Genomic DNA, 56873 nt, shown 5'->3' on the forward strand with positions numbered 1-56873 from the left:
TCAACCCCCCCTGGGGTCCCTTACACCCGGGGCCCCGCCCCCCGCTTCCGGGGGCGGCGCCCGCTGTGTCCGTTCTCAGGCGCCGCCGTCCGTCGCCGGACGGCCGGTCAGGACGTGAGCTGACCGCCCATCAGGACTTCGACGCCTGCAGCAGCACCTTGCCGATGTGCGCGCTGGACTCCAGCACCCGGTGCGCCTCGGCGGCATCGTGCATCGGCACGACGCGGTCCACGATCGGCCGGACCACCCCGCTGCCGATCAGCGGCCACACGTGCTCGCGTACGGCGGCGACGATGGCGGCCTTCTCGGCGAGCGGACGCCCGCGCAGTGACGTCGCGGTGACGGCGGCCCGCTTGTTCAGCAGGGCGGCGAGATCGAGCTCGCCCTTGACGCCACCCTGAAGACCGATGATGGCAAGCCGGCCGTTGACCGCGAGTGCCTTCACATTCCGGTCCAGGTACTTCGCGCCGACGATGTCGAGGATGACGTCCGCGCCCGCCCCGTCCGTCGCCTTGCTCAGCTCCGCGACGAAGTCCTGCTCCCGGTAGTCGATCAGGATGTCCGCGCCGAGCTCCGCGCAGCGCGCCAGCTTCTCGGGACCGCCCGCGGTCACCGCGACCCGCGCGCCCACCGCCTTGGCCAGCTGAATGGCCATCGTGCCGATACCGCTGGACCCGCCGTGCACCAACAGCGTCTCACCGGGGCGCAGATGGGCCACCATGAAGACGTTCGACCAGACCGTCGACGTCACCTCGGGCAGCGCCGCCGCCACCGTCAGGTCGATGCCTTCGGGCACGGGCAGCAGTTGCCCGGAGGGTACGGCGACCTTCTCCGCGTATCCGCCGCCCGCGAGCAGCGCACACACCTCGTCACCGACGGACCAGCCGGTGACACCGGAGCCGATCGCCGTGATCCGGCCGGCGCACTCCAGGCCGGGGTACGGGGACGCGCCGGGCGGCGGGTTGTAGAAACCCTGTCGCTGAAGCACATCGGCACGGTTGACCGCGCTGGCCACGACCTCGACGAGGACCTCGCCCTCGCCGGGTACGGGATCGGGGACCTCGGCCCATACAAGTGCCTCGGGGCCACCGGGTTCGGGGATCGTGATCGCATGCATGGCGGCGAGGCTACTCCGTGACACCGGCACACGGAGCGCCGAGACACCCGGGAGATTCACACCCCTTGCTGGCGGGGCGTGTGCGGCGGGCGGTTCTCCGAGGCGCGCACGATGGTGATGAGCCGGTCCGTCAACTGCAGCGGGCTGGCCGCCGGATCGTCGTAACCGATCAGCCGGTGCCCGCGCAGCACGCTGACGACCAGATCCTCGGTCTCCCGGACGGTCTTGCCGACTTCGGCCTTTATCACCGGCCGCTCGACGAGATCGAGGCCGCTGCCCTGCTGGATCAGGTCCTCCATCACCGTGCCCGCGCTGGGGCTGAGGACCGAGAGGCCGAGCAGTCGGCCCGCCGCACTGGCACTGGTGATCACGGCGTCGGCGCCGGACTGCCGCAGCAGCGGGGCGTTCTCCTCCTCACGCACCGCGGCCACGATCTTCGCGCCGCGATTGAGCTGCCGAGCGGTCAGCGCGACCAGCACCGCCGTGTCGTCGCGCTGGGTGGCGATGATGATCTGCCGTGCCTTCTGGAGCTCGGCCCGCAGCAGCACGTCGCTGCGGGTGGCGTCGCCGACGACACCCACGTACCCCTCCGCGTTGGCCGTCTCGATCACCTTGCTCGCCGGGTCGACGATCACGATCTGATCCTTCTTCAGACCGGTGGCGCAGAGCGTCTGGATCGCCGAGCGGCCCTTCGTGCCGAAGCCGACGACAACGGTGTGATCACGCAAGTTGCTTCTCCAACGGTTCAGCCGGAAGTCCTCCCGGGTCCGCTCGGTCAGGACCTCCAGGGTGGTGCCGACCAAGATGATCAGGAAGAGGACGCGCAGCGGTGTCACGAGCACCACATTGATCAGGCGGGCACTGTCACTGTAGGGAGTGATGTCGCCGTACCCGGTGGTGGAGAGGGTGACCGTCGAGTAGTAGACGGCGTCCAGCAGGTCCACCGAGCCGTCCGCGCTGTCGTGATAGCCGGAGCGGTCGGACCAGACGATCAGCACCGTGGTCGCCAGGACCAGTAGCGCCATCAACAGCCGCTTGGTGACCTGTCGGAGCGGTCGGTCGACGACGCGGCGGGGAAGCATGATCCGGGTGGGGACGATGTGCTCGTCGACCCGCCTGGCCATCGCGTCATGGCCGGGAAGTTTCACGTGAAACACCCTTCCGACCCCGGCGTCGCCGGGGCCCACGGCAGATCGAGGATCTCCACCTCGGCGCCGGACGGTACCCCGCCCGGTGGTACGACGGCCAGCCCGTCGGCGGCGGCGATACCGCGGAGCATGGCCGGGCCGTTGTAGTGCAGCGGTACGACGTGCTCCGCACCCGCACCCGTCCCGGTGCCCATCCGGTGGACGACGGGTACCAGACGGGTGTCCTCGGTGTGTCCGCGCACCTCGTCGCGTACGACGACCCGGTACGGGTCCTCCGGGGTGCGGCCCGCGAGCCCGCGGAGAAGGGGTTCGGCCAGTGTGAGAAGACCGGAGACGGCGGCGAGAGGATTGCCGGGGAGCCCGACGAGATAGGGGCCACCGGAAGCCAACCGGGCCAGCAGCATCGGATGACCGGGGCGTACGGCGACACCGCTGACCAGTAGTTCGGCACCGATCCCGGCGAGGACCGGATGGACATGGTCGACCGGGCCGGCCGCGGTACCACCGGTGGTGACGACGAGGTCCGCGTCGGAGGAGGTCAGGGCCTGCCGAAGGGCCTCCGCGTCGTCGCCGAGCCGGCGCGGGGCGGAGACCTCGGCGCCCAGGGCCTGCAGCCAGGGGCCGATCATGGGGCCCAGGGCATCCCGGATCAGCCCGTCGTGCGGCAGACCGGCGGTGAGCAGTTCGTCCCCGAGGACGAGGACGTCGATGCGTGGGCGAGCGACGGTCACCAGTTCGTCGTAACCGGCGGCGGCGGCGAGACCGAGGACAGCCGGGGTCACCATGGTCCCCGTGGGCAGGAGTTGGTCGCCGGATCGGCACTCCTGGCCGCGCGGCCGGACGTCCTGCCCGGGGACCACCTGCCGCTGGGCGTACAACACCCCTCTGGCTTCGTCCGCGTGTGCGTGTTCGGTCCGGATCACGGCCGTGGCATTGGCGGGGATACGAGCACCCGTGGCGATCCGTACCGCATCGCCGTCAGGGAGCGCGGCGGGTGCGCCGTGCCCGGCAAGAATGCCCAGTGCCCGGCTTCGCCCTCCGCTTCCGCTCTCTTCTCCGTCCCTTCCCTCGCTCCCTTCCTCCTCCGTGTTCCTGTGGATGGTCCAGGGTCCGGGTCCTGCGACGACCCAGCCGTCCATGGCGGAAGTGTCGAAGGAGGGCAGATCCGTCAGCGCGGCAAGCGGCTCAGCCAGCACGTGTCCGAGGGCGGGGCCGAGCCCGAGCCGCTGTGTACGGGGCGAGGCGGAACGGCCGACCCGCGCGGCAAGAGCGCGGGCCTCGTCCCAGCCGGTGGTACGCCCGTGCCGCACCCGGGCCGGGTCGAGACCAGGCGTCGGGTGGTGGCCGGGCGTGGGGGGTTCTCCGCAACTCCGGCCCGCATCGTGTTCGGCGTCGTGGTCGGTGAGGTGGCCGGGGGCATACCCCTTGGTCCGGGCGGGTCCCGGGGCGCTGTGCCCCTCGGGAGGGGGCGCCTGCCCCGGGCCGTCACATCCGCCGGAACCGCGGTCGGGGTGTCCGCGGTCGGAGTGCCCGCGGTCGGGGTGTCCGCAGTCGGAGTGCCCGCGGTCGGAGTTCCGGCCGGGACGGTGATCGGATGCTTGGCCGGGGCTCGGGCCGGGCATCCGACTCGGCCCCTGACCGGAGTCGTGGTCGGAGATCCGATCAAGGTTCTGCCCCGAGACCCCGGCGCGGGGGTGCGCCTGGGATGCCGCCGGCTCACGCGGGGGCTGGGGTTCGACCAGCGCGAGGGCCTGCTCGAAGGCCCTTTCCTCTTCGGCGGCCCGCTCCTCTTCGGTGAGCTTTTCCTCTTCGGTGGCCCGGACATGTTCCGTGCCGTGGGCACCGTCGGCTGACCGGGAAGCCCGGTCCGCGGCGCCTGCCTGACCCATCGCACGGGTCTGCTCGGCGGCTCGGTCCTGACCGACGCCCCAGTCCTGACGGGCGGCCCGGTCCCGACCGGCAGCCGCGTCCTGGCCGCCGGTCACCTGTCCCCCGTCGACCCTGCGTCGGAGCCCTGTCACGGCGACTCGGTCTCGTCCGCCCAGCGAAGTGCGAGCGCGGCCGCCTTGCGGGCGGCTTCGGCCACCGCCTCGGCCCCGCCACCGTCGCCGCTCGCCTTGGCCGCCGCGTAACCGACCAGGAAGGTGGTCAGCGGGGCGGCGGGCCGGGCGACACCGTGCGCGGCATCACGGGCGAGGTCGAGCAGGACGCCGGTGTCGACGTCGAGTTCGATGCCCAGTTCGTTCTTGACTGCGGTGATCCATTCATCCAGCACGTGCCCATGCTCTCTGATACGGGCCCGGGCTGCGGCAATGTCCTCCCAGGTGTCGCAGTCGAACGAAGCGAGCGGATCGCCCGCGACACGAGCGAGATCCAGTGCCTGCGCCAGCAGCCGCAACGGCATCCCGGCCAGGCTGCCGTGCTCGGCGGCGAGCAACGCCAGCTCGCGGCGGAGGGGTTCGGCGCGGTAGACGGCGACCAGGGGCTGGTCGCGACCGTCAGCATCGACGCACAGGGCTCCGTCCAGATCTCCGTGCCCGGAGGCGGCCAGCAGCATCTCGACCGTGCTCCCGCCCAGGAACGGCAGGTCGGCGGAGAGCACGAGCACACGCTCGGCCGTCGTGTGCCGCACCCCGGCGCCGAGCGCCGCCAATGGCCCACCGCCCTGCGGTTCTTCGCGCGTCCAGGTCACGGCACGGGTGGTGGGGCGCCGACCGCCCACCACGACCGTGACGGCCGCATCGGCGCAGGCGGCCAGCACCCGGTCGAGCAGCGACCGGCCACCGACCCGGACAGCGGGTTTGTCGGCGCCCCCGAGGCGCTCGGCGGCCCCTCCGGCAAGGACGATGGCGTCATACGCGGTCATGAACCCGAGTATGCGCGCCACACCCCGCCGATCCTTCGCAGCCGCCCCCTCGCTGTCCTCCTCGTCCCTCTCGTCTCTTCCCTACAACGTGCGCAGCAACAGCGCCGGCTGTTCCACGCAGTCGGCCACGTACCGCAGGAAGCCACCAGCCGTGCCGCCGTCACAGACCCGGTGGTCGAAGGTCAGCGAGAGCTGAACGACCTGACGCACCGCCAACTCGCCCTGGTGCACCCACGGCTTGGCCACGATGCGGCCGACACCCAGCATCGCCGCCTCCGGGTGGTTGATGATGGGCGTCGAACCGTCGACGCCGAACACCCCGTAGTTGTTCAGGGTGAACGTGCCGCCGGTCAGGTCCGCCGGAGTCAGTGTCCCCGTCCGGGCCGCCTCGGTCAGCCGCCCGATCTCGGCGCCGATCGACTCCGCGTTGCGGGCCTGTGCACCTCGTACGACGGGGACGACGAGTCCCCGCTCCGTCTGGGCCGCGAACCCGAGATGGACCTCAGGCAGCCGGACGATCTCCCGTGCGTCCAGGTCCACCGTCGAGTTCAGCTCCGGGAACCGGGCCAGGGCAGCGGTACAGATACGGGCCAGCAGGGCGAGCACCGACACCTTGGGCCCCGCAGCCGGACCACCGCTGCCGTTCATCACGGCCCTGGCGGCCATCAGCTCGGTGGCATCCGCATCGACCCAGCACGTGGCATCGGGTATCTCGCGCCGGCTGCGCGACAACTTGTCGGCTACCGCACCCCGTACACCGCGTAGCGGGATCCGCTCCTCGGCCGACGCAGGTGCCTGTACCGACAGCGGGGCCGACGCCGGCGCGTGCGTCGACAACGCGGGGGCCGGGGCCGTCCCCACGGTCACGCGCGCCGCTGCGTTGATGGCGGATTCGACATCGGCTCGCAGGATCAGCCCGTCGCGCCCCGATCCCGTCAGCCGGCGCAGATCGAGATCGTGCTGTCGCGCCAGTTTCCGCACCAAGGGGGAGACGACCGCCACCGGGCCCGCCACCTCGCTCCGTACCGTCGCGGGGGCAGGCTCAGGGGCGGCAACGGGAGCCGGGGGCTGCACCGCTACGGGCATCACCGCGGGCGTTCCCGAGATCGCCTCGGGCCGGACCCGTCGGCGCCGCGCCGCCGGGGCCCCCGTGCCGTACCCCACCAGCACGTTTCCGGACGACTCGGCCTCCGCGGCACCGTCCACGACGACATCCCCGGCGGTGGACCCCACCGCAACGGTCAGCAGCGGTGCCCCGACCGGGAGTTCGGTGCCCTCCTCGCCGAACCGGGCGGTCACCACACCCCCGTAAGGACATGGCACCTCCACCATCGCCTTGGCCGTCTCCACCTCCACGACCGGCTGGTCGACGGCGACCACGTCGCCGACCTCCACCAGCCAGCGCACGATCTCCGCCTCGGTCAGACCCTCACCGAGGTCGGGCAACTTGAATTCGAGCACCTGGGGCATCAGCTCTCCGCCTCCCACTGCAACCGTGCGACCGCGTCGAGGACCCGGTCCACGCCCGGCAGATGGTTCCGCTCCAGCATCGGCGGCGGATACGGGATGTCGAATCCGGCGACCCGCAGCACCGGCGCCTCCAGATGGTGGAAGCAGCGCTCGGTGATCCGGGCGGCGATCTCCCCGCCGGGGCCGCCGAAGCCGGACGACTCGTGGACGACGACCGCGCGGCCGGTGCGCCGCACCGAGGCGGCGACCGTCTCGTCGTCGAACGGCACCAGCGACCGCAGGTCGACCACTTCGAGGTCCCAGCCCTCCTCGACGGCCGCTTCCGCGGCCTCCAGGCAGACCGGCAGGGACGGCCCGTACGTGATCAGCGTCGCGCTGCGACCGGGCCGGCGGACGACGGCCCGTCCGATCGGCTCGACCGCCGCCGGGGCCTCCGGCGACCAGGCAGCCTTCGACCAGTACAGCCGCTTCGGCTCCAGGAAGACCACCGGGTCGTCGGAGGCAATGGAGGCCCGCAGCAGCCCGTACGCGTCGTCGACGGTGGCAGGTGTGACGACGTGGAGGCCGGGCGTGGCCATGTAGTACGCCTCCGAGGAGTCGCTGTGGTGCTCGACCCCCCCGATCCCGCCGCCGTAGGGCACCCGCACCGTGATCGGCAGCGGCATGGCACCGCGGGTCCGGTTCCGCATCTTGGCGACATGGCTGATGAGCTGCTCGAACGCCGGATAGGCGAACGCGTCGAACTGCATTTCCACTACGGGCCGCAGCCCGTACATCGCCATGCCGACAGCCGTTCCGAGGATGCCGGCCTCGGCGAGCGGCGTGTCCGTGCAGCGGTCGTCGCCGAACTCCTTCGCCAGACCGTCGGTGATCCGGAAGACCCCGCCGAGAGTTCCGACGTCCTCGCCCAGGACATGGACGGTCGGGTCCTCGGCCATCGAGTCGCGCAACGCCCGTCCCAGAGCCTGCGCCATGGTGGCCGGTTTGGCACGCTGAGTCTGCTCACCGGCCGTCACTGCCGCCGTGGTCATCGTCCTCCCTCCACGCCACTCGGACCGTGCTGACCGTGGTGGTCCTGCTCGGCGTCCAGCTCGACCCTCAACCGGGCTGCCTGCTCACGCAATTGCGTGGTCTGTTCGGCATAGACATGGGCGAAGAGGTCCATCGGGTCGAGCACCGGGTCGGCGTTCATCCGCTCGCGCAGTCCGGCGGCCATCCGTTCCGCGGCCGCGCGGGCCTTCTCCATTCCGTCCTCGCCGAGCAGCCCGCGGCCGGTCAGCTCCCGCTCCAGAAGCTGGACCGGGTCGTGGGCCCGCCACGCCTCCACCTCGCTGTCTCCGCGATAACGAGTGGCGTCGTCGGCGTTCGTGTGGGCGTCCATCCGGTACGTCACGGCCTCGACGAGCGTCGGACCGCCTCCGGCCCGGGCCCGCGCCACGGCTTCGCCGAGGACCTGGTGCACGGCCGCCACGTCATTTCCGTCGACCAGCCGGCCCGGCATCCCGTACCCGACCGCCTTGTGCGCCAGCGAAGGCGCCGCCGTCTGCTTCGCCAGCGGGACGGATATCGCGAAGCCGTTGTTCTGCACGAGGAAGACCACGGGGGCCTTCCAGACGGCCGCGAAGTTCAGCGCCTCGTGGAAGTCGCCCTCGCTCGTCCCGCCGTCACCGACCATGGCGAGCGCGACCACGTCGTCGCCCTTGAGCCGCGCCGCGTGTGCCAGCCCGACGGCGTGCGGCAGCTGGGTGGCGAGCGGCGTGCAGAGCGGGGCGATGCGGTGCTCGCGAGGGTCGTAACCGGTGTGCCGGTCACCGCGCAGCAGGGTCAGCGCCTCGACCGGGTCGAGTCCGCGTACCACCGCCGCGAGCGTGTCGCGGTAGCTGGGGAAGAGCCAGTCGCGCTCCTCCAGCACCAGCGCCGCCGCGATCTCGCAGGCCTCCTGCCCGGTGCTCGACGGGTAGACGGCGAGCCGGCCCTGCTTGGTGAGAGCGGTCGCCTGCGCGTTGTACCGCCGGCCGCGCACCAGCTCGGCGTAGAGCCGCAGCAGCAGCTCGGGGTCTGCGTCGGCCGCGGCGTCCGTACCGAGCACGCGGTACGGCTCGGGGTCCGGGAGCAGCGGCGCGGGGTCGGTGAGCGGCTTCCAGGCCGGGGGCGGCGTGGGCCGGTAGGCGGCCGCGCCTGGCAGCTCTTGGACCGTCATGACAAGCACCTCCTGGCTTCGAGGGATATCGAGCGGCATCTGTCGATATCGAGGGGTCGTCCGATATCGAGGGGTGACTGAATAGGTCGAAATGTCGAGCACGAGCCGAGGCACGGCTGTGGCGTGCCTCACCTACCGATTGTTCGGTCGCGGGCGCATTTTGGCTACAGGCGCCGTCAGCCTGTGGACAAACGGTTCTCCACAGCCTGGGATAGGGGCAGGTCGTCCAGGAGAGGGAGGCGCGGGGACATGGCAGCTGAACAAATGGCCGACGGGGCCGAGGACCCCGGCCAGGTTCCGCCCGCACGCCCCCTCGATGCCATCGACCGCGACATCCTCCGGCTGCTCCAGTGGGACGGCCGGGCCTCGATACGTTCGGTGGCCGACCGGGTGCACGTGTCGCGCGCCAACGCCTATGCCCGGATCAACCGGCTCATCGACGACGGTGTGATCCGCGGGTTCAGTGCGCGCGTGGATCACGAGCGGGCGGGGCAGGGCGCCTCCGCGTACATCACGCTCAAGATCGTCCAGAACACCTGGCGGACGGTGCGCGAACAGCTCCAGGCACTGCCCGGGGCGACCCACATCGCGCTGGTCAGCGGTGACTTCGACGTACTGCTGCTCGTACACACACCGGACAACCGGTCGCTGCGCGAGCTGGTCCTGACCAGGATCCAGGCCATCCCCGAGGTGCTCTCCACCCGCACGCTCCTGGTGTTCGAGGAGACGGATCTCGCCCCGGGCCCGGAGCGCCCCACCGAGCTGAGCTAGAGCGTGACTCTTTGACGGGCTGGTCAGTTGGTCGGACAGATCTGTCCGGTCGGTGATCACTGATGCGACGTGGGGCCGGATCGAGCGGCTGGTACCGGCCGATCCGGTCCGTGGACGACGGTGGGCCGACCACCGCCGGACCCCTGAGGCCATCGCGTGGAACCCGCCCGGTCACCGTCCTGACGGATCGCGCCTACTCGTCCCGTGCGATCCGTGGACCTCTTCGCCGCCGAGGCGTCCGGGCCGACTCGGATCGTCAGTTGCCGAGTGCCAGCCTGATACCGAAGACGCCGATCACGGTGCCGGTGATCCGGTCGAGCAGGCGGCGGGCCTGGGGCTTGCGGAGCCAGCCGTGCAGGACGCGAGCGAGGCCGATGAGGACGGCGGACCAGAGCAGACCTATGAGGATGTGCACCGTGGTGAGCAGGAGACCCATGGTGAAGTGGCCGGTGCCTTGGGGGATGAACTGAGGCAGGACGGCGACATAGAAGACGCCCATTTTCGGGTTCAGAAGGTTGGTGAGCGTTCCCTGCCGCCAGCCGCCGCCGGCCGAGTCAACGCCGGCGGCCGGAAGGGAATCGTCCGTGTCCGGCGCGGGCAGCCCCCGGAAGGTGTCCCGGAGCATGCGGGCCCCCACCCAGATCAGGTAGACGGCGCCGATCCAGCGCAACGCGGTGTAGGCGAGGTGGGAGGCCGTGAGAAGCGCGGTCACTCCGAGGGAGGTGAACGCACCCCACACCAAGGTGCCGGTCTGGATTCCGAGGACGACGCCCCAGGCTCTCCTGCGCCGGCCGAGGGCCGACGTGCGCAGGATCAGCGCCGTGTCGAGTCCGGGAGTCAGAGTGAGAAGCCCTACAACCAGGGCAAAGGACCACAGGGCGGTGCTTATTGCCATGGAATGCCAGGCTACCCCACCGGATCCACCGCCTTGTCGGAGGTGAATCTTGAGCTGTCCGGATTCCCCTCCGAAGAGACAGGCCTTGGCGCGACGCACAACCTCACGAGCCGCACATCCCGAGAAAGGGGCGCACCGGGGCCCGGTCCTACCTGCGGCCGAGCAGTGTCACCCCTGCATACCGGCGCCGATGGTTCAGCGAGGGGCGCGCATGCCCTCGAAGGCCAGCCGGACGACCGTGTCCGCCAGCTGCTGCCCCTCGTCGGCACCACCCGGCTGCGGCCGATACCACTCCACCAGCGAGTTCACCATCCCGAAGAGCAGCCGGGTCGCCAGCCGTATGTCCACGTCCGAGCGGAGATCACCGTCCGCGACGGCCGCTTTCAGAAGCTCCGCCACGCGCTGGTCGAACTCACGCCGGCGCTCCATGGCCCAGCGCTCGGCCTTCGTGTTGCCCCGTACGCGCAGTAGCAGCGTGACGTAGGGCAGTTCGGCTATCAGCACCTCGACGGTGCGTCGCGTGACGTACTCGACCCGCTCCATCGCGCGCCCCCGGCTCGCCCCCGGCTCGTCGAGAATTCCGAAGAGTCCGTCCAGCGCCCGGCTGACCGCGCGTCGCAGCAGCTCTTCCTTGCCTGCCACATGGTGGTAGATGGACGACTTGGAGATCCCTGCCGCCTTGGACAGGTGCTCCATGGACGTGCCGTCGTAACCGCGCTCGTTGAAGACACGGACGGCGACGGTGAGGAGGGTCTCCGGGGTGTACGTGTCCCGCTTGGCCGTGGTCATGTCCGCGATCCTCCCCTACGAGTTGTCCACAGGTTCCCGGGACCCCCTTGTCCCGACCGATCGTTCGGTTACTCTAACTCTGTCCGTCCGTCCCTGCCCAGCTCGATGAGGAGTTGGTCTGTCATGGCCGCCGAGCTCTCCCCGCACCTGCTGTCCGAGAAGCACCGCCCCACGCTCGACCAAGCCCTCGACGCGATCCGTACGCGCGCGTACTGGTCCCCGCACCCCGAGCACCCGAAGGCGTACGGCGAGGGCGGCGCCCCCGGCAGCCTGAGCGCGGCCGATGGCAAGGCCGCTTTCGACGCCGTTCTGCACACCCGTCTCGACCTGGGCCAGCCGGGCACCGACGGCTGGACCGGCGGGGAGATCTCTCCGTACGGACCGGAGCTCGGCGTCGAATATCCGCACGCCGACCTGGACGTGCTGCTCCCTGCGATGCGCACGGGGATGGCTGCCTGGCGCGAGGCGGGGCCCGAGACCAGGGCGATGGTCTGCCTGGAGATCCTGGCGCGGATCAGCGGCCGCACCCATGAGTTCGGCCACGCCGTGATGCACACCAGCGGGCAGGCCTTCATGATGGCCTTCCAGGCCGGTGGCCCGCATGCCCAGGACCGCGGTCTGGAGGCCGTGGCATATGCGTACGAGGAGCAGACCCGCACGCCGCGGACGGCGGACTGGTCCAAGCCGCAGGGGAAGCGCGATCCCCTGCAGCTGCACAAGACCTACATCGCGGCGGGCCGCGGCATCTCGCTGCTGATCGGCTGCAACACCTTCCCGACGTGGAACGGCTATCCCGGCCTGTTCGCCTCCCTCGCCACCGGTAATCCCGTCCTGGTGAAGCCGCATCCGCGCGCCGTCCTTCCGCTGGCGCTCACGGTGCAGGTGGCCCGCGAGGTCCTGAGCGAGACCGGCTTCGATCCCAACCTGGTCTGCCTGGCCGCCGAGCGGCCCGGCGAAGGCATCGCGAAGACGTTGGCCGTCCGCCCCGAGATCCGGATCATCGACTACACCGGATCCACCGCCTTCGGCGACTGGCTGGAGGGCAACGCCCGCCAGGCGCAGGTGTACACGGAGAAGGCCGGGGTCAACACGGTCGTCATCGACTCCACCGACGACTACCGGGGCATGCTGGCCAACCTGGCCTTCTCCCTCTCGCTGTACAGCGGCCAGATGTGCACCACCCCGCAGAACCTGCTGATCCCCCGGGACGGCATCACGACCGACGCCGGCGACAAGTCGTACGACGACGTGGTGAGCGACATGGCCGCCGCGGTCATCGGCCTGCTCGGAGACGACGCCCGGGCGAACGCGCTGCTCGGCGCACTGGTCAACCCGGACGTGAAAGCCCGCCTGGAGGCAGCGGCAGGGCTGGGCGAAGTCGCCCTGGCCTCAAGGGAGGTGGCCAACCCCGAGTTCCCGGACGCGGTGGTCCGTACTCCGGTCGTCGTCAAGCTCGACGGTGCCAAGCCGGACGACGAGGCGGCGTACCTGTCGGAGTGTTTCGGACCGGTGGCGTTCGCCGTCGCGGTCGACTCGACGGCGGACGCGGTGGAACTGCTGCGACGGACGATCCGCGACAAGGGTGCGATGACGGTCGGCGCGTACACGACCTCACCGGAGGTGGAGCGCGCGGTGGAGGACGTCTGCCTGGACGAGTCGGCCCAGCTCTCGCTGAACCTCACGGGCGGGGTCTACGTCAACCAGACGGCGGCCTTCTCCGACTTCCACGGGTCCGGGGGCAACCCGGCGGCAAACGCCGCTCTGTGCGACGGAGCATTCGTATCGAACCGCTTCCGAATGGTGGAAGTCCGCCGCCAGGCCTGATCCGCACCGGCCCGCACCGGCCCCGCTCCTGGCGCTCCGGCGTCGCGGAGCGGGCGCCCGGCGAGCGGGTCCCCGATTCCGGGACGGGGCGGTGCGGGGAGAGGCCCACCCCAAGGGCCGACCCCACCCCGCACCGCCTCGCCCGCCTCGGCGCATGACCGGCCTCCGGCCTCTCTCAGCCGGCGCTCCCCGGAATATCCGCGTAGCGCTGCACCCACGCGTGCATCGCGATGGCAGCCGCGGCTCCCGCGTTGATCGACCGCGTCGACCCGAACTGCGCGATCGAGCAGACCATCGTCGCGTGCTTGCGCGCCTCCTCGGTCAGCCCCGGCCCCTCCTGCCCGAAGAGCAGCACACACCGCCGCGGCAGCTCGGTCCGCTCCAGCGGCACCGCTCCCGGGAGATTGTCGATCCCGATGATCGGCAGCCCTTCGGCCGCCGCCCAGGCGGTCAGATCCGCGGTGTCGGGGTGGTGCCGCACATGCTGGTACCGGTCGGTGACCATCGCACCGCGCCGGTTCCAGCGCCGACGGCCCACGATGTGGATCTCCTTGGCGAGGAAGGCGTTCGCGGTGCGCACCACCGACCCGATGTTGAAGTCGTGGCCCCAGTTCTCCACCGCCACATGGAAGTCGTGCCGCCGAAGATCCAGGTCGGCGACGATCGCCTCCCTCGTCCAGTAGCGGTACTCGTCGCCGACATTGCGCCGGTCCCCGTGGGCCAGCAGCTCGGGGTCGTACCGCTCTCCCTCGGGCCAGGGCAGCGGATGCGGTCCGACTCCGATCTCCGTCCCGAACCCGTCGTCGTACTGCAACGGGTCCGTGGACGACTCGCCCGCCACAGGGCTGTCGGCCGACGGATTCTCGCCACTCCTGCTGGTACTGCCGGTGCTGCCGGTGCTGCCGGTATCGCTGCTCACCCGACGAGCGTATGGCCATCGCTTTCGTCGTGTCGCGGGACCTCCTCGTCGGCGCCCCGCCACTGCTCCGGCACCCGGCCCCTGCGGGAGAACAGCAGCTGCCGCCCGAGCACCGCCCTGCCGCCCAGCCAGACCAGGAAGGCCGTCGGCAGGAAGACGGAATCCGCGGCGATCATCGCCATCGAGAAGAAGGGCAGCCCCAGCAGCAGGGCGATGCCCAGGTGCTCACACATCATGACGACGAGCAGGACGTTCTTGACACGACGGTTGAAGAGAGTGAACGGGAAGGCGACCTGCACGATGACCGTGCCGTACGTCAGCACCATGACCATCACACCGTTGGACGCCAGGATGTCGGAGAGCGCGGGCCACGGCGTGAAGTAGTCGAGCTTGAGCGGGTAGTACAGCGCCGTACCGTCCTGCCACCGCGACCCCTGGATCTTGTACCAGCCCGCGGTCGCGTAGATCAGACAGACCTCGACCATGATCACGACGAGAGTGACGTTGTGGGCGAGATTGGCGAGGACGTCGAGCAGGGCGCGCAGCTCGCTCCGCGGCGCGTGACGGTTCACGGCCCACCAGACGCCGTGTCCGATCCACAGCACCCAGAAGAGCAACGGCAGCCAACGAGTGCCGCCGAGGCCGTCCATCACCGTGCCCACGACGAGCACCACACCGAACGCGGCCCACAGGATCGGCCCGGTCACGTCCCGAGCCGAGGACCGCAGGGCTGCAGCCCCCTGCGACTCCACACCCGGGTCCGTCCCGTCCTCAGCTTCCGCCTTCGCGCGGCGGACCCGTGCCTCCCGCCGCGCGTCCAACGACCAGACCTGGCCGCATCGCGTCAGCACGAGGTAGATCGACATCAGATGGACGACGTTGTCGCCGCCGTCACCCAGGAAAATGCTGCGGTTCTGAAGCGAGAGCACACCGGCCATGAACAGGACGGACATGGCCCGGCTGCGCCAGCCGACCATCAGCAGCGCGGCGGAGAGCAGAGTCACCGCGTAGACGATCTCGAACCAGACCGTGCTGTCCGACCACATGAGCGCGGAGAAGGCCTCGTTGCCCGAAATGAGCTGCTTCGCCATGTCCCAGCGCCAGGGCGCGTCGGGTCCGTACATCTCATGGCGGTGCGGCAGCTCGCGCAGCAGGAAAAGCAGGTAGGTGGCGGAGAACCCGATCCGGATGACAGCGCTCTGATAGGGGCCGAGGGCCGAGAAAGTGATGCGCTGAGCACCGCGGGCGAAGCTGCCGTCGAGGGAGGGCGTGCTCACTTGTCCGCCTCCTTGGCGTTCTCCGGAAGGTCTTCGGGGGTCACGGTCCACCACGGCAGCACCCGGTAGACCGGCTTGGTGCTGATCCTCTCCGTGCTCCACGGGGGTGCGGTGACCGAACGCACCTCGGAGCGGACCTGTATGCGCTCGACGGTGCCGCCGTAGTCGTGCCCACTCAGGCGCAGCATCACGATGCGGCGGATGTAGCGCTCGGAGAGCCCGCCACGCGGACCGTTCGGGTGGTTCTGGAGGTCGTGGGAGTTGACGTAGAAGTCCCAGCCGCGTCGGAGCTCGTTCTGGTGGACGTGGCTGGGGAGGAGGTTGCCCCGTATCCCCTTGCCGTCCTCGCCGGAGAGGCTCATCCAGGCGGTGGTACGGCGCCCCTGGGGGCCGGCTATCTCGGCCCGGACGTGCACGGCGACGTTCTGCTGGAGCGGGTTGGGCGCGAAGAGTTTCCAGTTCTGCTCGAACTCGGGATAGACCCAGTCGTCGACCGCTTTGCCGTGCTGCTTGGTCAGCGTGTTCGACGGGGCGACGTGCAGGAAGACCATGGCCAGGTGGGTGCAGGCGATCAGCCCGATCACGGCCAGCGCGGCTGCGGCGACGAGCTGGTACGGAAGGGACAGCCCGGCAATACCAGCGTGCACCGGCGCGGACCCGCAGGAGGGGCCACAGGGGCCGGTGGGCGCGTCGGTACCGCAGGCGTGGTCCGGATCGGCGTGCGCGCCGGGACCCAGCTCCGGACCGGAACCCGTCCCCTGACCGGGGACTGACCCGGCGAGGCCGCCGCTGTCGGGCGAGGCATCCTCACGCCGCTGCACACCCGGACCGGCGCTCCCGCTCCCGCCTCCGGCGCCCCTGTCGTCGTTCGAATCCATCCCGCCCCGATCCCCGTCGATCACCGCTCAGTTATCCACAGGGTTGACACCCTACGGGCCGTCGACTCACCATTGAAGTCATTGAACCGAACGATCGGTCGGTAGGGAGCCCGGGATGGTGGCAGTGACTGCGGACCAGACAGCACAGGGCACGGTGCAGCCGACAGCAGGCGGCCCCGGCGCGACGGACGGGGCCCAGCAGGCCGCGTTCGACGCCGCGGTGGCCGCCGACGAGCGCATCGAGCCGCGCGACTGGATGCCGGACGCGTACCGGGCCTCGCTGGTCAGGCAAATGGCCCAGCACGCCCACTCCGAAATCATCGGCATGCAGCCGGAGGCCAACTGGATCAGCCGCGCTCCCTCACTGCGCCGCAAGGCGATCCTGATGGCCAAGGTGCAGGACGAGGCGGGACACGGGCTGTACCTCTACAGCGCCGCCGAGACACTGGGGACGAGCCGCGAGGAGCTGCTCGACAAGCTCCACGCGGGCCGCCAGCGGTATTCATCGATCTTCAATTACCCCACGTTGACCTGGGCGGACGTCGGCGCGATCGGCTGGCTGGTGGACGGCGCTGCCATCACCAACCAGGTGCCGCTGTGCCGCTGCTCCTACGGTCCGTACGCCCGGGCCATGGTCCGCATCTGCAAGGAGGAGTCCTTCCACCAGCGCCAGGGGTACGAGCTGCTGCTCACCCTCAGCCGCGGGACACCGGCCCAGCACGAGATGGCGCAGGACGCGGTGAACCGCTGGTGGTGGCCGTCCCTGATGATGTTCGGCCCGCCGGACGAAGCATCGGCGCACTCGGCTCAGTCGACGGCATGGAAGATCAAGCGGCACTCGAACGACGAGCTGCGGCAGCGGTTCGTCGACATCTGCGTCCCGCAGGCCGAGGTGCTGGGACTCACCCTCCCGGACCCCGACCTCCGATGGAACGAGGAGCGCGGACAGCACGACTTCGGTGCGATCGACTGGACGGAGTTCCAGGAGGTCCTGAAGGGCAACGGCCCGTGCAACGAACAGCGCCTCACCCAGCGGCGCCGTGCACACGAAGAGGGCGCCTGGGTCCGGGACGCGGCGGCCGCGTACGCCGGTAAGCACACACCATCGACCGCGGAGGCGACGGCATGACCAGCTCGACCGACTGGCCACTGTGGGAGGTGTTCGTGCGCTCGCGACGCGGCCTCTCCCACACTCACGCGGGCAGCCTGCACGCCCCGGACGCCGAGATGGCCCTGCGCAACGCACGCGACCTCTACACCCGCCGTTCCGAGGGTGTCTCCATCTGGGTGGTCCCGTCCACGGAGATCACCGCCTCCTCGCCGGACGAGAAGGACTCGTTCTTCGAGCCGGCGGGCGACAAGCCCTACCGGCACCCGACGTTCTACGAGATCCCTGAAGGGGTGAAGCACCTGTGACCGCTGCCCTCGCCCTCGGCGACGACGCGCTGGTGCTGTCCCACCGGCTGGGGGAGTGGGCGGGCCACGCACCCGTACTCGAAGAAGAAGTGGCCCTGGCCAACATCGCCCTGGATCTGCTGGGGCAGGCCCGGGTACTGCTCTCGCTCGCCGGGGACGAGGACGAGCTGGCATTCCTGCGCGAGGAGCGTGCCTTCCGCAACGTACAACTGGTCGAACAGCCCAACGGCGATTTCGCCCACACCATCGCCCGCCAGCTCTACTTCTCGGTCTACCAGCGCGGACTGTACGAGCAGCTGGCGGCCGGGGAGGGCGAGTTCGCAGGACTGGCGGCCAAGGCCGTCAAGGAGGTCGCGTACCACCAGGACCACGCCGAACACTGGACGCTGCGGCTCGGCGACGGGACGGCGGAGAGCCACGAGCGGATGCAGCGGGGCGCGGATGCCCTGTGGCGGTTCACCGGCGAGCTGTTCCAGCCGGTCGAAGGTGTGGAGATCGACTGGCAGTCGCTGCACAGCGGCTGGCTGTCGACGGTCACCACCGTGCTGCAGCAGGCAACACTGACCGTGCCGGACGGACCGCAGTCCGGGGCCTGGACGGCAGGGGCGGGACGGCAGGGCCTCCATACCGAACCCTTCGGCCGCATGCTCGCCGAGATGCAGCACCTGCACCGCAGCCACCCTGGGGCGTCATGGTGACCGGGACCGAGCTGGAGGAAAAGGTACGCAGGCTCGCCGGGGCCGTGCCCGATCCCGAGCTACCGGTGCTGACCCTGGAGGAGCTGGGCGTGCTCCGCGGAGTGGACGTGCTGGGCCCCGGCAGGGTCACGGTCCGCCTCACCCCGACGTACACCGGCTGTCCGGCGATCGAGGCCATGTCCGCCGACATCGAACAGGTGCTGCACGACCACGGCATACCCGAGGTCTCCGTCGTCACGGTCCTCGCGCCGGCCTGGTCGACGGACGACATCAGCGCGGAGGGGCGGCGCAAGCTCGCCGACTTCGGCATAGCTCCACCGCGCCCGCACGACGCCGCGGCCCGGCCCGACGGTCCGGTGCCGCTCACCCTCTCGGTCCGCTGCCCGCACTGCGGATCCACCGACACGGAGTTGCTGAGCCGGTTCTCCTCCACCGCCTGCAAAGCGCTGCGCCGCTGCGCGAGCTGCCGCGAACCGTTCGACCACTTCAAGGAGTTGTAGATGTTCCATCCGCTCCGGGTCCGCGCGATCGAGCGGCTGACCGACGATTCGGTGGCCGTCACCCTCGCGGTGCCGCCCGAGCTGCGCGAGACCTTCCGTCACAAGCCCGGCCAGCACCTCAATGTGCGCTACGCCGTCGGCGGCGAGGAGATCCGGCGTTCCTACTCGATCTGCGCGCCGGCCGTCGAGCCACCGGCTGAACCGCAACTGCGTGTGGGTATCAGGCTGGTCGACGGTGGCACGTTCTCCACCTACGCCCTCAAGGAGCTCGGCGTCGGTGACCAGGTCGAGGCGATGCCGCCGATGGGACGCTTCGTCCTCACGCCCCGCGCCGGTCACTTCGCGGCGATCGTCGGCGGCAGTGGCATCACACCGGTGCTGTCGATCGCGTCGACGCTGCTGGCGCGGGAGCCCGCGGCGCGGTTCTGTCTGATCCGGAGCGACCGGACGGCCGCGTCGACGATGTTCCTGGACGAGGTCGCCGACCTCAAGGACCGTTACCCGGAGCGCTTCCAGCTCGTGACGGTGCTCTCCCGCGAGGAGCAGCAGGCCGGTCTCCCGTCCGGTCGGCTCGACCGGGAGCGGCTGGCCGGGTTGCTGCCCGCTCTGCTGTCGACGGAAGAGGTGGACGGCTGGTTTCTGTGCGGGCCGTTCGGTCTGGTCCGGTCGGCGGAGTCCGCGCTGCGCAGCCTCGGTGTCGACCGGGCCCGTATCCACCAGGAGATCTTCCACGTCGACGACGGACCGTCCGCGACCCCCCGTACCCGGGTCGAAGCACCCGCGCACAGCACGCTCACCGCGACGCTGGACGGCCGTTCGGGCAACTGGCCGGTGCAGGAAGGCGAATCACTGCTGGAAACGGTGTTGCGCAGCCGCTCCGACGCTCCCTACGCCTGCAAGGGCGGGGTGTGCGGGACCTGCCGGGCCTTCCTGGTCTCGGGCGAGGTCCGGATGGACCGGAATTTCGCGCTGGAGCCGGAAGAGACAGGGGCGGGGTATGTGCTGGCCTGCCAGTCGCATCCGCTCACGCCGGAAGTGGAGCTCGACTTCGACCGCTGATCCGTCGGATCCGCCGATCCTCAATACCTGACGTGACGTCAAATCGATTCACGGGCAGGGCGGTTCGCTGAGAGTTCAGGGCAGTGAAACTCACCGGCACCAGGTCGTCGCCGGCCCGGGTGCAGGACGGCACATCCGGTCCGAGGCCTACGGCAATGCCCGCCCGGCAGACGGCGCCGCACGCTCCCCACCGGCGAGCCGGCCCGCGGAGCGCTCGCGGGTGATGTCGTGGGGCGACGATCCGAGTGTCCGAGTGGCGGACGGCGTGCACCGACCGTTCAGCCGACCTGGCATCTGCACGACGGCTCGGGTGCGCATGCCGAGTACCGCTGCCCCGACGCCACGCCTGGCGCCCCGGACCAGGCCCGCGCTCCGCCCGGACCGTGAGGCACGAGGAGGCGCCGGGCGACAAGCCCGGCCGCTCACCGGCTCGGCTACGGCCCACGTTCGGCGCCGGGCCGGCCGCTCCATGGGTGCCCGACCGGATCAGAGAACGAAGGCCGGGCTGCCGTTGTCGGTGACCATCGGGCGCCCCGCACCGTCCCAGGCGAGCATCCCGCCGTCGATGTTCACGGCGTCGATGCCCTGCTGGACCAGGTACTGAGTGACCTGGGCGGACCTGCCGCCGACCCGGCACATCACATGGACGCGCCGACCGTCATCCGCTGCTTCGGTCAGCTCACCGAAGCGGCTGACGAAGTCACTCATCGGAATGTGCAGAGCACCATCGACATGCCCGGCCGCCCATTCGTCGTTCTCCCGGACGTCCAGCACGAGGCCGTCCGACGGCACCGCCGCAACATCCACCGAGGGCAGCGGGGCGAAATTCATGGGTCATGCCTTCTCTCGTACATACGCTCCGGACTTACCGGAAACGCTACTGCACCAGCCCCGCGAGCTCCGCCTCACGCTGGGATACCTCGCCCAGCAGCTGTTCGGCGATGTCGTCGAGCAGTCGGTCCGGATCGTCGGGCGCCATCCGCAGCATCGCCCCGATCGCACCCTCCTCCAGCTCCTGGGCGAGCACCGTCAGCAACTCCTTGCGCTGCGTCAGCCAGTTCAGCCGGGCATAGAGCTCCTCGCTCTCGCTGAGCTCCGTCTGCGGCGCCACCGGGCCCGCCGCCCACTCCTCCGCCAGTTCCCTCAGCAGGACCTCGTCCCCACGTCCATAAGCGGCATTGACGCGAGTGATGAACTCCTCACGGCGCGCCCGCTCCGTCTCGTCCTGGGCGAGATCCGGGTGCGCCTTGCGTGCCAGCTCGCGGTAGAGCTTGCGCGCCTCCTCGGTCGGCCGGACGCGCTTGGGCGGCCGTACCGGCTGCTCGGTCAGCATCGCCGCCGCCTCGGGGGACAACCCGTCGGAGTCGAGCCAGTCGTGGAACAGCTCGTCGATGCCCGGCATCGGCATCACGAGCGCCCGGGCCTCCTGCGCCTTCCGCAGGTCCTCGGGATCACCGGACCGCGCGGCCCGTGCCTCCGCGATCTGGGCGTCGAGCTCGTCGAGGCGTGCGTACATCGGGCCGAGCTTCTGGTGGTGCAGCCGGGAGAAATTCTCGACCTCGACCCGGAAGGTCTCCACCGCGATCTCGAACTCGATCAGCGCCTGCTCAGCCACCCGCACGGCCTTCGCCAGCCGCGCCTCGGGACGCGCCGCGTCGGCAGCAGCACCGTCGGCCCCGATGCCCCCATCGGCATCGGCCCGCAGGCCCTGCTGCTCGTGCTGCTCGTGCTGCCGGTCGTTGTCCTGCCGGTCATCGTCGTTCCGGGTGGTCGGCGCCCCGGCCGCTTCGTGGGTCACCCGTCCAGCGTATGGCCCCGGCGCACAGCCCGAGGACGCGCGGTCGGCGGAACGGCCCTCACACCCCGAGCTCGGCCGCTATTCGTCCCGATCCGACGCCCCGCACCAGCTCCGCGTGGTCCGCCTCCGTACGGTCCGCATACGTCACCGCGAAGCTCGCCACCGCCTCGTCCAGCTCGTCGTTCTTCCCGCAGTAGCCCGCGATCAGCCGTGGGTCGGCACTGTGGGCATGGGCCCTCGCCAGCAGCGCGCCCGTCATCCGCCCGTAGTCGTCGACCTGGTCGGCCGCCAGCGCCGCCGGGTCCACACTGCCCTTGCGGTTCCTGAACTGCCGTACCTGGAAGGGCCGCCCCTCCACGGTCGCCCAGCCCAGCAACATGTCGCTGACCACCTGCATCCGCTTCTGTCCGAGCACCACCCGGCGCCCTTCGTGCGCCACCTCCGGTACTTCGAACCCGACGGCGGGAAGGTACGGCGCCAGTGCGGAGGGCCGCGCCTCCTTCACCTGCAGCACCAAGGGCTCGCCCCGGTGATCGAGCAGCAGCACCACATACGACCGGGTGCCGACGCTCCCCGTACCGACGACACGGAACGCCACATCATGGATCGCGTACCGCGCCAACAGCGGCGTGCGGTCCTCCGAGATCGTGCCCAGATATTCGCCCAGTCCCGCCGCCACCGCCGCGGCCTCCGCATCCGGTACCCGCCGCAGCACCGGCGGTGCGTCGACGAAGCGGCGCCCGCCGTCCTCGGTCTCCTCCGTGGACTTGGCGGCGAAACGGGCACTGGTGTTGTTGCGGGCCTTCTGCGAGACCCGTTCCAGCGTGCCGAGCAGGTCCCGCGCATCTGTGTGCGAGACGAGTTCCTCGTCGGCGATGGCATTCCAGGCGTCGAGTGCGGGCAGTCTGGCCAGCAGCCGCATCGTCCTCCGGTACGCCCCCACCGTGTCGTACGCGCCCTGCCGGCAGGTGTCCTCGTCGGCACCGGCCTCCCGCCCCGCGAGCACCAGCGACGTGGCGAGCCGCTTGAGATCCCACTCCCACGGACCGAACACGGTCTCGTCGAAGTCGTTCAGATCGATGACCAGGCTGCCCCTCGCGTCCCCGTACAGCCCGAAATTGGCCGCGTGCGCGTCCCCGCAGAGCTGGGCACCGACCCCCGTCACGGGTGTGTCCATCAGGTCGTGGGCCATCAGTCCGGCCGAACCCCGCAGGAACGCGAACGGTGTGGCGGCCATCCGCCCCACCCGGATCGGCGCGAGACCGGGCACCCGGCCCCGGCTCGACTCCTCGACCGCCTGAACGGCGTCGGGCCGGCCCGGCGGAAGGATCAGGGAGTCGTGCGAGGTCCTGGGCACCCGGTCGCGCAGCGCCTTGCCCGCAGCCCTCGGCGACTGCGGCGTGCCCGACACCGTCACGGCGGTGCGCCGCGCGAACCCGGGAACAGCGGGAATGCGCGGCCCACCCGTCGCAACCCGCTGCACCGGCACCGTTGCTTCGAACCCACTCATGGCGCGCAGCCTCCCCCACCTTCGACCGGCGTACTTGTCCAACATCAACTGCCGTCGACGGTACCGCCGTCCGCCGACAGCCGTCTGCCCCTGTGGAAAACAGGACGGACGCCTGTGGACGATGCCCTCCCTGGTCAGACGCCGACGGACTCCTCGAGCTCCTCCTCCAGCTCCTCCCTCGCCTCGGCCTCGGCCCGACGCTCCGTCACCGGCCGGCTCCCGGACGCGGCACGGTGCCGGGCAGCGCCGACGTCCCCGGGCTCCTCGGCGATCCTCCGCCGCTTCCCCTCCGCCAGCCCGGCCGCTCCCATCGCGGCCAGACCCACCACGAACCAGAGCGCAATCACCAGCACATGCCCGCCGAGCGCGTGTCCGCCGAAGTAGACATGGCTCCGCACGCCCTCGACGAAGCCCGCACCGTTCCAGAACGCGTGCAGCGAACCGAAGAAGCCGGGCTGCAGTTCGGGGCGGAAGATGCCGCCGGAACTGGTGAAGTTGAGCATCACGAACAACACCATCACGCCGAGCGTGGTCCACCGCTTGAGGAAGGTGTGCAGCCCCACGCCGATCAGCAGGATGCCCGCCGAGTACAGCCACGCCATCGCCCAGACACCACCGAGGCCCTGGTCCACCAGGCCGAACAACGGTCCCGCGAACACTGCCCCGATCACGCTCACCACCAGCGACGCGCCGATGGCCAGCGCCGCCCTGAGCCGCAGCGGCAGCGCGGCTCCCGCGCCTCCGATCACCGCGACCGATGCGTACGACCCGATGCTCACCGCGACCAGAAGGAAGAAGATTCCCTGACCGGTCGGATCGCCTTCCGAGGTCGGTGCGGTGTCCGTCACCTTCAGCGGGGCGCCCTGTCCGGCCGCCACCTTCGTGAAGATCTTCTCCGCCACCGTGGCGGAGGTGTCGGACGAGGCGGAGGCCACCAGCAGTTCGGGGTGCTTCCCGGGCAGATAGGCGCCGTAACTCGCCTGCGTCCTCAGGTGGTCGACGGCGGTGTGCCGGTCGGGCACGGTACGCACGCTGAGCGCGCCGTCACCCTTGTTCTGCAGCGTCTGTGCGAGCACCTGGGCGCTCGGCCCCGATCCGACCACGTCCACCCGCAGGTCGTGCGGTTCCGGGGCGTGGAACGCCCCCAGGTAGGCGAGCCCCATCCCTACGCACATCAGCAGCGGCGTGACGAGATGGCTCAGCACATGGCGCAGCGCTGCGGCGGTGGAGCCGGGAGCGACACTCGGGCCGGTGGACATCAGGACTCCAATGGTTGGCTTTTACAACTCATCTTTCCGTTGTACTATACAACTGAAATTTCGGAAAGGTGAGCCCGTGCCGGACAGCCACAAGGAACGCGAAGAGTCACTGAACGTCATCGAGCGCGAGCTGACTGCGTTCGCACGCCGTTCGCGCGCCGCCGCGGCCCGCGTCCATCCGGAGCTGCCGCTGGTCTCGTACACGCTGCTGGCACACATCGACGACCTGCAGGGATGCCGGGCAACGGATCTGGCTGCGCACTACATGCTCGACAAATCGACGGTCAGCCGGCAGGTCCGCGCGCTGGAGAAACTCGGACTCGTCGAGCGCCACCCGGACCCCGCGGACCATCGCATCCAGGTGCTGCACCCCACCGAGTCCGGAACCCGGGCCCTCGCGTCGGCACAGGCCAGCCGTCACGCGGCTTTCCAGGAGCGCCTCGCGGAGTGGACCGCAGACGATCTCGCACAGTTCTCGGCGCACCTGGTGCGCTACAACTCAACGGGCGGGAAGGACGCCCGGAACACACCTCAGTAGCCACCGCCGGTCGACGACGCCCGGAAGTTCTCCACCCCGCGCCGGCGGCCCCGGGGCCCCATCGTTCGGATCGGGACGGATCAGGCACCGGGGCAGGCGAGCCCGGCGTGATCCGAACGAGGCCCTAACAGTCGCCCCCGCCGCCTTCGAGGTGTGTCTTCGCCCAGAGCGCCAGCTCCTGGAGTGCGGGCTCCATGGCGGCACCGGCCTGCGTCAGGCGGTACGAGACACGGAGCGGCGGCCCCTCGTCGACCTCGCGCACGACCAGCCCGGCGGCACCGAGCTCGGTCAGCCGGTCCGAGAGCATGCGCTCACTGATACCCGGGATCGCCCGCCGCAGATCGGCGAAGTGCACCGGCTGCTGCATCAGTACGGAGACGATCGGGCCCGTCCAGCGCTTTCCGAACAGCTCGAAGACACGCGTGATGCTCACGTCGACCCGTCGACACGCCTGCTCGCTGTGGTCCGCCATGTGCCAAGAGTACTGCGTCGCAGTGAGGGGCTTATGATTAGTAAGCACCTATGTTATTACTAGGTACGTACAAAAAAAGTTGCCCGCCACTCAGGCCGGGCACGCCCCTAGATATCCGTGGAGACCCCCCATGGCCACGCTTCTGCACATCGACTCAGCCGTCTTCCCCCAGGGCTCCGCATCGCGCGAGGTCACGGCGGCTTTCGTCAAGACGTGGGTTGAGCAGCACCCGGACGGACAGGTCGTCTACCGCGACCTCGCCGCGAACCCGCTGCCCCACCTGGATGCCGCTGCGGCCGCCGCCGGCGCCGGGGACCCGCTGCGCGGCGAGCTCGCTGCCGAACTGGCGGCGGCGGATGCCGTGCTGATCGGCGCGCCGATGTACAACTTCTCCATCCCGTCCACCCTGAAGGCATGGCTGGACCAGGTGATCATCGTCGGCCACAACGCGGGCCCCGACAGCCCCGTGGCAGGCACCCCGATCACCGTCGTCGCCAGCCGCGGCGGCTCCTACGCGCCGGGCACCCCGCGCGCGGACTCCGAGTTCGTCCAGAACTACCTGGAGAAGCTGCTGTCGAGCATGTTCGGTGCCGAGATCGACTTCATCGTGCCCGAGCTGACGTTGGCTCACGTGAACCCCGCGATGGCCGAACTCATCCCGCTCGCCGAGGCCTCCCGCAGCAAGGCACTCACCGATGCCGAGGAGAAGGCCAAGGCCCTCGCCGCCCGCCTCGCTGCCTGAGCCGCACGACGGAAGGCCACCGGGGCCCACGAAGGCCGATCACCCCACCCGCGGGCCCCGGCCCCTTCCCACCTCACAGGAACGCCCCCTATGGGGCGTTTCACGTGAAACAACTCACTGCGGCATGCCGCCCACAGACAAAGACTCCGCAGCGGTTTGCACCCCCGCGAGTGCCGCCGCTCGTCGCCACGCCGCTACACCCCCGCAACGTCACCGTCCCGCCGAGGGCACGCATCGCCGACTGTCCGCAGCCCGCAGCGCAGCGACCGGCTCCGCAGGGTGCGTCGCACCTGACCGGAAATCCGCCGGAGAAGGAAATCCGGTATCTGCCGGCCCCGGGTCCGCGGGACACCGTCCCGATCCCGGATTCAGTGAGCACGATCACTCCCGGCGTTGTCCTCCCTCTCTCCCAGCCGGTGCACGCCGCCCCGTCGACAGGCCGTTTCCGCCCGTGCAGCCCCCGCCGGCCGCTCGCCCGTCCCGCCCGGCTCCGGTGCCTGCCGCAGTGGAGCGCCGACGACCGACGGCTCCGAGGGCGGAACCCCGTCGCAGCCGGCCCGGGCGGGACCGCCACGCCCGACGCGAAGAAGAACGTTCAGGGAACGAAGAAGCCCCACAGGCCGTTGGCCTGTGGGGCTTCTTTCTTGTGCGCGAGGGGGGATTTGAACCCCCACGTCCCTAAGGACACTGGCACCTGAAGCCAGCGCGTCTGCCGTTCCGCCACTCGCGCATTGAGTGGTGCTTCCAGACCCTCTCACTTGTTTGTGTGAGCGCCTGGCGACAAACGGAAGATTAGCACGCTGGACAGGGTGGATTCACATCCGTTGTTTTGTGGAGCTGAAGACGGGAAGCGGGAACGCCGAACGGCCGCCCCCACTCCTCCTCAGTGCGCCGATGGTGCGGGACACTGTTCTGAGCGGCCGCCTCTACGATCCGTGTGAGGGGTGACACTCATCCACTGGGCAGACAAGGGGAACCAGCCGATTTCCCGACGCGTGGATACGATCAGTAAGCAGTACAGGGACGAGAACGACGGAGGAGGTGCCCCATGGGAGTCATGAAGCGTTTCGAGCAGCGTCTCGAAGGTCTGGTCAACGGCACCTTCGCCAAGGTGTTCAAGTCCGAGGTCCAGCCCGTCGAGATCGCGGGTGCCCTCCAGCGCGAGTGCGACAACAACGCAACGATCTGGAACCGCGAGCGGACCGTGGTCCCCAACGACTTCATCGTCGAGCTCAGTGCCCCGGACTACGAGCGTCTGAGCCCGTACTCCGGCCAGCTCGGCGACGAACTCTCCGGCCTGGTCAGGGACTACGCCAAGCAGCAGCGCTACACCTTCATGGGACCGATCAAGGTCCACCTGGAGAAGGCGGAGGACCTCGACACCGGGCTCTACCGCGTCCGCAGCCGCACCCTTGCTTCGAGCTCCTCGCAGCAGGGCGGCCAGCAGGCCCCACAGGGACAGGCCGGCCAGCCGGGACAGGGACGGCCCGCCGCCCCGCAGCCCACCGGCGGCTACGGCTACCCGCCCAGCTCCGTCCCGCCCATGCCCGCGGCCCCGCCGCCGGGCAGCGGCCGCCCCGGAGCACACACCGCAGACCGGCGCCCGCCGGCCGCGCCCGGCCCCGTGCCCGGCGCGCAGGTGCGGCGCTGGATCGAGATCAACGGCACCCGCCATCAGATCTCCCGCCCGACGCTGGTGCTGGGACGCAGCACCGACGCCGACGTGCGGATCGACGACCCCGGCGTATCCCGCCGGCACTGTGAGATCCGGACCGGAACGCCCTCGACGATCCAGGATCTCGGGTCCACCAACGGCATCGTGGTGGACGGGCAGCACACAACCCGCGCTACGCTCCGCGACGGCTCGCGGATCGTCGTGGGCAGCACCACCATCGTTTACCGGCAAGCCGAAGGGTGAAGCGGGGGCAATGTCAGAGCTGACCCTTACGGTCATGCGGCTAGGTTTCCTGGCTGTTCTGTGGCTGTTCGTGATCGTGGCCGTTCAGGTCATCCGCAGCGACCTGTTCGGAACGCGCGTCACGCAACGCGGCTCACGCCGCGCTGCGACCGACGCACGGCCCCAACAGGCACGCCAAACCGCTGCGGCACCGCCGCAGCAACGCCAGCAGCCCGGCCGCCAGCGCCGGGGGGCACCCACAAAGCTGGTCGTCTCCGAGGGCACCCTCACCGGCACCACGGTGGCGCTCCAGGGACAGACCATCACCCTGGGCCGGGCCCACGATTCAACGATCGTGCTGGACGACGACTACGCGTCCAGCAGGCATGCCAGGATCTACCCCGACCGTGACGGCCAGTGGATCGTCGAGGATCTCGGGTCCACCAACGGCACGTATCTCGACCGGACCCGTCTCACCACCCCGACGCCCGTTCCGCTGGGCGCGCCGATCCGGATCGGCAAGACCGTCATCGAGCTGCGGAAGTAGTACGACAATGAGCGAGCGGAGCGAGCGAGCCGCGGCGGTCCGGGCAACGGACCCGGCCCGGCTCCCGACCGGAGGGTGGGCAGTGTGGCGCGAGACCGGCTGTACCCCGAGCCGACGGGCGAGGTGCGCATGAGTCTGTCCCTGCGCTTCGCCGCCGGATCGCACAAGGGCATGATCCGGGAAGGCAACGAGGACTCCGGCTACGCCGGTCCGCGCCTTCTCGCCATCGCCGACGGCATGGGCGGCCAGGCAGCCGGCGAGGTCGCCAGCTCCGAGGTGATCTCCACGCTCGTCCAGCTCGACGACGACGTGCCGGGCTCCGACATCCTCACCTCGCTCGGTACGGCGGTCCAGCGGGCCAACGACCAACTGCGCATGATGGTCGAGGAGGACCCCCAGCTGGAGGGCATGGGCACCACGCTCACCGCCCTGCTCTGGACCGGTCAGCGACTCGGCCTGGTGCACGTCGGCGACTCCCGCGCGTACCTGCTGCGCGACGGCGTACTGACCCAGATCACACAGGACCACACCTGGGTGCAGCGGCTCGTCGACGAGGGCCGGATCACCGAGGAGGAAGCCACCACCCACCCGCAGCGCTCCCTGCTGATGCGCGCGCTGGGCAGCGGCGACCACGTCGAGCCCGATCTCTCCATCCGGGAGGTCCGGGCCGGTGACCGTTACCTGATCTGCTCCGACGGTCTCTCCGGTGTCGTCTCCCACCAGACGATGGAGGAGACCCTCGCCAGCTACCAGGGCCCGCAGGAGACCATCCAGGAGCTCATCCAGCTCGCCCTGCGCGGCGGCGGCCCCGACAACATCACCTGCATCGTCGCCGACGTCCTCGACGTGGACAGCAACGACACCCTGGCCGGGCAGCTCAACGACACCCCGGTCATCGTCGGCGCGGTCGCCGAGAACCAGGCCGCCCAGCTGAACGACGGCGACGCCATGACGACCCCGGCCGGCCGCGCCGCCGGTCTCGGTCGCCCCGTGCCACCGCCCGCGGGCGGCTTCGGGCCGCCCGGAAGCGGCGACGGGGCCGGCTACGGCGGAATGCCGGACGGCGCCTTCGGCGCCTACACCGACGACGACTTCGTCAAGCCCGGCGGCGGCCGCAAGTGGCTGAAGCGCTCGTTCTACATCGTGCTCTCGCTGGCCGTCATCGGCGGCGGTCTGTACGGCGGTTACCGCTGGACGCAGAACCAGTTCTACGTGGGCGCGAAGAACGAACACGTCGCACTGTTCCGCGGCATCAGCCAGGACCTCGCATGGGTCTCCCTCTCCAAGGTCGAGAAGGAGCACCCCGAGATCGAACTCAAGTACCTCCCGCCCTACCAGCGCAAGCAGGTGGAGGCGACCATCGCCGAGGGCAACCTGGCCGACGCCCGCGAGAAGATCAGCGAGCTCTCGACCCAGGCATCCGCCTGCAGGAAGGACGCGCAGCGTCGCGCGGCCGAGGCTGCGACCAAGGCCCGCGCCGACGAGAGCGAAGCCGGCGGCACCGGTTCGGACGTCTCCAAGACGTCCACCTCGTCCGGCACCACCAAGACCAAGCCGACCACAGCGACTCCCACTCCCGGCCCCAGCCTCTCGGAGGAAGAGAAGAAGCTGGTCCCGCAGTGCGGTAAGCAGTAAAGCCGTAGGGGGCCTTCAGCACCATGAGCGTTGTCACCAATACGACCACGATCGGCGCGATCGACGCACCGAGCCGTCGCAACACCGAACTCGGCCTGATGGTCTTCGCCATCGCCATCTCGGTGTTCGCGTACGCCAATGTCGGCCTTGCCATGGACGGCACACTGCCCTCCGGCATGCTCGGATACGGGCTCGGCCTGATCCTGCTCGGCGGCGTCGCCCACCTCGTGGTGCGCAAGTTCGCTCCGTACGCGGATCCGTTGCTGCTGCCACTGGCGACCCTGCTCAACGGGCTCGGCCTGGTGCTGATCTGGCGCCTGGACCAGTCGCCCAAACTGATCCGGACGGCCAAGGCCCAGTTCGGCTCGTTCACCCCCGACGCCCCCAAGCAGCTGCTGTACTCCGCGATCGGCGTCGCCCTGTTCGTCGCCGTACTGCTCGTGCTCAAGGACCACCGGATCCTGCAGCGCTACACGTACATCTCCATGGTCGTGGCGCTGGCGCTGCTGATTGCGCCGATGTTCTTCCCCGCGGTGTACGGCGCCAAGATCTGGATCAGCATCGGCCCGTTCTCCATCCAGCCCGGCGAGTTCGCGAAAATCATCATCGCGATCTTCTTCTCCGGCTATCTGATGGTGAAGCGTGATGCCCTGGCCCTCGCCAGCCGCCGCTTCATGGGCCTGTACCTGCCCCGCGGCCGTGACCTCGGACCGATCCTCGTCATCTGGGCACTGTCGATCCTGATCCTGGTCTTCGAGACCGACCTGGGCACGTCGCTGCTGTTCTTCGGCCTCTTCGTGATCATGCTGTACGTCGCGACGGAACGCACCAGCTGGATCGTCTTCGGTCTGCTGATGTCCGCGGCCGGCGCCGTCGGCGTCGCCACCTTCGAGCCGCACGTCCAGCAGCGCGTGGACGCCTGGCTCGACCCCTTCGGGGACAAGACCATGGCCCACTCCGACCAGATCGCCCAGTCCCTGATGTCGTTCGGCTCCGGCGGCACCCTGGGCACCGGCTGGGGCCAGGGCAACTCCGACCTGATCGGCTTCGCGGCCAACGCCGACTTCATCCTCTCCACCGTCGGCGAGGAGCTCGGTCTCGCCGGAATGATGGCCGTCCTGCTGATCTACGGTCTGATCGTCGAGCGCGGTGTGCGCACCGCCCTCGCCGCCCGCGACCCGTTCGGGAAGCTGCTCGCGATCGGTCTCTCCGGCGCGTTCGCGATCCAGGTCTTCGTCGTCGCCGGCGGTGTCATGGGGCTCATCCCGCTGACCGGTATGACGATGCCGTTCCTCGCGGCCGGCGGCTCGTCCGTCATCGCCAACTGGGCCCTGATCGGCGTCCTGATCCGGATCAGCGACACCGCCCGGCGCCCCGCGCCGGCCCCGGCCCCGTCCTCCGACGCCGAAATGACCCAGGTGGTCCGACCGTGAACAAGCCCCTGCGCCGGATCGCCATCTTCTGCGGCGTCCTCATCCTCGCCCTCCTCGCGCGGACCAACTACCTCCAGTACGTCCGCGCGGACGAGCTCAACACCCGCGACGAGAACCGCCGCGTCCGCATCGAGCGCTACGCCCACGAACGCGGCGACATCATCGTCGACGGCAACCCGGTGACCAGCTCGGTCAAGACCAAGAACAGCGACTTCACGTACAAGCGGTCCTGGAAGAACGGCCCCATGTGGGCTCCCGTGACCGGCTACTCCTCGCAGGCCTTCGACGCCTCACAGCTGGAAAAGCTCGAGGACGGCATCCTCACCGGCAACGACGACCAGCTCTTCTTCGACCGCACCCTGTCGATGTTCACCGGTGAGAAGAAGCAGGGCGGCAACGTCGTCACCACCCTGAACGCCGCCGCCCAGAAGGCCGCCTTCGAGGGGCTGGGCAACAAGAAGGGCGCCGTCGCCGCGCTCGACCCGCAGACCGGGGCCATCCTGGCCCTCGCCAGCACCCCCTCGTACGACCCCTCCACCTTCGCGGGCAACTCCGACTCGGACACCGAGGCATGGCAGAAGCTCCTGAAGGACAAGGACAAGCCGATGCTCAACCGGGCATTGCGCGAGACGTACCCGCCCGGCTCGACCTTCAAGGTCGTCACCGCCGCCGCAGCGCTCGAGAACGGCCTCTACACCGACATCGACAGCAAGACGGACTCCCCGCTGCCGTACCGGCTTCCGCAGTCGACCACCGTCCTGCAGAACGAGGGCAACATCCCGTGCGAGAACGCCTCGCTCCGGGAGGCGCTGCGGATGTCGTGCAACACCGTCTTCGGCAAGATCAGCGACAACCTGGGCAACCAGAAGATGATGGACGAGGCCGCCAAGTTCGGCTTCAACAAGGAAATCTTCACCCCGGTCCGCGCCGACGCCAGCATCTACCCGAAGGACAACCGTCCGCAGAACGCCATGGCCGGCATCGGCCAGGCGTCCAACCGGGCCACCCCCCTCCAGATGGCCATGGTCGCCTCCGCGGTCGCCAACGACGGAAAGCTCATGCAGCCGTACATGGTGGCCGAGCGCCAGGCGCCCAATCTCGACGTGATCTACACGCACGAGAAAGAGGAGCTCAGCCGTCCGCTCTCCCCCGAGAACGCACAGAAGCTCCAGCAGATGATGGAGACCGTCGTCAAGAGCGGCACCGGAACCAAGTCGCTCATCAACGGCGTCACCGTCGGCGGCAAGACCGGTACGGCCCAGCACGGCCTCAACAACAGCGAGAAGCCGTACGCGTGGTTCATCTCGTACGCGAAGACCAGCAGCGGCTCGCCCGTCGCCGTGGCCGTGGTGGTCGAGGACGGCCAGGCCAACCGGGACGACATCTCCGGTGGCGGCCTCGCCGCTCCGATCGCCAAGGCCGTGATGGAGGCAGTCATCAACAAGAGGTGACGCCCGTCACATCGGGTGCCATACCTGCACATTGGGATACCGGTCAGATATCAGCTCACGGCTGTGGGCCGATCAGGTAGTACCTGGCCGGTAGCGTATGCGCGAACAGCACACCGCCGGACCACACACCGGTGCGGTCGGGACTGACGGAGAGGGCTGGAACAGTTATGGAAGAGCCGCGTCGCCTCGGCGGCCGGTACGAGCTGGGCTCGGTGCTCGGCCGTGGTGGCATGGCCGAGGTCTACCTCGCGCACGACACCCGGCTCGGCCGCACCGTCGCTGTGAAGACGCTGCGGACCGATCTCGCCCGCGACCCGTCCTTCCAGGCCCGGTTCCGCCGTGAGGCCCAGTCCGCCGCCTCGCTCAATCACCCGGCAATCGTCGCCGTGTACGACACCGGCGAGGACTACGTCGACGGGGTCTCCATCCCGTACATCGTGATGGAGTACGTCGACGGGTCGACGCTCAGAGAGCTCCTGCACTCCGGCCGCAAACTGCTGCCCGAGCGCACCCTCGAAATGACGGTCGGGATCCTCCAGGCACTGGAGTACTCGCACCGCGCCGGCATCGTCCACCGCGACATCAAGCCGGCGAACGTCATGCTGACGCGCACCGGCCAGGTCAAGGTCATGGACTTCGGCATCGCCCGCGCCATGGGCGACTCCGGCATGACGATGACCCAGACGTCGGCCGTCATCGGCACCGCCCAGTACCTCTCCCCGGAGCAGGCCAAGGGCGAGCAGGTCGACGCACGCTCCGACCTGTACTCCACGGGCTGCCTCCTCTACGAGCTGCTGACGGTCCGGCCCCCGTTCATCGGGGACTCGCCCGTCGCGGTCGCCTACCAGCACGTACGGGAAGAACCGCAGACGCCCAGCAACTTCGACCCCGAGATCACGCCCGAAATGGACGCGATCGTGTTGAAGGCCCTGGTCAAGGACCCGGACTACCGCTACCAGTCGGCCGACGAGATGCGCGCCGACATCGAGGCCTGCCTCGACGGCCAGCCGGTCGCGGCCACCGCCGCAATGGGTGCAGCCGGTTACGGCGGCTACGACGGGTACGGCAACGACCGTCCCACCACCGCGCTGCGCGCATCCGATCCGAACAGCGCCCAGACCTCCATGCTGCCGCCGGTCAACCCGGAGGACGGCGGCTACGGGTACGACGAGCGACCGGACCGGCGCCGCCAGAAGAAGAGCAACACCTCGACGATCCTGCTGATCGTCGCGGGCATTCTGGTGCTGATCGGCGCGATCCTGATCGGCAAGTCCGTCTTCGGCGGCGGCAGCGGCGACAACGGCAAGGTCGACGTGCCGAACATGGTCGGTTCGACCGTGGACGACGCGAGAGACCTCGCGAAGAACGCCGGCGTCCTCCTCAAGGTCGGCTCGCGCAAACCCTGCGAGGACCAGCCCAAGGGCAAGATCTGCAGCCAGATGCCCAAGGACGGGCAGATGGAGCAGAACGAGACCGTCACGGTCGTCGTCTCCACCGGTGCGCCGAAGGTCGAAGTCCCGGACGTCACGAACCAGTCCGAGGACGACGCCCGCAAGACCCTGGAGGACAAGGGCTTCTCGGTGCAGGTCGTGCAGAGCGAGTCGTCCGACGCCGAACCCGGCACCGTTCTCGACCAGAACCCCAAGGGCGGCGCCAAGGCCGAACGGGAGTCCGAGGTCAAGATCACGGTCGCCAAGCAGGCCACTCAGGACGTCCCCGACGTGATCGGCAAGCAGTACGACGCAGCCGTCGCACAGCTCAACGGTGTCGGCTTCCAGAACGTCTCGAAGACCGAAGCCGAATCGGACAAGCCGGCGGGCGAGGTCATCGCCCAGAACCCTGAACCGAGCAAGAAGCCGAAGGACACCCAGATCGTCCTGACGGTCTCCAAGGGCCCGGCGCAGCCCGAACAGGTCCCGGTACCCGCAGTTCAGGGGCAGAAGCTCGGAGACGCCAAGACCGCGATCCTGGCAGCCGGACTGCAGATCGGCGCGATCAACGGCCCCCAGGACGACCAGGCGAGGGTCCTTCAGGTTCAGCCGCAGGCCGGTCAGTCCGTCGCCAAGAACACTCCGATCACTCTGACCACCGTGGCAGGTGGCGGAAACATCTTCGGCGGCCCGTCCGGCTCACGGAACTGACCCCCGAACCGCACGACCACGAGGGCCCCGGCACCGCAAGGTGACCGGGGCCTTTTGCTGTGCGCGCCAGCTCGCGCCGGCATCCGAGACGAGCCGAAAGGACATGAACGTGATCAACGATGCAGCACTGCTGGAGCCGAGGGCTCTACGAGCAAGCATCGGGGAGCAGACGGAAGCGTTGGACAGGGTCAAGGTGCTGTCGTTACTGCCGGACGGCATGCATGTGACGACGGCGATGAGTCCACCGGACGTAGAGAGGCCCGAAGCCGCAAAAGGAAGTTGCGGCTTCGGGCCATGTCCGTCCTGGGGTCAGCGCAGCTCCGCCGGGGCCGTACGGTCCTTGTCGACCTTCTCCGTACGCACCAGTTCACCCCACACGATGTAGCGATACCTCGATGTGAAGACCGGCGTGCAGGTCGTCAGCGTGATGTACCGGCCCGGCTTCTTCCTGCCCGACCCCTTGGGGACCGGCTGGAGCACGTCGACGTCGTACTTCGACGTCTCGGGAAGCTCCTTGAAGACCTTGTAGACGTACCAGGTGTCCTTGGTCTCGAAGACGATCGCGTCGCCCGTCTTCACCTTGTCGATGTTGTGGAACTTCGCCCCGTGCCCGTCGCGGTGCGCCGCGAGCGTGAAGTTGCCCTGCTCGTCCCAGGGAAGAGCCGACTTCACCGGGTCCGTGTAGTAGCCCGCGATGCCGTCGTTCAGGTTCTCGGTGTCGGTGCCCTTCTTGACGAGCACCTCGCCGTTCTTCATCGCGGGGACGTGCAGGAAGCCGATGCCGTCCTTGGTGTCGAGGGCGCCCGGCGCATCCGCCCAGTGGCTGCGGACGGTGTGGCCCTGCTTCACGGCCTCGCGGTCGGCCAGCACGTTCGTCCACCAGAGGGAGTAGACGACGAAGAGACCCAGCACCAGACCCGCGGTGATCAGAAGCTCACCGAAGACACTGACGGCGGCCGCGACGCGATGGCGTTCCCTGCTCCGCACCGGGGGCATGGGCAGGTCGGTCTGCTCTTCGTGCTGCTGGGTCCTCGCTGCCACCGCACCCGCCCCTGTCGTGATGATGTTCAGCCGACGAGCGCGTCGGGCTTCCCCTTGCTGCGCGGCCGTTCGTCGACCATCTTGCCCCAGACGATCAACCGGTACGTACTCGTGAATTCCGGCGTACAGGTCGTCAGTGTGATGTACCGGCCGGGCTTGGTGAAACCGGAACCCGGCGGTACCGGGCCGATCACCGAGACATTGGCCGGCGACGTCTGGGGAAGGACGCTGGTCATCACGTACGTGTAGTACGCGTCCTGCGTCTCGACCACGATCGGGTCACCCTTGCGCAGCCGGTTGATGTAGCGGAACGGTTCGCCGTGCGTGTTGCGGTGGCCGGCCAGCGCGAAGTTACCCTGCGCGGCCGACGGCATCGCCGTCTTGAGCGGGGCCTGGCCGTAGTGACCGACCATGCCGCGGTCCAGGACGTTCTCCTTGCTGGTGCCCTCGGCGATCGGCGCGACCACGTCCAGTTTCGGGATGTGGATGATGGCGAAGCCCTGTCCCGGTTCGAACACCCCTGGTTTACGGCCCTTCGCCCAGTCGTCCTGGATCTTGTGCGTCTCGTTCCCGGCGATCTGGCCGGCGCGCACATTGGTCCACCACAGCTGATACGTGACGAACAGCAGCATCAGCACACCCAGCGAGATGAACAGCTCGCCCATGACCCTGCTGGCGACCACGGCGGGGCTGTCCTTGGCGGCGCGGGCCGCACGCCGCGCCTCGACGCGCGACAGCGGCCTCCCCTCCGCCGCTGCTGCCGACGTGGTCCCCTGCTGCGATCCGCCTCGCCGCCGTCCGCGCCCCTTGGCGGCGCGCCGCCGCTCGGCGCGACCGCCGGTGGGAGGTCCCGGCTGCGGTTCGGGCTCCGCGGTCTGTGGTTCGAGCACAGCGGTCAGCGGCCCGGAGTCCGGGATTCCGGCAGGCTCCGCCTCGTACTCCGGCTCCGCCCGCGGTGACGGAACCGGCACCGTCGGGTCGACCGGGCGCCTGGGTGCCGCCGTCCGCAGGGCGACCGTCTCGTCACTGAGGGGGAGCGGCTCGGGCCGAGGCGCCGCGACGGGCCCCTGCTGCCCGTACCAGTCCCGCTCGTACCCTTCGGGGTCGTACCACTCACTCGGCGTCCCCTGGGCCCCCTGGGGCCCGTGTGACGCCTGTGAAGGTGCTTGCCGGTGCCGTCCCCGCGCCCCACCGGCAGCCGCTGCCTCCGTCGGGACATCATCCGCCCAGGACCTCGGCACGGCGTGCTGTCCCGGCAGCGGATCGTTCAGCGGGTCCGCGAGCTGGTCGACTGCCGCCTCGAACGCGCCCGTGACCTCGTACGCTCGCTGCTCGTACGGGCCTTCCTCTCCGGTGTCGTGCTCGGGACGGAGTGCGGTCACGCGACGGCCTTGCCCACCACCGGCGCGAGCCCCTCCGACCTCGCGACGGCTCCCGTGTCACCACATCGCACCAGCCAGTTGGCCAGCATCAGGTGGCCGTACTCGGTCAGGACCGACTCCGGATGGAACTGCACGCCCTCCACGGCCAGTTCCCGGTGGCGCAGACCCATGATGATGCCGTCGGCCGTACGCGCTGTGACCTCCAGCTCCTGCGGGATCGTCTCCGGTTCGGCGGCGAGCGAGTGGTACCGGGTCGCGGTGAACGGGGAAGGCAGTCCGGCGAAGACACCGCGGCCCTCGTGGGTCACCGCGGATGTCTTGCCGTGCAGCAGCTCGGGGGCGCGGTCCACCACACCGCCGTACGCCACGGCCATCGACTGCATGCCGAGGCAGACGCCGAAGACCGGGACACCGGTCGCGGCGCAGTGACGCACCATCTCGATGCAGACACCCGCCTGTTCGGGCGTGCCGGGGCCGGGTGAGAGCAGGACTCCGTCGAAGCCGTCCTGCGCGTGTGCCGGGGTCACCTCGTCGTTGCGCAGCACCTCGCACTCGGCGCCGAGCTGGTAGAGGTACTGGACGAGGTTGAAGACGAAGCTGTCGTAGTTGTCGACGACAAGGATGCGGGCGCTCACTGGCCGGTCCCCGTTCCGCTCGTGCCGTCGACCGTCACGTCACCGAAGGGAAGCAGCGGCTCGGCCCACGGGAAGACGTACTGGAAAAGCACATAGACGACGGCGAGTGCCAGTACGAGCGAAATGAGCCCGCGCACCCACACGTTGCCCGGCAGATGCCGCCAGATCCAGCCGTACATGCTGTCCCCTCCATTCGGTACGGGACCAGACTAAAGGGCTGAGGCGGAGACGTGGGTCAGCTGTGGAAAGCCGCAGGCCTGCCGTGCGTCACAGGCTGCGTCACGCCGGGAGGCGCCCCGGGAGCCGGCTCCCCGGTCCGCCGCGGATCCTGCCGATCACCGGGCCGGCGCCGTGAACCGCTCGCTACTTCACCGGCTTCGCATAGTGGAGATCCACCGTGCCCGAGTAGCCGGGAAGAGTCACCGCCTGGTGCTCGTCGACCTTCCACCCGAGCCCGTAGGCCTTCACGTACAGCAGGTAGTTCCGGATCGCCGAGGACCCGTCGAGAGCCTTCTTGAGCCGGTCCGGGTCGCCGACTGCGGTGATCTTGTACGGCGGCGAGTAGACCCGGCCCTGAAGAATCAGGGTGTTGCCCACGCAGCGCACGGCGCTGGTGGAGATCAGCCGCTGGTCCATGACCTGGATGCCGCGGGCGCCACCCTGCCAGAGGGCGTTGACCACCGCCTGCAGGTCCTGCTGGTGAATGACCAGGTCATTGGGTTGCGGATCGGGGTACCCGGGGTTCGCCGTGGCGTTCGGCGGAGCGTCGTCGAGCGTGACGGCGACGGCCCGGCCGGAGATCTTCGTGGTGCCCGCTGCCCGCTCCAGTGCCGCGAGCCTGGCGTCCTCGGCCTTGCTGCTGCCGTCGTCGCGCTGGGCCAGGGCATCGATGTCCTCACGCACGGATGCGTTGGAATCGTCGAGCCCCGCGTTCTTCTCACTGCGTTGCTGGATCAGGTCCGAGAGCTTCAGCAGCGACGAGTCGGTGCGGATGTTGGTGCCCTTGGCCGTGTTGGCGCTGGTGACGAAGATCAGTCCGGCAAGGGCGAAGACGGCAGCGGTGAGCACCCTGACCGGGTGCCGGAAGATGCGGCGGACCGGCCCGGGGGGAGAGTCGGCAGAATTGCTCAACGTACCCTTATCTCCTTCAGCGCCACGGAAGCACTACGCTAACGGACGCCCCGGGGAGGCAGCATTCCCCCTTGCGCCCTGCCCCGGCGCCAGCCACAGTTCCCTGCGCGGTCACGCAGCGCATCGACAGGAGAGTTCCTCGTGCCGAAGTCACGTATCCGCAAGAAGGCCGACTTCACGCCGCCCCCGGCGAAGCAGGCAACCAACATAAAGCTGACCAACCGCAGTTGGGTGGCGCCGGTGATGCTGGCGTTCTTCCTGATCGGTCTGGCCTGGATCGTCGTTTTCTATGTGACCGACGGCGACCTGCCCATCAAGGCGCTGGGGAACTGGAACATCGTCGTCGGCTTCGGCTTCATCGCCGGCGGCTTCGGCGTCTCCACACAGTGGAAGTAGCCGGTAACGCGCCGGCAGAACCACAGCCGGTCCCGGTACCGCAACCCTTGCCCTGAGTTACCCACAGCGTTATCCACAGGCGGGGGAAAAGGTCAGACGATCTGTGGATAACCTCCGGGGTGTTGACGCCGGTGTGACTGCAGCCACCCTCGTCGAGTGGTGGCACGCCCCTTGTCCTTGCTGGAAAAACCCAGCTCAGCGACAAGGGGCACAGTTGTTCCTACGGAATGCACAAGATCGTGTGCACACTGTGGACAACTGGCCCGGGAAGGCCGCGCGACCCGCCCGTTCCGGCCCCTGATCAGGTCAGCGCGGCGGTTCTGGCGACCACGATGACGACCGTCACCGCCAGGACCAGTGCACAGGTGCCGTACTGCACCAGCGCACGCCGTCCACGTGGTGCATGGACCATGGCGATGGCGATCACCGTGCCGGCGACCAGGCCGCCGACGTGCGCCTGCCAGGCGATGCCGCCCCACGGATTGAACGTGAAGACCAGGTTCAGCGCGAGGAGCGCGAAGACCGGCCGCATGTCGTAGTTGAGCCGGCGCATGAGTACGGCGGTGGCGCCGAGCAGTCCGAAAATGGCACCGGAGGCTCCGAGCGAGCCCTGGGTCGGATCGGCGAGCCAATAAGTGAGCGCGCTGCCTGCCAGACCGGAGAGCAGATAGAGCGCGAGATAGCGGGCGCGGCCGAGCGCTGCCTCCAGCGGACCGCCGAGCCACCACAGCCCCATCATGTTGAACGCGATGTGCCACACCTCCTGGTGCAGGAACATCGACGTCACCAGCCGGTACCACTGACCCTCCGCGACGCCTTCCGGTGGGCCGCCGAAGTAGAAATTGGCCCGGCCGAGCAGCAGCAGGTCGTTGACCAGCGAGTCGCCCTTCACCTTCACCAGGATGAACAGGGCGATATTGAGGCCGAGCAGGATCTTGGTGACCAGTCGCGGGTCGGCCGCGACGGCGCCGCCGGCCAGGGTGCGCGGCTGGTTGGCAGCCGGGCCGTGTCCCGTACCGGATCCCTGCCGGACGCAGTCCGGGCACTGGAAGCCGACCGAGGCACTGACCATGCATTCGGTGCAGATGGGACGGTCGCAGCGGGTGCAGCGGATCCCCGTGTCACGCCCCGGGTGGCGGTAGCAGCCGAGCGGACCGCGGGCATCGGCCGACTGGCCCCGGGCGCCGGGCGGATGCTCGTCCATCGGTCCCATCACGTCCTGGTCCCCTCGGTCGTCGTCACGGGGGCAGCACAGACAGCGCCGCCCTGCTCGTCCGCTATGTAACCAGTACGGACAAGCAGGGCGGTTGGTTCCCGGACAAGGGGACCGGACTGTGATCGTCCGGTGACCCCGGGCGATCAGCGGCTCTCGACGGCGACCGACTCGATCACCACGTCCTGCACCGGGCGGTCGGTGCGCGCGTTGGTCTGGGCGCCCGCGATGGCGTCCACGACCTTCTTGCTGGCCTCGTCCGTCACCTCACCGAAGATGGTGTGCTTGCCGGTCAGCCACGCGGTGGGCGAGACGGTCACGAAGAACTGCGAGCCGTTGGTGCCCGGGCCGGCGTTGGCCATGGCCAGCAGATACGGCTTGTTGAAGCTGAGGTCCGGGTGGAACTCGTCGGCGAACTCGTAGCCCGGGCCGCCGGTGCCGTTACCCAGCGGGTCCCCACCCTGGATCATGAAGCCGCTGATGACCCGGTGGAAGACGGTGCCGTCGTAGAGCTTGTCCGTGGACTTCTTGCCGGTCGCGGGGTGGGTCCACTCACGCTCGCCCTGGGCGAGCTCGACGAAGTTCTTGACCGTCTTGGGCGCGTGGTTCGGCAGAAGCCGGATCTCGATGTCGCCTTGGTTGGTCTTCAAGGTGGCGTAAAGCTGCTCGGCCACGATCTGCCTTCCGTAAGTCTTCACTGACGTCCACCGATCCTCGCACGGACCATCCGCCGAGTCGCCCGACCGCACCCGGGAACGGACATCGCTCACCTTCTTGCCCGATTACGCGCCGCCCGCCTGCCGCTCGTCGCGGGAACAAAAGAGGCCAAGTGCGTGACGCACCGGCGCGTGCTGAACCGAACCGTGGCATTGTCGTCGGCAAGCTCCCCTTGCACCTCATTGCACCGATATATCGCTCATGACTGTTTCGTAGGAACGTCCCCGATGCCCCGGATGCCCGCCCCGCATGCCGTCGGAGTCATCGGGGGGCATGATTTCGAAATGGGTGGAAAGGCGGAGTACTACCCGCCACCAAGGAGGAGGATCCCGTGACCCGCATCGACAGCGTGCGCGCCGCAACCGACTCGGCGAAGGACAGCGTGCAGCACGCCGCGGAAGTGGTGGCGCCCTACGCCGACTCGGCCAAGGACCAGGCCGCACACTATGCGCACGAGGCCCGTACCCGGCTCGCGCCGAGGGTGTCGAAGGCAGCCCAGCAGGCCCGCGTCCAGTACGACGCACATCTCGCACCACGTATCGAACTGGCCCTTGCCCACGTGCCGCCCAAGGTCGACGAGGCCGCCCAGCGCGCCGCTCTCCGTACCCGTCAGGCGGCCAGGACCGCGGCGGATTACACCGTGCCCCGCGTGGAGCAGGCGATGGCCGCCGCGCAGCCCGTCGCCGAGGAAGCCACGGCCCGCAGCGCCGCGGCCCTGGCCGCGCTCCGCAGTCAGGTGACGGCGAAGGAGATCCGGAAGCTGGCCAGAAAGCATGAGCGGCGGGCCAAGGCCGGACGCGCCCTGAAGGGGCTCGCCGTGGTCTCCATCCTGGCGGCCGGCGCCTACGCCGCCTGGCGGTGGTGGGACAAGCAGGCCAACCCGGACTGGCTGGTCGAGCCCCCTGCTCCCACGGAGGTCGGCGACCGTGCGCCGCTGTCCTCGGTCGACGGCAGCGGCCCGGCGTCCCTGGACCCCGAGGTCCGTGCCAAGCAGGCCGAGTCGGACGGGGACGGGACCGACGGGGTGGACGGCACCGATCTCGACGACCGCCGCTGAGCCGTCACCACCGCACCTCCCACGGGCATGAAAAAAAGCCCCTCCGAACTGCGTTTCCGCAGTTCGGAGGGGCTTTCTCTGTGGAGCCTAGGAGATTCGAACTCCTGACATCTGCCTTGCAAAGGCAGCGCTCTACCAACTGAGCTAAGGCCCCGAAAGATGGACAGCACCGGACGCACCAGCGTCTTGGTCACCGCCGCAGACCAGACTACCGGGTGACCCCCTCAATCTTCCAAAAAGATTGGGACTCCCGGTCCGCAACCACTCTCCGTAAGATGCTGGACGAGGTTCGCAGCAGCGAAGGCTCAGCGAAGGGGAGACGCCATGGATGCAGTCCAGCAGGAAGCAACGGCCAGAGCCAGAGAACTTCAGCGCAGCTGGTACGGGGAGCCTCTGGGTGCGTTGTTCCGTCGGCTCATCGACGATCTCGGCCTGAATCAGGCCCGGCTCGCCGCCGTACTCGGGCTGTCCGCACCCATGCTTTCCCAGCTGATGAGCGGCCAGCGGGCGAAGATCGGAAATCCCGCGGTCGTCCAGCGTGTCCAGGCCCTGCAGGAGCTGGCCAGTCAGGTCGCGGACGGCAGCGTCAGCGCGGGAGAGGCCACCGACCGCATGGAAGAGATCAAGAAGTCCCAGGGCGGCTCCGTCCTCACCGGCACCGGGCAGACCTCGGCCACCGGCGGGGCACCCACCGTCCGGCGCGTGGTCCGTGAGATCCAGTCGCTGCTGCGGTCGGTTGCTGCCGCCGGGGACATCATCGATGCCGCCGACTCCCTCGCACCGACCCACCCCGAACTGGCAGAGTTCCTCAAGGTGTACGGCGCCGGGCGCACCGCGGACGCGGTCGCGCACTACGAAGGACACCAGAGCTAGGGCTTCCCGACGGGCCCTGGGCACTATCCCGAGAACCGGGCACGAGCCGAGACAGGAACTGGGAGCGGGCGCAGCGCAATGGGTGAGGTCTTCGCTGGTCGGTACGAGCTGGTCGATCCGATCGGTCGTGGTGGCGTCGGTGCCGTCTGGCGTGCCTGGGATCACCGGCGCCGCCGGTACGTGGCGGCCAAGGTGCTTCTGCAGAGCGACGCGCACACGCTGCTGCGGTTCGTGCGTGAACAGGCTCTGCGGATCGAGCATCCGCATGTCCTCGCCCCGGCCAGCTGGGCCGCGGACGACGACAAGGTCCTGTTCACCATGGATCTGGTGAGCGGTGGGTCGTTGGCACATGTCATCGGTGACTACGGCCCGCTGCCCCCGCGCTTCGTCTGCACACTGCTCGACCAGCTGTTGTCCGGGCTCTCGACGGTGCATGCCGAGGGCGTCGTGCACCGCGACATCAAGCCCGCCAACATCCTGATGGAGGCAACCGGGACCGGCCGCCCGCATCTGCGCCTCTCCGACTTCGGTATCTCCATGCGCAAGGGCGAGCCCCGCCTGACGGAGACCAACTATGTGGTGGGGACGCCGGGTTACTTCGCACCCGAGCAGATGATGGGAGCAGAGCCCGACTTTCCTGCGGACCTCTTCGCCGTGGGTCTCGTCGCGCTGTATCTGCTGCAGGGGAAGAAGCCGGATGCCCGTGCGCTCGTCGAGCGCTTCGTCTCGCAGGGCACGCCAGGCGCCCCGCAGGGGATCCCCGAGCCCCTGTGGCAGGTCCTCGCGGGTCTGCTGCAGCCGGATCCGCACGCCAGGTTCCGCACGGCCACGGGCGCGCGGAAGGCTCTGACGGCCGCCGTCGAGATGCTCCCGGAGTCCGACGCCCACGACGAACCGGTGGAGGTGTTCGATCAAATCGGCCCGCTGCCCGCCGGTTTCGGCCCCACCGGCCCGATCCCGGCTCCGCGGGGACCTGTCCCGGCCGACCGCGGCGCCGGGACGGGGCAGGCCGCCACGGCCGGCCAGGCTGCGCAACAGTCCGTACACCACCCCGAGCAGCAGGCGGTACAGCAGCCGCACGCCGAACTGCCTTCCCAGGCGCCCTCCTCGATGTCGGAGACGGGCAGCTTCCATCTCGCCCCGCCTCCGCAGCAGACCGCCCCGCTCCGCCCGCCGGTGCCTCCGGCCGAATTCCCCGCTCCGCTCCCGGCTCATCCGGAATCCCCCTTCCCCGATGCCGCACCGGGCTTCTCCCAGGCCCCGACATCCGCGGTGCAGCGCGAACAACCTCTCACTCGTGCATACACCGCCGAGCAGCAGCAGGTTCCCCATCCCGGAGCGCGAGTTTCCCCGCCCTTCCCCCCGACCGGGAGCGTGGGCCCGGCTCCTGCCGGGGCTCAGCCACCGGCGCACCCCGCAGCCTCCGGTGCACCCGCACGCGGACCGCACAGCCGTCCGGGACCGCCCACGAAGGTGACGGTCCCGGTCCTGCTGGTGGCACTGATCTGCTTTGCCGTGGGGATCTGGGCGCTGACTCAGGCCTGAGTGCCGCCCAGTGCCTCGGTCCTGGACGGGACCCGAATGCTGAAGGAGGCCGGCACCTGCGACGGCGGCCGGCTACCAGGCCTGCGGCGGCCCTCCGAACGGCTGTTGTCCGGCCGGGCCGCCCGCGGCGGTCGCCGTGCGCCGGCGCGCGAGCAGTGTCCACGCCCCGAGTCCGAGCACCAGCACGGTGCCGGCGCCGATCCCGGCAGCTCCCACCAGCTTCATGGTGTCGCTCCGGCCGGCCTCAGCAGCGCTCTGGCCGCTCCTGGCCATGTCCTTGTCGTCCTGGCTGACGCCGAAGACCCCGGCTGACCCCTCGTACGGCGACGCCTTCGCCGCATTCTTGACCTGCACCTTGAGGGTCATCGGGATCGCCTTCCTCCCGTATGCCTTCTCGATCTCCGGGCTGAGTGACAGCGACAGGTAATACCAGCCCGCGAACCGCATGGCGCTGATGGCGGAGGTGTAGGTGAAGCGGTTCTCGTACGCCACCGGGGGGAGCGGATCGAGTGACACGGAGGCGGGGTCGCCGGTGTACGACAGCGGCGAGGCGTCGTCGACGTGTCCGTGTGCCGGATTGTCCAGGGACAGCGCGAGTGCGTTGCCGACGTATTCGCCCGAGCCGCCGACGCTGTTGCCCAGGTCGACGGTGGCGAAGATCTGCTGCCCCCAGTCCACCGGCACCCGGTAGAAGAGGGTCTGCCCGGGCTCGATGCCGTCCTCCCAGGTGCCGGTCTCCAGGCTGGTGGCGTCGTAGTAGCCGGTGCCGCCGTGCCGCTTCTTCCCGGCCTGTCCGAGCGGCTCCGGCGAAGCCGACGGCCAGCTCTCCGGCGCCCCGGTCGGTACCGGGACGCCCTTCCCGAGCTTCGGCTCAGCCTCGTAGCGGAGTTCCAGGTCCCACGCCTCAGGCGTCGAGGTGGCCTTGCTGTCCCGCTCGATCAGGACGTTGTACGTTCCGGGATCCTTGCAGGTACCGCTGTCCTTCTTGGGGACCCGATAGGCGTATGCAGCGATCGGACGCGGGAATTCCGCCGACCCGAACAGTGCGTCCTCGGAGCTGCACTGCAGGTCCTTGCTGTCCCTGATGCTGACCGTGATCCCGTCCCCGTAAGCGACCTTGCTGCCCGCCCGAGGCACGGCGACTGCCGAGACGTAGGCGTTCTCGTCGGCATCGAGGTCGAGACGGTAGTAGAGCTTCTCGCCCGGTTTGATCGAGCTCTTGTAGACCGATCCGGCCGTCAGCGCCGACGCATCGGTGCTGACCTCCGAGCCCCGGACCGCTTTCGCCCCGGGGTCGAAGGTGTACGGAGCGGGTTCACCGGCCGCGTACACCTGCCCCGGCAGCGCCACCACCGCGCACATCGCCGCGAGCGCGGCCAGCGCCGCCCGGCCCCTGTTGCGCTGCCTCATCACGCGCTTCCCCTCGTCGTCTCCGTGGCCGATCTGCGGCGGCTGCGTACGAGCGCGAGCCCCGCGATCAACACCACCACGGCGCCCGCCCCGGCAGCGGCCGCAATGCCGGTCCATCCTGCCCCGCCCGCACCGCTGCTGTCTGCGGCCACAGGGGAATCACCGCTTCTGGCGGCTCCCCTGCCCGGTTTCCCCTCCGGCTTCCCGGCGAGGACCGCTGCACCGTGCTCGTGCTCCGGCCCGGCCTTCTCGTCACCGAGCACCGGCACCCGCAGCACCACTTCGCCCCTCGGGTTCTCGGCGATGTCCGCAGCCCGCGCGCCCAGCGTCACCGAAATGGAGAACTCGCCCCCGGAATGCACCGGCTGGACCAGGGAGCGGCACTCGTGACGGTTGGTCCAGGCGACCGGAACCGATCCCATGGCGACCGCCGCCGGGCAGCCGTTGTACATCGCCGACGGGGTGAACTCGCCTTCGCCGAGGGGAAACCGGGCCGGGGGGAACAGCTGTGTCGCCCCGCACATCACACGGGTCACCGGAGGGCAGCTGCGCATCCCCGTCGCCCGCTCCGTACTCCGGCTTCGCGGCGAGCGGGTCGAGGGCGTGACGCCCTTCTTCAGCGGTGCCTCCACCCCGTACACCAGCTCCAGCGGCCAACGCGCCTCATCGGAGCCCTTCTTGCGCCGCCGCTCCACCACCAGCCAGTAGCGGCCCGCCCGGTCGCAGCTCCGGTTCCCGTCTTCGGAGGGGATGCGGGCGACCGCCGAGGTCAGCAGGGTCGCTCCCTCCTTCCGACAGAAGCGCGCGATGTCCGTCACGCAGGGACTGTCAGTGGCGTACACGATGCTGGTACCCAGTGCGTCGAAGGTGTCGACGGCCGCCCCGGGCTGCGGCACCGCCGTCGCCGAGAAGTCCGCCGTGGACACGGCGTCCGGATCGACCGCGTAATGCCGCTTCTCGCCCGGGCCGATGGTGTCCGGATACTGCCCGGGTACGAGCGAGAGCGCCCGGCCTCCGGTCGCCGCGCCCTCGACCCGCTCGCCGCGAAGCCGGTGCCCGTGCGCGGAGATTTGTGCTGCCCGTTGCAGCTGCCTGGCCGGCGACGCGGCGTCCGGAGCGGCGTAGTAGCGGCCGTTCCCCGCCCGGGCGATGCATTCGAGCTGCTGGCGGGCTCTGCCCTTCACCTGGAAGCCGACGGTGTCGATCCGCAGCGCGGTCCCTGCCGAGCTGCTCGGCCACCTCACGGGACGGCCGCCGCGGCCGGCACCGTGCCCAGGAGCAGGGCAGCCGGCGCCCCCCGCCGATCAATGTCCCTGCCACTGATGTACGACGGTGCTTCCGTGCCTTCACACGTGCCCCCTCGGCCGAAAGCCCCGCTCATTTGCTTACGCAAGCCATTGATTTGTGTAAGCGAACTCAAAGGCACAGGTGTCACGGTCCCGCAACAGCACGAGGCCCCGGCCGCTCTCAGCGACCGGGGCCCGCACAAGGCTTGTCTGTCTCACACACCCGAACCTGCGGGCACGGAGTCAGTCGCCTCCGTCCACAGATCCTGCTCGGCGCGATCCGCCTGGATCTGGCGGTACACGAGGAGCCCGCCGATGGCGGCCAGTGCGACCAGGAGAAGCTTCTTCACCGCGCGACCTCGTCTTTCCTTGACGTAGGGGACTTCTGCCGCCCGACTATACACACCGACCGATACCGATCAGTGACCTCCCTGCGACCCGACCGGCTCCCGGGCAAAAACAGCCATCCCGCCCGATCTCGCTCCGGCCCGTCCAGCCCGGTTGAACCATACGAGTGGTGTTCATCTGAAGATCGGCGGATCCGTGGCGTCGGTCCCCGAAATCGCGGCCCACATCCACATCATCAGGAAGGTAAGCAAACCGGACCACCCGAAAGTGAGGGGCCATGAGCGCCTTCAAGGCCAAGAGCATCTGGACCGCCTTCATCACCGCCCTCTTCGCACTCCTCGCCTCGCTGGGGCTCGTCAGCACCGCCACGGCGGCCACGCAGCCCGAGGCCACGCAGCCGGCGACCACGCCCCAGAAGCACACGGGTACGACGACCGCAACCGCGAGCACCCCGTCGGTCCGATGGACCCTTCCGCGTGACAGGTCGCTGCCCCCCACCATGAAGCAGCGCATCCGCGCCGAGGCCCACGGCTCCTCACCCGCCACCAGGCATCTGTCGCCGGACACCAACGACGCCGTGGCTGCCACAGGCACCACCGGCGCCGCCCGCACCGCACACGGGGCCCCGGCGGGGGATGCATCTCTGCTGCCTCCCTGAGAGCGGCGCGACTGACGCACAGAGCCCCTGGTCCGGTTCGCACCGGACGGGGGCTTTTTCGCGTGCCAGGAGCCGTGGCGCACACCTCTCCCGCGCCCCGCTTCCGGATCGAGCGCCTTCCTCGGCCTCCGGAGCCGCGATGCGTGCCTCGCCCGGTCGCCGGATCCGCACCGTCCGGTCGCCGTCACGACCCACGCCCGGGGCGCGGAGCCCGGACGCCCCGTTGCCGACGGCAGAAGCGCCCACACGTACTGCGGCCACCCTCACCCACGGCCCCGAAGTCCCGCACCGCAACTCCGGCCACCCGGAACACGAGCCGCAGATCCCCCGGCCCTGGCCACGGCCACCCCGTGCCCCAGCCCCCGCGGCCCTGCCCGCCCCGGTGCGCGCAGGGCCGAAATGCGCGCAGGACGGGAAACCGCACCACACCCGCACGCGAGGCGCCACACAACCCGTCCGCACATACGCAGAAGGCCCGGTGCCTCCGAAGAGGTACCGGGCCTTCTGTTTCACTGTGGGGCTAACAGGATTTGAACCTGTGGCCTCATCCTTATCAGGGATGCGCTCTAACCAACTGAGCTATAGCCCCGCCGCGCTGCTGCGCTGACTTCTGAAGATTAGCGCACGTCGGGGCCAGTCCCAAAATCGATACCCGCGGGCCTACTCGTCCTCGGCGAGAGTGAGCTCCACACCGCCCACGAAGCCGGCCGACAGGTTGTAGATGAAGGCGCCCAGCGTCGCCAGCGCGGTCGCCAGGACCACGTCGATCACCGCGATGACCGACGTGAAGATGAGGACGCGCGGAAGCGACAGGAACGACTGCACATCGAAGCCGTTGCTCTCGTTGGAACCGGTCGCCTCGCTGACGGTGCCGCCCACGGTGGAGAAGACACCCATGGCGTCCATCACCATCCACAGGACCGCGGCCGCCACCACCGTGCAGATGCCGAGCGCGATGGAGAGCAGGAAGCTGACCTTCATCACCGACCACGGATCGGCCTTGGCGACCCGCAGCCGTGCCTTACGGGTGCGCGGAGTCGTCCGCGCCCCTGTCCGGGGCCGTCGCGTCGCCTGAGCGGCGCCTGCGCCCTGTGTTCCCTGGGGCCGGCCGCCCTGCGTCTCGCCCGCGGGCGAGGGGTATGCCTGCGGCGGGTGGTACGGCCCACTCGCCTTCCCCGGTGCGGGCTCGCGCTCACCGGGCAACGGCCCGGTCGCGTATCCCTCGTACTGGGGCTGAGGCCCCCGGGTGTCCGTCACAGTGCCCCCTTGGGAGTCCGTGGCAGGGCCACGGGCACCGTTCGCTCCAGCTCCGGAAGCGGCCGAATCGGCGCCCGTGGCTCCACTCACGCTCTACTCCTCGTGCTCCCCGGTCGAAGGCGAAGTGCCTTCGACAGTGCCCTCGGCAGATGCCTCGGCGGTCGTCGTCGCCTCGGCATCATCGGCCCCGTCGACCTCTTCGGCCTCACGACCGGCCTCGGCGTTGCGCGCGATACCGACAACGGCATCGCGCTTGCCCAGATTGATCAGTTGGACGCCCATGGTGTCACGGCCCGTCTCCCTGACTTCATTGACTCGCGTGCGAATCACACCACCGCCGAGCGTGATGGCGAGGATCTCATCCGTTTCCTCGACCACCAGCGCGCCGACCAGCGAGCCCCGGTCCTCCACGATCTTCGCGGCCTTGATACCCAGGCCGCCACGACCCTGAACGCGGTACTCGTTGACGGGGGTCCGCTTCGCGTAACCGCCGTCGGTGGCAGTGAACACGAACGTACCGGGCCGGACAACATTCATCGAGAGCAGTTCGTCGCCCTCGCGGAAGCTCATGCCCTTCACACCCGAGGTGGCACGGCCCATCGGGCGCAGCGCGTCGTCCGTCGCAGTGAACCTGATCGACTGGGCCTTCTTGCTGATGAGCAGAAGATCGTCCTCGGCCGACACCAGCTCCGCACCGATCAGCTCGTCGTCGCTGCCGTCCTCCGTCTCGCGGAGGTTGATCGCGATGACACCGCCCGAGCGCGGCGAGTCGTAGTCCTTCAGCGCGGTCTTCTTCACCAGGCCGCCCTTGGTGGCGAGGATCAGATACGGCGCGGCTTCGTAGTCGCGGATGGCCAGGATCTCGGCGATCTGCTCGTCCGGCTGGAAGGCCAGCAGATTGGCGACGTGCTGGCCGCGAGCGTCCCGGCCGGCGTCCGGGAGCTCGTACGCCTTCGCGCGGTAGACCCGGCCCTTGTTGGTGAAGAACAGCAGCCAGTGGTGGGTCGTCGACACGAAGAAGTGGTCGACGATGTCGTCTTCCCTGAGCTTCGTGCCGCGGACGCCCTTGCCGCCGCGCTTCTGCGAGCGGTAGTCGTCCGTCTTCGTACGCTTCACATAGCCGCCGCGCGAGATGGTGACGACGATGTCCTCTTCGGCGATCAGGTCCTCGATGGACATGTCACCGTCGAAGGGCACCAGCTTGGAGCGCCGGTCGTCGCCGAACTTCTCGACGATCGCCGCCAGCTCCTCGCTGACGATCTGTCGCTGCCGCACCGGCGACGCCAGGATCTCGTTGTACTCGTTGATCTTCGCCTGGAGCTCGTCGTGCTCGGCGGTGATCTTCTGGTGCTCCAGCGCGGCCAGCCGGCGCAGCTGCATCTCCAGGATCGCGTTCGCCTGGATCTCGTCGATCTCCAGCAGGCCCATCAGGCCCTCGCGCGCGACGTCGACCGTCTGGCTGCGCCGGATGAGGGCGATGACCTCGTCGATCGCGTCGAGCGCCTTGAGCAGGCCGCGCAGGATGTGCGCCCGCTCCTCCGCCTTGCGCAGGCGGAACTTCGTGCGCCGGACGATGACCTCGATCTGGTGCGTCACCCAGTGCCGGATGAACGCGTCGATCGACAGCGTGCGCGGCACCCCGTCGACCAGCGCCAGCATGTTGGCGCCGAAGTTGGACTGCAGATCGGTGTGCTTGTACAGGTTGTTCAGCACGACCTTGGCGACCGCGTCCCGCTTCAACACGACGACCAGCCGCTGGCCGGTACGCGACGAGGTCTCGTCACGGACGTCCGCGATGCCGCCGACCTTGCCGTCCTTGACCAGGTCGGCGATCTTCTGCGCGAGGTTGTCGGGGTTGGTCTGGTACGGAAGTTCCGTGACGACCAGGCACTGCCGGTTCTGGATCTCCTCGACCGCGACGACCGCACGCATCGTGATCGAGCCACGGCCGGTGCGGTACGCCTCCTCGATGCCCTTGCGGCCGACGACGAGCGCACCGGTCGGGAAGTCGGGGCCCTTGATCCGCTCCATCAGAGCGTCCAGCAGCTCCTCGTGGGAAGCCTCCGGGTGCTCCAGGTACCACTGCGCACCGGACGCGACCTCGCGCAGGTTGTGCGGCGGAATGTTGGTCGCCATACCGACCGCGATGCCCGCGGAACCGTTGACCAGCAGATTCGGGAAGCGCGCCGGCAGAACCGTCGGCTCCTGGTTGCGGCCGTCGTAGTTGTCCTGGAAGTCGACGGTCTCCTCGTCGATGTCCCGGACCATCTCCATGGACAGCGGCATCATCTTGCACTCGGTGTACCGCATGGCGGCGGCCGGGTCGTTGCCCGGAGAACCGAAGTTGCCGTTGGAGTCCACCAGCGGCATGCGCATCGACCAGTGCTGCGCCAGTCGCACGAGCGCGTCGTAGATCGAGGAGTCGCCGTGCGGGTGGTACGTACCCATGACGTCGCCGACGACGCGGGCGCACTTGTAGAAGCCCTTCTCGGGCCGGTAGCCGCCGTCGTACATCGCGTACAGAACGCGGCGGTGGACGGGCTTGAGACCGTCCCGTACGTCGGGCAGCGCACGCGACACGATGACGGACATCGCGTAGTCGAGGTAGGAGCGCTGCATCTCCGTCTCGAGCCCCACGGGCTCCACCCGCATGCCCACAGCCGCGGTGGCGGGTTCCTCTTCAGGGGTCACAGGGTTGTTCTCGTCGGCCATTGCTGGTCAAAGTCCTTTCGAGCGGCGGCTTGCTGGTACGGCCGACTCAGATGTCGAGGAAGCGGACGTCCTTGGCGTTGCGCTGGATGAACGAGCGCCGTGCCTCGACGTCCTCACCCATGAGCACCGAGAAGAGGTCGTCGGCCTGCGCCGCATCGTCCAGCGTGACCTGGCCGAGCACCCGGTGGTCGATGTCCATCGTGGTGATGCGCAGCTCCTCGGCGTTCATCTCGCCGAGGCCCTTGAACCGCTGGATCGAGTCTTCCCTGATCCGCTTGCCGTTCTGCTTGCCGAGCTCGACCAGGGCGTCGCGCTCACGGTCCGAGTACGCGTACTCGAAGTCGTCCCGGCCCCACTTGATCTTGTAGAGCGGCGGGCGGGAGAGGTAGACGTGGCCGGCCTCGACCAGCGGACGCATGAAGCGGAAGAGGAACGTCAGCAGCAGGGTGTTGATGTGCTGACCGTCGACGTCGGCGTCCGCCATCAGAATGATCTTGTGATAGCGGAGCTTCTCGATGTCGAAGTCCTCGTGGACTCCGGTACCGAAAGCCGAGATCAACGCCTGGACCTCGGTGTTCTGCAGGATCTTGTCGATCCGGGCCTTCTCGACGTTCAGGATCTTGCCGCGGATCGGCAGGATGGCCTGGTACATCGGGTTACGACCGGACTTCGCCGAACCGCCGGCGGAGTCACCCTCGACGATGAAGATCTCGCACTTCGTCGGGTCGTTGGACTGGCAGTCGCTCAGCTTGCCCGGCAGCGACGCGCTCTCCAGGAGCCCCTTGCGCCGGGTCAGGTCACGGGCCTTACGGGCCGCCACCCGGGCAGTCGACGCGGCGATGCCCTTACGGATGATGTCGGCGGCCTCGTTGGGATTCCGGTCGAACCAGTCCGTCAGCTGCTCGTGGACGACCTTCTGCACGAAGGTCTTGGCCTCCGTGTTGCCCAGCTTGGTCTTCGTCTGGCCCTCGAACTGCGGCTCGCCCAGCTTCACCGAGATGATCGCCGTCAGACCCTCGCGGACGTCCTCACCGGTGAGGTTGTCGTCCTTCTCGCGCAGCAGCTTCTTGTCGCGCGCGTACCGGTTGACGAGCGAGGTCAGCGCCGCACGGAACCCCTCCTCGTGTGTACCACCCTCATGCGTGTGGATCGCGTTGGCGAAGGAGTAGACCCCCTCGCTGTACTGCGTGTTCCACTGCATGGCGATCTCGGCCGAGAGGAGACGGTCCTTGTCCTCGGCCTCGATGTCGATCACCGACTGGTGGATGACATCGCCCTTGCGGGAGTTCAGGTACTTCACGAAGTCGACGATGCCGTTTTCGTAGTGGTACGTGACCGTCCTGGTCGGCTCCTCCTCGGGAACGTCGACCGCCTCGACACTGTCCGCGCCGGCCGTCGCCTTCGCCGACTCGCGCTCGTCGGTGAGCTTGAGGGTGAGGCCCTTGTTGAGGAAGGCCATCTCCTGGAAGCGGCGCGAGAGGGTCTCGAAGGAGTACTCGGTCGTCTCGAAGATGTCCCCGTCGGCCCAGAAGGTGACCGACGTGCCCGTCTCGTCGGTGGCCTCGTTACGTTCCAGCGGGGCAGTCGGGACACCGAACTTGTAGTCCTGGGTCCAACGGTAGCCGTCCGTCTTGACCGCCACGGCCACCCGGGTGGACAGGGCGTTGACCACGGACACACCGACGCCGTGCAGACCGCCGGAGACCGCGTAGCCGCCGCCCCCGAACTTGCCGCCTGCGTGCAGCACGGTGAGGACGACCTCGACGGCGGGCTTGCCCTCGGAGGGAACGATGCCGACCGGGATGCCACGGCCGTTGTCGATCACGCGTACCCCGCCGTCGGCGAGGATCGTGACGTCGATGTTGTCCGCGTGCCCGGCCATGGCCTCGTCGACCGAGTTGTCGACAACCTCTTGTACGAGGTGGTGGAGGCCGCGCTCACCGGTCGAGCCGATGTACATGCCAGGCCGCTTGCGGACCGCGTCCAAGCCCTCGAGGACGGTGATCGCGCTGGCGTCGTACGAGGCAGCCACCTCGCCGCGCTCACCGGGTGTGGACGGAATGTTCTCGTTGGGGTTGCCGGAATCGGCCACGAAGCGCCCTTTCTGGCACAGCACAGGCCGTTCTCCGGGCAGGCGGGAGCGGCTGCGTCGTTCGGCTTGTATCGACGACTCCCGCAAGTAAGCGGGATTGTCCATCAGTCTACCGGTAGCGCCGACACGAATGGGGGTTTGCCGGTACCTGAGTCCGCATGTGCCGCCCTGAATGAGCGCCTGACGACTCCCCATATTCAGGATGGGGCCCCAAGAGGCTCACGCGGGCGTTGAGCGCTTCGGCCTGTCAACCTCCCGCTACGGTGAGGGACGCCTCGGCCCCACCGGACGGTTTCGACCGGTACAGACCGGCACATCACGGGAGCAGCGGACAACTACACAAAAGGGGCAGCCCGCCATCGGGGCCGTACCTCTCCGGGAACGGGAGGCATAGCCGTCGAGGGCGGGCTCGGGACCGTACGGAGAGATAAAAGGCCAGGTCAGCCGTAGGTATCGCCCGGACCGGTACTTCCCGGCGCACGCAGTGGACCGAACCTGCGCTGCGGACCGCCCGGCCCCAGCACCTTGATCAACCTCACAGTCCCGTGACCCAGATCGGCGTTCAGCCTGGCCACCAGCTGAGGCGCCAGCAGCCGCAGCTGCGTCGCCCACGCCGTCGAGTCGCACTGCACCGTGAGGACCCGCTCCTCGGGAGCCTCGTCGTACCGCAGCGGCACACAATGATTGGCCAGATCTTCACCGACGATCTGCGGCCACCGGCCCATCACCCCGCCCACCGCCGCAGGCGTCTCCCAGCCGCGCTCGGTGATCAGGCGGTTGATCGCGGCACCCAGCGGCAACGGATCACGCCCGTCCGCCCGAGCGCCCGAGCGCAGTCCGCCACCCCGCCTCGCCTGCTTCTTCTGCTGCGCCGCGGCGCCACGTGCCCGGGCCTGCTCCTTCGCCGCGCGCAGAGCCACCCGCGCCAGATCGACACCGGAGGCCTCCGGCTGCTTCGCCTCGCCCGCCGGCCGTCCCCCGTCGCCCAACGGTTCCTGCGCACCTTTGGCCGGGCCCCTCACCGGATCATCGGAGCCGTTCATACGCGTTGCACCTCGCCCGCCGACACCTCGTACCGCGCTCCCGCCAGGATGCCCGGAACGTCATCGTCCACCGCGGCCGTCACCAGCACCTGCTCGCCCGGCGCCACCAGCTCCGCCAGCCGCTCCCGGCGCCGCGCGTCCAGCTCGGCGAAGACGTCGTCCAGGACGAGCACCGGCTCGTTCCCCTCGGTGCGCAGCAGATCGTACGAGGCCAGTCGCAGCGCGAGCGCGTACGACCAGGACTCGCCATGACTCGCATAACCCTTGGCCGGCATTCCGCGCAGCCCGAGCAGCAGCTCGTCGCGGTGCGGGCCTACCAGCGTCACGCCCCGCTCGATCTCCTGCTTGCGGACCTCCGCCAGCGCGGCGAGCAGTTGTTCGTACAGCTCGTCACGGGTACGGGCAGGCTCCACGCCGGCGCCGACCGAACTGCGGTACTCCAGGGTCACCGGACCACCGCCCGGTGCGACATCCTCGTACGCCTTGTCAGTCAGCGGTTGCAGCGTCGCGATCAGATCCAGCCGTTGCGCGAGCAGCTCGGCGCCGACCCGGCCCAGATGCTGGTCCCACACGTCGAGGGTGGACAGATCCATCGACCGGCCGCCGTGCCTGCGCGCCATCGCCGCAGACTTCAGCAGGGTGTTGCGCTGCTTCAGCACCCGCTCGTAGTCCGAGCGGACACCCGCCATCCGCGGCGACCGCGCCGTGATCAGCTCGTCGAGGAAGCGCCGGCGCTCCCCCGGATCGCCCTTGACCAGCGCAAGATCCTCCGGCGCGAAGAGCACAGTCCGTACAATCCCCAGCACGTCACGCGGTCTGACCTGCGA

Annotated in this window: 52 protein-coding genes, 3 tRNA genes and 1 pseudogene (1 of these 56 running past the window's edge); 21 read left to right on the top strand and 35 right to left on the bottom strand. The window is 69.2% G+C overall.

Translation table 11 applies throughout. From position 1 onward, the window contains the following. Positions 1-130: 130 nt before the first annotated feature. The 7 genes from ACFVXE_RS23170 to pdhA all read right to left on the bottom strand — a co-directional run bounded on the left by ACFVXE_RS23170 (position 131) and on the right by pdhA (position 8801). Positions 131-1117 (bottom strand): NAD(P)H-quinone oxidoreductase, encoded by a 987-nt coding sequence (locus tag ACFVXE_RS23170; RefSeq protein ID WP_389673674.1) that lies wholly within the window; start codon positions 1115-1117, stop codon positions 131-133. Between the two features lie 56 nt (positions 1118-1173). Next, positions 1174-2304: a potassium channel family protein gene (locus ACFVXE_RS23175; protein WP_389673675.1), complete on the bottom strand. Its 1131-nt coding sequence runs from the start codon at positions 2302-2304 to the stop codon at positions 1174-1176. Continuing rightward, complete coding sequence (locus ACFVXE_RS23180; protein WP_389673786.1) at positions 2262-3887, bottom strand: molybdopterin molybdotransferase MoeA; 1626 nt, start codon at positions 3885-3887, stop codon at positions 2262-2264. Before ACFVXE_RS23180 ends, ACFVXE_RS23175 begins: the two co-directional genes overlap by 43 nt. A gap of 395 nt (positions 3888-4282) precedes the next feature. Continuing rightward, a complete protein-coding gene (locus ACFVXE_RS23185) occupies positions 4283-5131 on the bottom strand; it encodes an NTP transferase domain-containing protein (RefSeq protein WP_389673677.1) in 849 nt (282 codons plus the stop codon). Positions 5132-5212: 81 nt separating this feature from the next. Continuing rightward, complete coding sequence (locus ACFVXE_RS23190) at positions 5213-6601, bottom strand: dihydrolipoamide acetyltransferase family protein (RefSeq protein ID WP_389673679.1); 1389 nt, start codon at positions 6599-6601, stop codon at positions 5213-5215. Then, positions 6601-7632 (bottom strand): alpha-ketoacid dehydrogenase subunit beta, encoded by a 1032-nt coding sequence (locus ACFVXE_RS23195; protein WP_389673681.1) that lies wholly within the window; start codon positions 7630-7632, stop codon positions 6601-6603. Before ACFVXE_RS23195 ends, ACFVXE_RS23190 begins: the two co-directional genes overlap by 1 nt. Next, positions 7629-8801 (bottom strand): pyruvate dehydrogenase (acetyl-transferring) E1 component subunit alpha, encoded by a 1173-nt coding sequence (pdhA, locus tag ACFVXE_RS23200; RefSeq protein WP_389673682.1) that lies wholly within the window; start codon positions 8799-8801, stop codon positions 7629-7631. The genes ACFVXE_RS23195 and pdhA overlap by 4 nt, the downstream gene beginning before the upstream one ends. A gap of 264 nt (positions 8802-9065) precedes the next feature. Here pdhA and ACFVXE_RS23205 point away from each other — a divergent pair, with 264 nt between their 5' ends. Continuing rightward, complete coding sequence (locus ACFVXE_RS23205; protein WP_389673788.1) at positions 9066-9572, top strand: Lrp/AsnC family transcriptional regulator; 507 nt, start codon at positions 9066-9068, stop codon at positions 9570-9572. A gap of 19 nt (positions 9573-9591) precedes the next feature. Next, positions 9592-9801 (top strand): annotated as a pseudogene (locus ACFVXE_RS23210) (transposase); the annotation flags it as partial. A gap of 27 nt (positions 9802-9828) precedes the next feature. Here the strand turns inward: ACFVXE_RS23210 and ACFVXE_RS23215 are convergent. Both ACFVXE_RS23215 and ACFVXE_RS23220 read right to left on the bottom strand, forming a co-directional pair. Next, positions 9829-10467 carry a LysE family translocator gene (locus ACFVXE_RS23215; protein ID WP_389673684.1) on the bottom strand — a complete coding sequence of 213 codons (639 nt, stop codon included), beginning with the start codon at positions 10465-10467 and terminating at the stop codon, positions 9829-9831. A gap of 195 nt (positions 10468-10662) precedes the next feature. Beyond that, positions 10663-11256, bottom strand: coding sequence for a TetR/AcrR family transcriptional regulator (locus tag ACFVXE_RS23220; protein WP_389673686.1), 594 nt, complete (start codon positions 11254-11256; stop codon positions 10663-10665). Between the two features lie 123 nt (positions 11257-11379). Between ACFVXE_RS23220 and paaN the strand changes: the two genes are divergently transcribed. Beyond that, positions 11380-13080, top strand: coding sequence for a phenylacetic acid degradation protein PaaN (paaN, locus tag ACFVXE_RS23225; RefSeq protein ID WP_389673688.1), 1701 nt, complete (start codon positions 11380-11382; stop codon positions 13078-13080). A gap of 175 nt (positions 13081-13255) precedes the next feature. On the opposite strand, the gene ACFVXE_RS23230 is transcribed toward paaN, so the two are convergent. From ACFVXE_RS23230 to ACFVXE_RS23240, 3 genes are read right to left on the bottom strand one after another with little or no spacing between them, the layout of a single operon-like run. Beyond that, on the bottom strand, positions 13256-13999 hold the full coding sequence (locus tag ACFVXE_RS23230; RefSeq protein ID WP_389673690.1) for a TrmH family RNA methyltransferase: 744 nt from the start codon (positions 13997-13999) through the stop codon (positions 13256-13258). Next, positions 13996-15276, bottom strand: coding sequence for an HTTM domain-containing protein (locus ACFVXE_RS23235; RefSeq protein ID WP_389673692.1), 1281 nt, complete (start codon positions 15274-15276; stop codon positions 13996-13998). Before ACFVXE_RS23235 ends, ACFVXE_RS23230 begins: the two co-directional genes overlap by 4 nt. Further along, on the bottom strand, positions 15273-16154 hold the full coding sequence (locus ACFVXE_RS23240) for a DUF5819 family protein (protein ID WP_389673694.1): 882 nt from the start codon (positions 16152-16154) through the stop codon (positions 15273-15275). Before ACFVXE_RS23240 ends, ACFVXE_RS23235 begins: the two co-directional genes overlap by 4 nt. Before the next feature lie 115 nt (positions 16155-16269). Here ACFVXE_RS23240 and paaA point away from each other — a divergent pair, with 115 nt between their 5' ends. From paaA to ACFVXE_RS23265, 5 genes are read left to right on the top strand one after another with little or no spacing between them, the layout of a single operon-like run. Further along, complete coding sequence (gene paaA, locus ACFVXE_RS23245; RefSeq protein WP_389673696.1) at positions 16270-17283, top strand: 1,2-phenylacetyl-CoA epoxidase subunit PaaA; 1014 nt, start codon at positions 16270-16272, stop codon at positions 17281-17283. Beyond that, positions 17280-17570: a 1,2-phenylacetyl-CoA epoxidase subunit PaaB gene (paaB, locus tag ACFVXE_RS23250; protein ID WP_356742022.1), complete on the top strand. Its 291-nt coding sequence runs from the start codon at positions 17280-17282 to the stop codon at positions 17568-17570. The genes paaA and paaB overlap by 4 nt, the downstream gene beginning before the upstream one ends. Then, positions 17567-18268, top strand: a complete 702-nt coding sequence (gene paaC, locus ACFVXE_RS23255; protein ID WP_389673697.1) for a 1,2-phenylacetyl-CoA epoxidase subunit PaaC — start codon at positions 17567-17569, stop codon at positions 18266-18268. The genes paaB and paaC overlap by 4 nt, the downstream gene beginning before the upstream one ends. Beyond that, positions 18262-18768 (top strand): 1,2-phenylacetyl-CoA epoxidase subunit PaaD, encoded by a 507-nt coding sequence (gene paaD / locus ACFVXE_RS23260; RefSeq protein WP_389673699.1) that lies wholly within the window; start codon positions 18262-18264, stop codon positions 18766-18768. Before paaC ends, paaD begins: the two co-directional genes overlap by 7 nt. Continuing rightward, complete coding sequence (locus tag ACFVXE_RS23265) at positions 18769-19827, top strand: 2Fe-2S iron-sulfur cluster-binding protein (protein ID WP_389673700.1); 1059 nt, start codon at positions 18769-18771, stop codon at positions 19825-19827. It abuts the gene before it with no gap. Between the two features lie 486 nt (positions 19828-20313). On the opposite strand, the gene ACFVXE_RS23270 is transcribed toward ACFVXE_RS23265, so the two are convergent. The 4 genes from ACFVXE_RS23270 to ACFVXE_RS23285 all read right to left on the bottom strand — a co-directional run bounded on the left by ACFVXE_RS23270 (position 20314) and on the right by ACFVXE_RS23285 (position 24394). After that, complete coding sequence (locus ACFVXE_RS23270) at positions 20314-20658, bottom strand: rhodanese-like domain-containing protein (RefSeq protein WP_389673701.1); 345 nt, start codon at positions 20656-20658, stop codon at positions 20314-20316. 46 nt (positions 20659-20704) lie between these two features. Continuing rightward, positions 20705-21625: a J domain-containing protein gene (locus tag ACFVXE_RS23275; protein ID WP_389673703.1), complete on the bottom strand. Its 921-nt coding sequence runs from the start codon at positions 21623-21625 to the stop codon at positions 20705-20707. 58 nt (positions 21626-21683) lie between these two features. Further along, a complete protein-coding gene (locus ACFVXE_RS23280; protein WP_389673705.1) occupies positions 21684-23135 on the bottom strand; it encodes a DUF2252 domain-containing protein in 1452 nt (483 codons plus the stop codon). A 134-nt stretch (positions 23136-23269) separates the two neighbouring features. Next, positions 23270-24394 carry a hypothetical protein gene (locus ACFVXE_RS23285; RefSeq protein WP_389673707.1) on the bottom strand — a complete coding sequence of 375 codons (1125 nt, stop codon included), beginning with the start codon at positions 24392-24394 and terminating at the stop codon, positions 23270-23272. Positions 24395-24470: 76 nt separating this feature from the next. Here ACFVXE_RS23285 and ACFVXE_RS23290 point away from each other — a divergent pair, with 76 nt between their 5' ends. Beyond that, positions 24471-24932: a MarR family winged helix-turn-helix transcriptional regulator gene (locus tag ACFVXE_RS23290; protein ID WP_389673708.1), complete on the top strand. Its 462-nt coding sequence runs from the start codon at positions 24471-24473 to the stop codon at positions 24930-24932. A gap of 124 nt (positions 24933-25056) precedes the next feature. On the opposite strand, the gene ACFVXE_RS23295 is transcribed toward ACFVXE_RS23290, so the two are convergent. After that, positions 25057-25404 (bottom strand): winged helix-turn-helix transcriptional regulator, encoded by a 348-nt coding sequence (locus tag ACFVXE_RS23295; RefSeq protein WP_389673710.1) that lies wholly within the window; start codon positions 25402-25404, stop codon positions 25057-25059. Between the two features lie 130 nt (positions 25405-25534). Here ACFVXE_RS23295 and ACFVXE_RS23300 point away from each other — a divergent pair, with 130 nt between their 5' ends. Then, positions 25535-26146: an FMN-dependent NADH-azoreductase gene (locus ACFVXE_RS23300; RefSeq protein ID WP_389673711.1), complete on the top strand. Its 612-nt coding sequence runs from the start codon at positions 25535-25537 to the stop codon at positions 26144-26146. Between the two features lie 647 nt (positions 26147-26793). Here ACFVXE_RS23300 and ACFVXE_RS23305 read toward each other — a convergent pair. After that, positions 26794-26876: transfer RNA gene (locus tag ACFVXE_RS23305), tRNA-Leu, on the bottom strand. Between the two features lie 318 nt (positions 26877-27194). Between ACFVXE_RS23305 and ACFVXE_RS23310 the strand changes: the two genes are divergently transcribed. From ACFVXE_RS23310 to pknB, 6 genes are all read left to right on the top strand, one after another. Beyond that, positions 27195-28064 carry an FhaA domain-containing protein gene (locus ACFVXE_RS23310; RefSeq protein WP_389673713.1) on the top strand — a complete coding sequence of 290 codons (870 nt, stop codon included), beginning with the start codon at positions 27195-27197 and terminating at the stop codon, positions 28062-28064. Positions 28065-28074: 10 nt separating this feature from the next. After that, the gene (locus tag ACFVXE_RS23315; RefSeq protein WP_389673714.1) at positions 28075-28590 is read left to right on the top strand and encodes an FHA domain-containing protein; all 516 of its coding nucleotides are present in this window, start codon (positions 28075-28077) and stop codon (positions 28588-28590) included. A 129-nt stretch (positions 28591-28719) separates the two neighbouring features. Then, entirely contained in the window at positions 28720-30225 is a 1506-nt protein-coding gene (locus tag ACFVXE_RS23320) for a Stp1/IreP family PP2C-type Ser/Thr phosphatase (protein WP_389673716.1), read from the top strand. A gap of 23 nt (positions 30226-30248) precedes the next feature. Then, positions 30249-31658, top strand: a complete 1410-nt coding sequence (locus ACFVXE_RS23325) for an FtsW/RodA/SpoVE family cell cycle protein (protein WP_389673718.1) — start codon at positions 30249-30251, stop codon at positions 31656-31658. After that, positions 31655-33109, top strand: a complete 1455-nt coding sequence (locus ACFVXE_RS23330; RefSeq protein WP_389673720.1) for a peptidoglycan D,D-transpeptidase FtsI family protein — start codon at positions 31655-31657, stop codon at positions 33107-33109. Before ACFVXE_RS23325 ends, ACFVXE_RS23330 begins: the two co-directional genes overlap by 4 nt. A gap of 167 nt (positions 33110-33276) precedes the next feature. Next, positions 33277-35250 (top strand): Stk1 family PASTA domain-containing Ser/Thr kinase, encoded by a 1974-nt coding sequence (pknB, locus tag ACFVXE_RS23335; protein ID WP_389673722.1) that lies wholly within the window; start codon positions 33277-33279, stop codon positions 35248-35250. A 309-nt stretch (positions 35251-35559) separates the two neighbouring features. Here pknB and ACFVXE_RS23340 read toward each other — a convergent pair whose 3' ends face one another. From ACFVXE_RS23340 to ACFVXE_RS23360, 5 genes are all read right to left on the bottom strand, one after another. Next, a complete protein-coding gene (locus tag ACFVXE_RS23340) occupies positions 35560-36291 on the bottom strand; it encodes a class E sortase (protein ID WP_389673724.1) in 732 nt (243 codons plus the stop codon). A 26-nt stretch (positions 36292-36317) separates the two neighbouring features. Continuing rightward, positions 36318-37673, bottom strand: coding sequence for a class E sortase (locus ACFVXE_RS23345; protein ID WP_389673725.1), 1356 nt, complete (start codon positions 37671-37673; stop codon positions 36318-36320). After that, positions 37670-38308: an aminodeoxychorismate/anthranilate synthase component II gene (locus ACFVXE_RS23350; protein WP_389673727.1), complete on the bottom strand. Its 639-nt coding sequence runs from the start codon at positions 38306-38308 to the stop codon at positions 37670-37672. Before ACFVXE_RS23350 ends, ACFVXE_RS23345 begins: the two co-directional genes overlap by 4 nt. Continuing rightward, positions 38305-38487 carry a hypothetical protein gene (locus tag ACFVXE_RS23355; protein WP_389673729.1) on the bottom strand — a complete coding sequence of 61 codons (183 nt, stop codon included), beginning with the start codon at positions 38485-38487 and terminating at the stop codon, positions 38305-38307. The genes ACFVXE_RS23350 and ACFVXE_RS23355 overlap by 4 nt, the downstream gene beginning before the upstream one ends. Positions 38488-38671: 184 nt before the next feature. Beyond that, on the bottom strand, positions 38672-39439 hold the full coding sequence (locus ACFVXE_RS23360; protein ID WP_389673731.1) for a DUF881 domain-containing protein: 768 nt from the start codon (positions 39437-39439) through the stop codon (positions 38672-38674). A gap of 141 nt (positions 39440-39580) precedes the next feature. On the opposite strand from ACFVXE_RS23360, the gene crgA reads away from it, so the two are divergent. Further along, a complete protein-coding gene (gene crgA / locus ACFVXE_RS23365) occupies positions 39581-39835 on the top strand; it encodes a cell division protein CrgA (protein ID WP_277327263.1) in 255 nt (84 codons plus the stop codon). A 301-nt stretch (positions 39836-40136) separates the two neighbouring features. Here crgA and ACFVXE_RS23370 read toward each other — a convergent pair whose 3' ends face one another. Then, positions 40137-41039 carry a rhomboid family intramembrane serine protease gene (locus ACFVXE_RS23370; RefSeq protein WP_389673732.1) on the bottom strand — a complete coding sequence of 301 codons (903 nt, stop codon included), beginning with the start codon at positions 41037-41039 and terminating at the stop codon, positions 40137-40139. Between the two features lie 155 nt (positions 41040-41194). Then, positions 41195-41722, bottom strand: a complete 528-nt coding sequence (locus ACFVXE_RS23375; protein WP_389673733.1) for a peptidylprolyl isomerase — start codon at positions 41720-41722, stop codon at positions 41195-41197. 374 nt (positions 41723-42096) lie between these two features. Between ACFVXE_RS23375 and ACFVXE_RS23380 the strand changes: the two genes are divergently transcribed. Continuing rightward, on the top strand, positions 42097-42822 hold the full coding sequence (locus ACFVXE_RS23380; protein ID WP_389673735.1) for a DUF5324 family protein: 726 nt from the start codon (positions 42097-42099) through the stop codon (positions 42820-42822). Between the two features lie 81 nt (positions 42823-42903). On the opposite strand, the gene ACFVXE_RS23385 is transcribed toward ACFVXE_RS23380, so the two are convergent. After that, positions 42904-42976 (bottom strand) — tRNA-Ala (locus ACFVXE_RS23385). 170 nt (positions 42977-43146) lie between these two features. Between ACFVXE_RS23385 and ACFVXE_RS23390 the strand changes: the two genes are divergently transcribed. Both ACFVXE_RS23390 and ACFVXE_RS23395 read left to right on the top strand, forming a co-directional pair. Further along, positions 43147-43695 carry a helix-turn-helix domain-containing protein gene (locus tag ACFVXE_RS23390; RefSeq protein WP_389673737.1) on the top strand — a complete coding sequence of 183 codons (549 nt, stop codon included), beginning with the start codon at positions 43147-43149 and terminating at the stop codon, positions 43693-43695. Between the two features lie 78 nt (positions 43696-43773). Next, complete coding sequence (locus ACFVXE_RS23395; RefSeq protein WP_389673739.1) at positions 43774-45240, top strand: serine/threonine protein kinase; 1467 nt, start codon at positions 43774-43776, stop codon at positions 45238-45240. A gap of 72 nt (positions 45241-45312) precedes the next feature. Here the strand turns inward: ACFVXE_RS23395 and ACFVXE_RS23400 are convergent, their stop codons facing one another. The 3 genes from ACFVXE_RS23400 to ACFVXE_RS23410 form a co-directional block, all read right to left on the bottom strand. Continuing rightward, the gene (locus ACFVXE_RS23400) at positions 45313-46650 is read right to left on the bottom strand and encodes a hypothetical protein (RefSeq protein ID WP_389673740.1); all 1338 of its coding nucleotides are present in this window, start codon (positions 46648-46650) and stop codon (positions 45313-45315) included. Then, positions 46650-47894, bottom strand: coding sequence for a hypothetical protein (locus ACFVXE_RS23405; protein WP_389673742.1), 1245 nt, complete (start codon positions 47892-47894; stop codon positions 46650-46652). The genes ACFVXE_RS23400 and ACFVXE_RS23405 overlap by 1 nt, the downstream gene beginning before the upstream one ends. A gap of 257 nt (positions 47895-48151) precedes the next feature. Beyond that, positions 48152-48286 carry a DLW-39 family protein gene (locus ACFVXE_RS23410; RefSeq protein ID WP_003958712.1) on the bottom strand — a complete coding sequence of 45 codons (135 nt, stop codon included), beginning with the start codon at positions 48284-48286 and terminating at the stop codon, positions 48152-48154. A 275-nt stretch (positions 48287-48561) separates the two neighbouring features. Here ACFVXE_RS23410 and ACFVXE_RS23415 point away from each other — a divergent pair, with 275 nt between their 5' ends. Continuing rightward, positions 48562-48942, top strand: coding sequence for a DUF6344 domain-containing protein (locus ACFVXE_RS23415; protein ID WP_389673744.1), 381 nt, complete (start codon positions 48562-48564; stop codon positions 48940-48942). A gap of 515 nt (positions 48943-49457) precedes the next feature. Here the strand turns inward: ACFVXE_RS23415 and ACFVXE_RS23420 are convergent. The 6 genes from ACFVXE_RS23420 to recF form a co-directional block, all read right to left on the bottom strand. Continuing rightward, positions 49458-49531: transfer RNA gene (locus tag ACFVXE_RS23420), tRNA-Ile, on the bottom strand. 71 nt (positions 49532-49602) lie between these two features. Next, the gene (locus tag ACFVXE_RS23425) at positions 49603-50199 is read right to left on the bottom strand and encodes a DUF3566 domain-containing protein (protein WP_389673745.1); all 597 of its coding nucleotides are present in this window, start codon (positions 50197-50199) and stop codon (positions 49603-49605) included. 93 nt (positions 50200-50292) lie between these two features. Next, positions 50293-52911 (bottom strand): DNA gyrase subunit A, encoded by a 2619-nt coding sequence (gene gyrA, locus ACFVXE_RS23430; protein ID WP_389673747.1) that lies wholly within the window; start codon positions 52909-52911, stop codon positions 50293-50295. 46 nt (positions 52912-52957) lie between these two features. Beyond that, the gene (gene gyrB / locus ACFVXE_RS23435; protein ID WP_389673749.1) at positions 52958-55027 is read right to left on the bottom strand and encodes a DNA topoisomerase (ATP-hydrolyzing) subunit B; all 2070 of its coding nucleotides are present in this window, start codon (positions 55025-55027) and stop codon (positions 52958-52960) included. A 416-nt stretch (positions 55028-55443) separates the two neighbouring features. After that, entirely contained in the window at positions 55444-56046 is a 603-nt protein-coding gene (locus tag ACFVXE_RS23440) for a DUF721 domain-containing protein (protein ID WP_389673751.1), read from the bottom strand. Next, positions 56043-56873: the 3' portion of a DNA replication/repair protein RecF gene (gene recF / locus ACFVXE_RS23445; protein WP_389673752.1), read on the bottom strand. It continues 300 nt past the right edge of the window; only the last 831 of its 1131 coding nucleotides appear in the window; the start codon falls outside the window, past its right edge; the stop codon is at positions 56043-56045. The genes ACFVXE_RS23440 and recF overlap by 4 nt, the downstream gene beginning before the upstream one ends.

Origin of the sequence: Streptomyces sp. NPDC058231, assembly GCF_042882275.1 — a bacterium.
Classification (GTDB): domain Bacteria; phylum Actinomycetota; class Actinomycetes; order Streptomycetales; family Streptomycetaceae; genus Streptomyces.

Excerpts from the sequence above, each read along its gene's own strand:
- ACFVXE_RS23370 (WP_389673732.1), bottom strand. The coding sequence starts at position 41,039 with ATGGACGAGCATCCGCCCGGCGCCCGGGGCCAGTCGGCCGATGCCCGC.
- ACFVXE_RS23395 (WP_389673739.1), top strand. The coding sequence starts at position 43,774 with ATGGGTGAGGTCTTCGCTGGTCGGTACGAGCTGGTCGATCCGATCGGT.
- ACFVXE_RS23400 (WP_389673740.1), bottom strand. The coding sequence starts at position 46,650 with ATGAGGCAGCGCAACAGGGGCCGGGCGGCGCTGGCCGCGCTCGCGGCG.
- ACFVXE_RS23310 (WP_389673713.1), top strand. The coding sequence starts at position 27,195 with ATGGGAGTCATGAAGCGTTTCGAGCAGCGTCTCGAAGGTCTGGTCAAC.
- ACFVXE_RS23270 (WP_389673701.1), bottom strand. The coding sequence starts at position 20,658 with ATGAATTTCGCCCCGCTGCCCTCGGTGGATGTTGCGGCGGTGCCGTCG.
- ACFVXE_RS23280 (WP_389673705.1), bottom strand. The coding sequence starts at position 23,135 with ATGAGTGGGTTCGAAGCAACGGTGCCGGTGCAGCGGGTTGCGACGGGT.
- ACFVXE_RS23170 (WP_389673674.1), bottom strand. The coding sequence starts at position 1,117 with ATGCATGCGATCACGATCCCCGAACCCGGTGGCCCCGAGGCACTTGTA.
- paaD (WP_389673699.1), top strand. The coding sequence starts at position 18,262 with ATGGTGACCGGGACCGAGCTGGAGGAAAAGGTACGCAGGCTCGCCGGG.
- ACFVXE_RS23355 (WP_389673729.1), bottom strand. The coding sequence starts at position 38,487 with ATGTACGGCTGGATCTGGCGGCATCTGCCGGGCAACGTGTGGGTGCGC.
- gyrA (WP_389673747.1), bottom strand. The coding sequence starts at position 52,911 with ATGGCCGACGAGAACAACCCTGTGACCCCTGAAGAGGAACCCGCCACC.
- ACFVXE_RS23240 (WP_389673694.1), bottom strand. The coding sequence starts at position 16,154 with ATGGATTCGAACGACGACAGGGGCGCCGGAGGCGGGAGCGGGAGCGCC.
- ACFVXE_RS23315 (WP_389673714.1), top strand. The coding sequence starts at position 28,075 with ATGTCAGAGCTGACCCTTACGGTCATGCGGCTAGGTTTCCTGGCTGTT.
- ACFVXE_RS23325 (WP_389673718.1), top strand. The coding sequence starts at position 30,249 with ATGAGCGTTGTCACCAATACGACCACGATCGGCGCGATCGACGCACCG.
- ACFVXE_RS23300 (WP_389673711.1), top strand. The coding sequence starts at position 25,535 with ATGGCCACGCTTCTGCACATCGACTCAGCCGTCTTCCCCCAGGGCTCC.
- ACFVXE_RS23185 (WP_389673677.1), bottom strand. The coding sequence starts at position 5,131 with ATGACCGCGTATGACGCCATCGTCCTTGCCGGAGGGGCCGCCGAGCGC.
- ACFVXE_RS23215 (WP_389673684.1), bottom strand. The coding sequence starts at position 10,467 with ATGGCAATAAGCACCGCCCTGTGGTCCTTTGCCCTGGTTGTAGGGCTT.
- ACFVXE_RS23320 (WP_389673716.1), top strand. The coding sequence starts at position 28,720 with ATGAGTCTGTCCCTGCGCTTCGCCGCCGGATCGCACAAGGGCATGATC.
- paaN (WP_389673688.1), top strand. The coding sequence starts at position 11,380 with ATGGCCGCCGAGCTCTCCCCGCACCTGCTGTCCGAGAAGCACCGCCCC.
- ACFVXE_RS23415 (WP_389673744.1), top strand. The coding sequence starts at position 48,562 with ATGAGCGCCTTCAAGGCCAAGAGCATCTGGACCGCCTTCATCACCGCC.
- ACFVXE_RS23265 (WP_389673700.1), top strand. The coding sequence starts at position 18,769 with ATGTTCCATCCGCTCCGGGTCCGCGCGATCGAGCGGCTGACCGACGAT.
- pdhA (WP_389673682.1), bottom strand. The coding sequence starts at position 8,801 with ATGACGGTCCAAGAGCTGCCAGGCGCGGCCGCCTACCGGCCCACGCCG.
- ACFVXE_RS23205 (WP_389673788.1), top strand. The coding sequence starts at position 9,066 with ATGGCCGACGGGGCCGAGGACCCCGGCCAGGTTCCGCCCGCACGCCCC.
- ACFVXE_RS23390 (WP_389673737.1), top strand. The coding sequence starts at position 43,147 with ATGGATGCAGTCCAGCAGGAAGCAACGGCCAGAGCCAGAGAACTTCAG.
- ACFVXE_RS23295 (WP_389673710.1), bottom strand. The coding sequence starts at position 25,404 with ATGGCGGACCACAGCGAGCAGGCGTGTCGACGGGTCGACGTGAGCATC.
- paaB (WP_356742022.1), top strand. The coding sequence starts at position 17,280 with ATGACCAGCTCGACCGACTGGCCACTGTGGGAGGTGTTCGTGCGCTCG.
- ACFVXE_RS23220 (WP_389673686.1), bottom strand. The coding sequence starts at position 11,256 with ATGACCACGGCCAAGCGGGACACGTACACCCCGGAGACCCTCCTCACC.
- pknB (WP_389673722.1), top strand. The coding sequence starts at position 33,277 with ATGGAAGAGCCGCGTCGCCTCGGCGGCCGGTACGAGCTGGGCTCGGTG.
- ACFVXE_RS23440 (WP_389673751.1), bottom strand. The coding sequence starts at position 56,046 with ATGAACGGCTCCGATGATCCGGTGAGGGGCCCGGCCAAAGGTGCGCAG.
- ACFVXE_RS23190 (WP_389673679.1), bottom strand. The coding sequence starts at position 6,601 with ATGCCCCAGGTGCTCGAATTCAAGTTGCCCGACCTCGGTGAGGGTCTG.
- paaA (WP_389673696.1), top strand. The coding sequence starts at position 16,270 with ATGGTGGCAGTGACTGCGGACCAGACAGCACAGGGCACGGTGCAGCCG.
- ACFVXE_RS23180 (WP_389673786.1), bottom strand. The coding sequence starts at position 3,887 with ATGCCCGGCCCGAGCCCCGGCCAAGCATCCGATCACCGTCCCGGCCGG.
- ACFVXE_RS23195 (WP_389673681.1), bottom strand. The coding sequence starts at position 7,632 with ATGACCACGGCGGCAGTGACGGCCGGTGAGCAGACTCAGCGTGCCAAA.
- ACFVXE_RS23285 (WP_389673707.1), bottom strand. The coding sequence starts at position 24,394 with ATGTCCACCGGCCCGAGTGTCGCTCCCGGCTCCACCGCCGCAGCGCTG.